The sequence below is a fragment of the uncultured Psychroserpens sp. genome, from assembly GCF_947501425.1.
GTDB lineage: Bacteria > Bacteroidota > Bacteroidia > Flavobacteriales > Flavobacteriaceae > Psychroserpens.
The window spans coordinates 115,344-173,014 of sequence record NZ_CANMVN010000001.1; the positions used below are offsets into that span (position 1 = coordinate 115,344).

Genomic DNA, 57,671 nt, shown 5'->3' on the forward strand with positions numbered 1-57,671 from the left:
TGACCCTATTTGTGTCCAAGCTCCTCCTTGATTTTCATAAATACGTACATGTCCTGAATTATTACCGTTTCCATCATTTCCTGTTGCTCCCACTGCAATTATACTGCCATCTGAATTTAATGCCACTGAATTAATTCCATCTCCTGAAGATTCTCCATTAATGTCACTTCCTATTTGAGTCCATGAGCCTCCCTGATTTTCAAAAATTCGCACATGTCCAGAATCTAATCCATTCCCGTCATTTCCAAATCCACAGATAGCAACAATATCACCATTATCATTTAATGCTATAGAGCTACCTGATACGTCATCAAAAGCTTCTCCGTCTATATCTTGACCTATTTGAATCTGGCTCAATCCAAAAAAAGGAAGTATTAAAAAAAGTAGTGTAATGTGTTTCATAGCATGAATATTTAATTTTTTATTAATTGTTTCGTTGATTTCCCTTGATTTGTTGTCACTTCAACCACATAAGAGCCGCTTGATAATTTAGAAGTATCTACTGTATATGCTTTAGAAGTCAATACTTCTTGTCCTAAGCTATTATAAATAGAAATTTTATCTAATTGTACTGAAGGATCTAACTGAATGGTGAACTGAGTTTTAGCTGGATTTGGGTAGAGTTTGAAATTAAATAAGCTATTTTCTTCTAATCCTAATGAAGCATTCACTAAATCTATAATAAACTGAATCTCTAAAGCTGTAGGACTATTTTCATCTGCATAAGTCCCGTTGTCTAAAGCTGTGGTATAGTTGACGCCATCTATTGCTCCAGAAACACCACTAATACTATTTAACTGAGACGCTGTGATGCTGATGTTGTTTATATTTCCAGCAATATCTTCTATAACTTCTTCAAAAGCAGGTATTGAAAGCAATAAATCATCAATATTAAAAACTCTAGCACGACCATTTGGTATATTAGAATTTCCTCCACTAGCAGGTGAACCAATAGCTAGAATTGACATATTCTCTGATATATCTATACTATTTCCACTGAGTTCAAAGGTATAATCTCCTAAAATACTTCCTAGTTCTACCCAACTATCATTAATATTTTTATAAACATATGTTTTACCAATTGAACTGTTAAAACCTGGAGCACTAGCAATAAGAATTGAGCCATCTAGTGATAAACTTAAACTTTTTCCGAATTTATTAAAATTATCTTCTCCTGCTAATGTTTGTCCTACTTGTACCCAAGTATTACCTGTGTATTGATAAACTTTTACATATCCTAATGAAAATGTAGTTTCTGTATTACCTGTTGAAGCAGCAGCAAAAAATGTATTGCTAGCAGATAAAGCAACTCTTCCTCCAAAACGATAAAAATCACCATCTCCATCAATATCTTGTCCTTTTTGAGTCCAAACTCCTGAAATATTCTCATAAACTCTTACATGTCCTGCATCATCTCCATTTCCATTATTAGTTTCAGAACCTATGATAATTGTTGATCCGTCAGGTGATAAACTTATAGATCCACCATCAAAACTAGATCCAGAATTATCGCCAATTCCTTCTCCTATAATAGAACTGCCTATCTGAGACCATGTACCATTAATGTTTTCATAAATATTAACATATCCCTTACTTCCATTAATAATAGCTCCACCTCCTACAGCTAAAATAGAACCATCTGAAGATATGTCAATACTTCTACCAAACATATCATTTGAACCTACACCATCAATATCTTGTCCTATTTGTGTCCAAACTCCTGAAATATTTTCATAAACTCTTACATGTCCTGAATTGAAACCATTTCCGTCATTTTCTGATGCTCCAATAGCAATAATGTTACCGTCAGCAGATAAACTAAGGTTTTCTCCAGACCTATCTACAGCTGCTTCCCCATTAATATCCTGACCTATTTGGGTCCAAACTCCAGATATATTTTCAAATACGCGTACTTGTCCAGCTAAATTTCCACCAATATTATCACCTAAACTTCCTGGGGAACCTACAGCAATAATTGAACCGTCTAAAGATATGCTTATTGCTCTACCGGCTAAATCTGAATAATCTTGACCATCAATATCTTGTCCAATCTGAACCTGACCTAATCCAAAAAAAGGAAGTATTAGAAAAAGTAAAGTAATTTTTTTCATAAGAGTCTAAATTTTCCTACAATATATAAATAGTAACTTATTTAAACTTTATTTTTTTACTTATTAACACATATAACTATATTATCTTTTTTCTTTTAAAATTTAAAAAATAAAATGATGGTTATTATAGTCTGTTAATAGTGGAGATAACTTTTTTAAACTTTGTTTTGATATGTAACTTATATATTTCAGTTAATACGTAGTTAACATTAAATTTACATTCAACTTACTCATTTTAAAAGGAAATCAGTATTCTATTAACAGCTGTTCATAACTACTGTTGACAACTAAAATTTAATAAGTATTTAAAAAATTACTGTTGGTATCTCAAGATATCATTGCTGATAACTCGACTAAAAAAAACAACTAACTTTTTTGGTCATCACAATTCAGTTTTGGTTTGAAAAAATTATCAGATAATCCTAATAAAAGTTATAACTACTTAAGAGAAGATATCAACAAGTAATGCATACAAATTACTGTAGAAGTTAACAGCTCTTATTTCTGAATACAAATAACACATCATCAAACTTAATTAGTATGAATAACTAAGTGATATATCCTTGGTATTATTTATAAGCAATTGTTAACTTTAAGGTTTTAAACAACACCCTAAAAACATGACCATTTCAATAGGTAACGATCACGCAGGAACAGAGTATAAACAAGCTATTGTAGCACATTTAGAAGCTAAAGGTTATACGGTTAATAACTACGGAACAAATTCAAACGACAGCGTAGATTATCCAGATTTCGTACACCCTGTAGCTAATGATGTTGCAGATAAAAAAGTGGATTTTGGAATTTTAATTTGTGGTAGTGCCAATGGTGTGGCTATGACAGCTAATAAACATCAAAAAGTACGTGCTGGAATTTGCTGGACCAAAGAGATCACTGAATTAACTAGACAGCATAATAATGCGAATATTTGCTGCATTCCTGCTCGTTTTACTGCGTTGCAGCAAGCTGTTCAAATTGTAGATACTTTTTTAACCACTGACTTTGAAGGCGGACGACACCAAAACCGCGTGGATAAAATTCCTATTCAATGTTAATATATGGGGCATTCGCACTCACATACGCACTCCAAAGTAAAAGATAGAAATTTATTCATTTCTATTCTTTTAAATATTTTAATTACTGCTGCGCAAATCATAGGAGGTGTTGTTTCGGGTAGTTTAGCTCTATTAAGTGACGCACTTCATAATTTTAGCGATGTTATTTCTCTTGTTGTTAGTTATATAGCTTCAAAATTATCCAGACAGAAAGCATCTATCCATCGAACATTTGGTTATAAACGTGCCGAAATTTTAGCAGCATTTATAAATGCATCTACACTAGTTATTGTTGCTGTTTTATTAATTATTGAAGCCATTAAACGTTTTAAAAATCCTGAGGAAATTGAATCTAATTTAGTAATATGGTTGTCTTTAATAGCAATCATAGCCAATGGATTAAGCGTACTTTTATTAAAAAAGGATGCAGATTCTAATCTTAATATGCGGTCAGCATATTTACATTTATTAACCGATATGATGGCGAGCATAGCTGTTTTAATTGGTGGTTTATTAATGAAATATTATCAACTATTCTGGGTAGATAGTGTACTAACTTTTTTAATTGCTCTGTATTTAATTTGGGTTGGTTATGATCTTCTTAAAAAGTCTACTAAAATTCTTATGCTTTTTACACCAGATCAAATCAATATTAAGGAAGTTGTGAGAGTTGTTAATAAATTACCAAAAGTTAATAAATTACATCATGTTCACGTATGGTGTCTTAACGATGATGAATTGCACTTAGAGGCACATTTAGACTTAAAAGAAAATATTACAATACATGAATTTAATAGTGTGCTTCGAGACATAGAAATACTATTACACGATAAATTCGAAATCAACCATATCAATATCCAGCCAGAATTCAATAAATCTGATTCTAAAGATGTTATTGTTCAGGATTAGAATAACAAACCAATGCTAGAGATAAAAGTTAAAACCTTTCAAGAGCTAACTACACAAGAGTTATATGATTTGCTTCAGTTAAGAAGTGAAGTCTTTGTAGTAGAGCAAGACTGTGTCTATCAGGATATAGATGGAAAAGATCAAAAGGCGCTTCATGTAATAGGTTTTAAAAATCAAAAAGTAATAGCTTATACCAGAATTTTTAAACCAGGAGATTATTTTACACATGCGAGTATTGGTAGAGTAGTGGTTGCCGAAAATGAACGAGAACATAAATATGGTTATGATATTATGAATGCTTCTATTGATGCTGTCAAATCTCATTACAACGAAACCACCATAAAAATTTCTGCACAAACATACTTAAAGCATTTTTACAATAACCTGAATTTTTTTGAAGTAGGAGAGGAGTACCTTGAAGATGGTATTCCACATATAGGAATGCTTAGATCTTAATTGTTTCTATTTCGGGTTTCACCAACATATGTGATTAAGATTTCTACGCGTCTGTCTAATTTTGGATCACCACCAAGTGGAAATTTTCTACGCATTCCAACGTACTTCATACGTCTGGTGCTTACTCCTTTTTTTGCTAGATAATCATAGATGTACTTTGCTCTGGCAACAGAAAGATTACGTTTTTTTGTCTTGCGATCAATTGCATCTCTACTGTTTTTTGTACAACACACATGACCTTGAATAGTAAAGTAAATATCTTTTCGTTCTACAAGTATATCGGCAATTTCTTTGAGCGTTTCCTTTGATTCAGGTAATAATTTACTGTAGCCAGTTTTAAACAGAATATTATTGAGTTTAAATTTGTCACCAGCTTTTAATTCTCCTTGTAAGATTTCTTTTGCTTCACGTTTTTTTGCATCTACAACCTCAGGAGTTTCTTTTGGTTTTGGAGGAAATACAGAAGATACTATAATCTCAACCTTACGATTAAGACCTCTAATTTTACTAATATCATCCTCTTTAACTAACCTAAGTAATATTTCACCTTTACCATCTACATTTGTAATTACAGATTCATCAAACTCATTATTTGAAAAAATAGTTTTTATAGAATTCGCCCTGTCTTGAGATAACTTAAGATTATATGTATCACTTCCTCTATCGTCTGTAAACCCATAGATAGATATTTTAGCAATATCCATACCTTCTATTTCAGATAAGAACATCAACAATCTATTGTGTTCTGTTGGAGGAACTTCAAACTTATCGGTTTCAAAATATACCTCATGTTTCATCTCCTTTTGAGCCAACAAAAGTTGTGAAATTAATAGTAATATGAGTGTTATATTTTTCATTTATGATGTTTGAAGCAAGAATTAAATATATATTATTTTAATGTTTTCATCAAATTTTGTCGATATCAATCCAGATAACTCAGGTAATTTGAAGGGTTTTTTAAGATTTCAACACCTTTCTGGATTTCAAAATTATTAGCCACATAATACTCGTAAAGACCTTCACGATAGAAATAGCGCTTTACTATTTCGTCAGATAACAAAGACAATAACTGTGCTTTATTTTCATCTATCGCTTTATTTTTATAATTATTAAGAGATGAAATCAAATTGGAGTAATCGGTATTAATTTCGTTGTTTAATTGTTCTTCTTTAGCAACTGCAAGCGCACTGGCAAAAGCCTTTTCGGTTTGTGTTTCAAAGCTGAAATTATTTCGAGATAAGAAATTTTTAAAATCATTAAAATCAGAATCACTCAACGTAAAATTTTTAAAATCTGTAAGGTCATTTTTATAATAGTATTCTGTTCCGTATTTAAAGATCAGATTTTCATTGATGATCGCTTTTGTGATGGAGCTTAATTTTGTTTCGTCTAATTCAAGGTCAGGTTGTACGCCACCACCATCATAAACGGTTCTCCCTTTTTTGGTTTTAAAAGCGTTATAATTTTCCTGTTTTACACGTGTAGCTTTACCATTTTCATCGCGATTCCAATAATCTAAAGCCTGAATACAACGACCTGAAGGTGTGTAATATCTTGAAATGGTGATTTTCATTTGAGTCCCATAGGTTAATTTTTTAGGACGCTGTACTAATCCTTTACCAAAACTTCGCGCTCCTATAACAACAGCACGATCCAGATCTTGTAAAGCTCCAGAGACAATTTCACTTGCTGAAGCACTGCTTCCATCAATTAAAACAACTACTGGGATTTCAGTATCTATAGGCTCTTTAGACGTATAGTAGGTTTTATTATATTTCTTAACCTTTGATTTTGTGGTCACTACTAGTTGATTTTTTGGCACAAAAATATTAGTCACATTTACAGCCTCTCTAAGTAGTCCTCCAGGATTTCCGCGAAGGTCCAAAATCAGTTTTTCAGCACCTTGATTTTTTAAGGCGCGAATTGCGCTAATCGTTTCCGAAGATGCTTTCTCGTTAAATTTCCGAAGCACTACATATCCAATATTATCATTTACCATAGAGTAATGAGGGACAGCGTGAATATCAACCGCTTCTCTTTGGATGGTCGCCGTTTTTGTTTGTCCTTGCCTGATGTATGTAACCTCAACCGAAGTACCAGCAGCACCTTGCAACAAATTACCTGCGTCATCTTTGAAATCGGAAACCACTACATTATCAACTTTAATGATTTCATCACCTGCTTTAAGGCCTGCTTTATCAGCTGCATAATCTTTATAAGGCTCAACAATAACCAATTTGTCTTTTAGTGTTAACACATTAGCACCAATACCAGTATAGTCGCCTGCATTATTAATTCTGGACGCTTCAACATCTTGTTCGTTATAGTAATTAGTGTAAGGATCTAAATCTTCAAGCATACTTTTTATAGCAGTATCCATAAGATCACCAGGATTGGTTTCATCTACGTAATTCATGTTGAGCTCTTTAAAAAGCGTTGTGAAGATTTCTATTTGTTTAGCAATTTCAAAAAAATCACTTTTAAAGGCTGTTCCGCTAAAGAAAATGGTTAAAGCAAAAAGCGGAATTAAAATGCGTTTTTGTAGTAGTTTTCGCATGGTATTAGTTGTTTATAGTGACGATACTTTTTTTGAAAAAGCACCTAAAAGATCTTTCATTTTTTTATCTACAGAATCAAAATCTGTTCCATCTTTACCAATGTACAAAATCATTAACGCATAAGATGACAAAATGTTGTTAAAATACTCTGATTTGTTGAGGCGATAAGCTTCGCGAAGTAAGCGTTTGATATGATTTCTATCTACAGCATTTTTAAAATTTCGCTTACTTACAGACACACCTGTTTTGAATCTTATGTTGTCATCTTCAAAATTTGTTTGCAAATACACCATACGTAAAGGATATGCAGAGATTGATTTTCCTTCGGAAAATAGCTGCTCAATAAGTTTTTGGCTTTTTAGTTTTTCTGTTTTAGGATAAGTAAACGACATCTAATTTTGAGATTTCTGAGAGACTAATTGTTGGAGGTCTACAATTTTACTCTCAAGTTCATGTAGTCGATCATATACATCTACAGGTTCTGGCATTTGCTTTGAAGCAAACATGGTGACATACCAAACCTCCATAATATCTTCTGCGTTTATGGTGTAGGTTGGGTAGTTACCATCTTTGTTATCACTTTTAAGAATTAATTTACCGCGTTCTTCTATACGATTAATCACACGCTTTAAAACCACACCATCATTTTTACTAATGATCACGTAAACTCTACCGTCTTTGATATCGCTAAAATCTTCAACATAACGACCAAATACCATATCGCCATCAAAAAAGGTGCGCACCATAGAGTTGCCTTGAACCTCAAAACATCTAAAGGTGCCATTATTTAATTGAGGCATATGAAATGCAGGTAAAGTCTCAATGTATTCGGCATCGCCATAACCGTCTAAGTAACCAGCTCTGGCTTTTGCAGGAACGTAGACGACGTTTTCTTCGCCTTCAGGTGTAGTTGAAATGACCTGTGGCATTCCAGAATATGTTGGAGTATTAGAGACTTCAGATTTTAACATCACAGGACTTTTTCCGAAGAGGTAATCTGGATTGATATCAAACTCATCGATAATGGCCGACAATACATCATAACCAGGTTTTGTTTTTTTTCGAGAACCGTCAGATTGAGGCCTTCCATTGACGATACTATCTATAGTGGTTCCGGTAACACCAATACGTTTTGAAAAGGCGTAATTATTGAGATTAAAGTGGTTGATGATAGCGGTAATTTTTTCGTCTATGTGTTCCATGGTCTTTAATACTAAGAGGTCTCACTTTTTACAAAATTATTTTGCAATTTGTTTGTATTAGTTTGTAAAATGTGTTATATTTGTACTCTATTTAAATGCTAAGATACGAAATTTACTTAAAAATCAAACATTTGTTAAATTTTATTAGCATTTTCTTCAGATTTTAAAATTAAAGACGTCTTATTAAAATCTACGATGGTTACGTATTCAACAACATGTTGGAATACGATGAAAGTTTATGCCTTAAGTATTAAGGTTTCAAAGCGAGGTAAACTGTTAGAAAAGCGAAATGATAACAGTTCATATACCTGTTCTGTGTTGAAACCACTGTTAAAATCAAATGATATTTTTTTCTCTTTATACAAAGTAGAAAAATTGAGCATAGCCTAAGCTACGGTCTCTTTTTTTACTGAAGTAAAAAGGTGAAAAATGCGTTTTATTAAAGTTGTTTTGACTTAGAAAAGGTATGCGTTGAACTTAATAAAACAAGTATAAACTTTAAACATTTTACAATGAGTACAGAAAACAATAACAAACAAACTTTATTTAGGTTTGTTAGTTTTAGAAACCCAAATTTAGCTGAGACAAAGACAACTAATTTGGCGTTTATTCAAAGACCAGACAAAATAAATGGGGTTTTTGATCAAGTCTCAGCATCTGAGACACAAACAAAATTACGAGCCATGTTAATAGAGGCTTCCGTTTTTGAGACTTCTGCTATTAAAACAGTAGAAGAATTAGAACAAGGAGAGCTAAAAGAATTAGTAAGAATTGGAAAGTCTCTTAGCGCTAATAATGAGCTTTCACCTGCTGATAAAGATTTATGTAAAGAACAGTATGGGAATTTGATAGATTCAGAAACCATTATAATGATTTGGGATAACCTTATCTATCAATACTTAACACAAACAGATTTTTATATAAAAGAAGCTTTGACCTATATCCTAAAGGCATTGCATATAGGCTATGTTCAAACACTAACTCCTAACGAAGAGCTTAAAAAAATAAATGGAGCTGACCTTATTCAAGCTGCATTAAATGCAACCATAATTATACCGTCTTCTGTTTTAGGAAAAGTAAAACCTTCATCAGCGAAACGATTATCTGCTAAAGAATTATCTAGCAAAGAGGAAAGCTTATTGACTTTAGGATTAGAGGGTTTTGAAAAAGAACAAGATGCTTTAATAGAAAGAGACAGTCTTAAGCAATTAAAATCTGAAGTTGAAAGTATAAAAAATAAATATTGGTCTAATTATGAAAACGCTTTAAAAGCTGCTAGGGAAGCATATAAAAAAGACTATGGCGAAATCATTCAAGCTTATGAAGAACAAGAAGATTTTATTGATGACCTAGAAGAGGCTAAAGCGCCTGAGGAAGATATTATAAAAGCCTATGAGGTTTTAGATGGCTATAGTTATCCTGAATTTGATTTTTCTTATAAAGACGAATTAGATTGGAACGATATTCAAAGTCAATTAAGTGAAGAGTCGTTAGCCTATTTCTTAGAGAATTTTGCAAATGCTGAGCAAAGCATTGATAAAGAAGTTGATTTAGAAAAGGCTGTAATAGTAACAGACAAGGGTTCTGAAATAACAGTAGACACAAACACCTTTTCATTTAGACATAATGGTTTTGATGAAATCATTTCAGATATTGATAATCAAGTAGATACATACGATACTATTTCATTAAACGAAGCTAATCTTCCCCAAGATGAATATGTAAATGTTGGTGGAGCGGTTGTTCCTGTGTCTACGTCTACTACTACGCAAACTCCAAATCTATCTTATGTATTAAGAGCTAGAAAACAAGGTTTTTTCGGATTAAATAGAGGATATGCTACATTTCAAATACATGTAGAAAATTCTTCATGGGCCCTTAGCAATGCTGTTATTTCTGCAACAACTAGTTCAGGAGCTTATACTAAAAACATAAGTGCAGTGTCTGTTGTTAATAACAAGATTAATTTCCCTCGTTTTTTAAGAAACAACATAAGAAGCATCAGTAATTTGAGTGTTCAAGTGTTCTTCGCTAATGGTAGAGAAGCTAAACTAGATTTGAGTACAGTGGTTGTTGATAGACCTTATACAGGAGTACTTACTTTAAAACCAGTTATAACCGATAATCCAGATAACACCAACCCAAGTGAACCTACTCCTACAAGAGGCGAACATTTTGGATTAAAACGATTAGGTGTTGCTGAATATATGAAAGTTACTCAAAGTGTTCATGCTTATGTGCCTGGAGAAGTATCGAATATAGAAAATGTAATGGCTAGCGAGTTACGGCATAAGTCTATAAATGAGCTAACACGAACTGAAGATACTATTACAACAAGTACATCTCAAGAGATTGAAGAAGTATCAGATACAACTAAAGTTAATCGAGCAGAAATGCAAACCGAAGTTGCAAAAGAACTTAGCAAACAACGAAGTTTCCAATCGCACGCTAACTTTTCTTATGATACTGATGTTTACAAGTTTGATACTGGGGTTGGCTTTGCTAGTACAAATGCGCAACATGTCAGCAATGTTCAGGCGGTAGCTAAATCACAGGAAGTAACCGAAAGAGCTATGGAGCGTGTGCAATCTAAGATTTCAGAAGAAAGAATTAGTAAAATCATTCAGGAAGTCTCTTTAACTAATGTACATGAATATGATAATAGAGGCGGACTAGGAGAAAACGCCGAGCGTCCTAAACATATTACTGGAGTTTACAGATGGGTCGATAAGAAAATGAAAAATCAGATCTACAACTATGGGAAACGTACCATGTTTGAATTTATGATCCCAGAACCTGCTAAGTTACACCGTTTAGCTATCGCTACTACAGGTCACACTTTAACAGCGCCTGTAGACCCAAGAAAAGCACCTGCACCACATAAAATGAGCAATGCAACTACAGCAAGTAAAAGCTTGTTATTATACTGGGCAGATGTATATGGTGTAGAGTTAACCGCAGAACCTCAAAACAAACAGCAACTTATTAAGGTTAATGGAAGTCCAAGAGCTAAACACAACTGGAACTTTAGTAGTGAGCCGCTTCAAATAGATGAAGGTTATGTTGCTAAATCTGGAGTTATACGATGGATGTTTAGTAAAGAGGAACACCGAAGAGGAAGAAACGGAAGAAGACGTCCGTTTTCTATTCAAATTTCAAATTTAAAAGGAAGCACTTTAAATTTCAGTGCTCATAGAAGCTCACGTTCTAAAAGCGGTAATAATACGGTAAGTGGTTTGAACGTGTCAGATAATTTCACGTATACAGCTAGCGGACGTAACGTTAAGTCTTTTGAAGTTAATTTAGAGCTTAACTGCGAGCCATCTCTAGCGTTAATTAACGCTTGGAAACTAGAAAACTTTAACGCGATTATTGAAGCTTATCAAACAGCTTTAGACGCTCATAAAGAAGAAGTTGCAGCAATTGAAGCAGAACAAGCAGCAAAAGCAGCGGAGCAAAAAGATACTATGGGTAATTTTTACCGTATTATCGAAAGCGATGTTCTTAAACACAATTGTATTGCTTACTTATTACAAAATTATCTAAGCGATTTAGGGCAAGATTTCACTGATGGTGATGAGATGCAAAACTTTAAGGTTAACCTCAGCGATGATTTAGATAAGTATACTGCAAAGGCAAAATTCTTAGAGCAAGCGTTTGAGTGGAGTATTAAAGATTACACATTCTACCCTTATTTCTGGGCAGACCGTAAAGAGTGGCAAGAGATGTATTTATCTGAAAATACAGATACACTATTTAGAAGTTTTTTACAAGCTGGTCTAGCAAGAGTTATCGTAACTGTAAAACCTGGTTTTGAAGAAGCTGTACAGTATTTCTTGGAAACAGGAGATGTATGGATGGGCGGAGAAACACCAATTATTGGCGATCCGCTTTACATGAGTATTACTCAAGAAATGCAAGAACCTACTGGAGTACCACAAGGCAACTACTGGATTACCCGAATTCCGACGACGCTTACCATTTTACAAGCGAAGTCTGCCGGATTAGAAGTAGAACAAGCATTACCGATATTCCCAGAGGATGAACCAGAAAATTGTGAAAACCCAGAGCAGTTAGAAACAGTGACATCATTCACATTAGATGATGTGCAATTAACCTCACCAAGCGTGAGTGAAACCACATTGTATTCTAACTAATTTATTAACGAAAAAGGTGGTGGATTCCACCACCTTTTTTAAACTTATTAAACTATGTCAAACACAACATTTTATAAAGCAAAAAGCTTAGGGTTGGTAAAAAGTAAATCATCGGCTACCACCAAAGCCTCTAGACAAGGAATAGAGAACACACTAAATAAAACAAATAGCTTAAATAGAGAAGAACTGGAAACTTTTTTGATAGAAAATAATATTGAGAGTTTTCTCTACAAAAACAGTTGCGAAAGTGGAGATGTTATTATCATTTTTGGACGTATATCTAGTAAAAGCCTAGCTTTAAAATATATTGATATTACAATAGCAAATAGTATTGCTAAATTAAAATTAGATGATCTAAAAAGCACTTTCTTATTTAAAAAAGAAAACAGATGGAATAAGAGTGAGTTAACAATACCAATTAAATATATGAACGGTATCTGCCCAGATACATCAAGCTCTATTACTGATAAAGAAATTAACCACATTACAGAAATCGTTAAGGACCATATTCAATTTACAACGCTTAAAGGCCCAGAAAAGCAGTTTGAATCACTTAGCAAGGAAATAAAAAAACAACTTAACAACCCATTTTACGATGATGTTAACCTTTGTGTAAGGTTAACAGTAGCTAATACAGCAAAACGAAGAACGAGAAATAAAAGTATAATTGCCAAGCCTTTAGATGGAAACTCTAATCAAACAATTGGTATACCATACACAGAGGTTTCAGGCAATTCAAAAGCATTAGCAACTACATTCAAAAAAAATGATAAACCTTGTGAAATAGGCTTAGACATTAAAGTTGATGAAAATGGAAAACTCTCTATAAATCATTTTGTAAACCCAGATTATCTTAAGGAGTTTGAAGAAAAGTGGGAAAAAGAAATTAGAAGACGAGGTCTTCAAGATGAGATTGATATTAAAGAACTGCGTGAACAAGTGCTCAAAGATTTTGAAAGCGCAGAAACAGAGCATAATTTTTTAGAACGCTTTGTTCAAGACACCAAAGCCTTTTTTAGTAGTGAGGTTGGTGGATACATAGAAGCCATACAGGCAACCCAAAAAGTGGCTAAGCATGTATGGAAAGAAGGTACCATAAGTCGCGGTGTGTGGCATTCAACTGGCGATGATGCAAAAGAGCATCAAAACTTCCCCGACTATATGCATGTCAATGGTTATGTTGGAGGCGCTATAGACGGAGTCGTTGACGAAATTGCCGGTATTCCAATGGCTATTAAAGGGGTGTACGATATTGTTACTGATGAAAAACAAAGAGACGCTTTAGCTAAAGTGTTTACAAAAGAAGGGTTTGGGCAACTTGTAGAAGGATTGTCTTCTCAGGCACAAAAAATTCAAGGAGACCCTGAAAGACTTCAACATTTCTCTGGTCAAACAACAGTATCTGTTGTATCTATGGCCGTTCCAGGTGTTGCTTTTACAAAAATTGGAAAATTAGAAGAGGTAATAGATAAAACTTCAGATGTATTAAAAGAGTTAACAAACCCTAAGGTACTTGAAGTGCTTGAAAAATTAAAAAAAAGCAAAGAAGGAACAAAGAATATAAGACACACGGCTTTATATAAAAAGATAGAAGCATTCTTAAAAACAATTGATGTAAAAACATTAGACAAGTTAGCAGATGCTCCTGGGTTTGGAACTGTTATTAAAGATATGGGAAAACATTGGAAATCTTTTTGGGGAGGCAAATTTGTACTGGAGTATGCAAGCATACAAGTAAGAAATGGAAAAGTACTAAAATTTGAAGTAAATGATTTATCAAATGACTTAAGAAGAATCTATGATGTGGTAATAGATGAAGGAAATGATATTATTAAAAAGCTAGAACTAAAAAGCTGGAAGGGCTTTTATCCTGAGAGTATTAAAAAGCAATTCACTAAAGATTTAGCAAAGATGTCTAAATTGGAAGACGGTTTTAATATACAATGGGTATTTAATAAAAAAGGAGTCACACAATCGCTTTCTGAACTTAAAGAGAATGTGTTGAAGGCATTAAGAAAAGCAGATGGCACACCTATTGATGAGTTGAGTGTAGTTAGCATAGATCAAGTGAAAAAAATATTTCCTGAACCAGAAGACATATCTGCATTAGAGAGTTTCTTAGACTTTGGCGGGACGCACCAACAATTTTTACTTGATAAGTTAAATGAAGATGCTATTTTTGATAGTATATTTGAAATAGTAGAAATAGTAGATTAGTTATGTATAAGTTAGAAACAGTATTGAAGGATATTGGTAGCCAAAGAGGTTTTATAGAAAATTTTTTAGTTATGGATGTTCCTAATGAAAAAAGACTTAAAGTCTTTGATTTGGAGTTGTTTGATGAAAAGTGGGAGTTAGTGCACGATAGCCATTCTTACAATATATATAAGGATAACATTATTGCAGGAAATCTTAGTTTTTATAACACCAATAAAGAGCTTTTATATTCAAATCCATTTGATTACAAACTAAATATATCTAGCCATAATGAAGAAGGTGCTTCTGTTTTAAGGCAAGTACTTAAATGGGAAAAAATAGGAACAAAGTTTAATTTTACTTTTCAACACCACATTTTTAACTTAAACACCAAGGAATTTATTAAACAAAATATTTTAAACCTGCCCGGAGGAGTAGTTTTTATAAAAAGCAGTTTGTTAGTATTAAGGGCTAAAGAGGGTAGGTTAATCATCTATGATTATGAGTTGGATAAAATAGTCTGGGAACGAGATTTTTCCGAAGAATGTGCCTATATAGATCCTATACGTGTAAAAGAAACATGGCGAAAAGGAGAGATTGGTCAAATCTATCAATATGCTGATGACAAACTCATCATTACAGCGGGAAAGTACCATACATTTTGCTTAGATCTCAAAACCGGGGAGCAACTATGGACGTTAGGTTTTACTGCCACATTTATTTTAACAGGTGATGAAGCCTTTGCATATACTAATGGTGGATCTATAGCGAAGATAGACTTAAAGACAGGTGAAATATTAAATAGTAATGGTAAATTTCATAAACTACCAGACTTACCTCAGGTAAGTCATGAGAGATTGGGAGATATCCACATTAGCGCTCATGGTTCAGAAATGATTTATCATGATAATTCACTATGGTATTTAGTACACTCAAATGGCTATTCTTTTGTAGTGAAGATAAATCCAGACACATTTGCTTATGAGTGGATTCATCAGGTAGATACTGTTGAAGAAATCAGAGACATCAAGTTTTACAAGGATAGAATGTATCTTTATGACTTAGGCTATCAATTACATGTTTACACAAAACAGTAATTTTCAACTAATGAGTTTGTTGTGATTAATGACAATCACAACACTCTAAATGTATCCGCGAAGAAAGCACCCAGATGAAGAAAGGTATAGCCATGATTAAAAAAGCACACATTAAAATATGTGTGCTTTTCTTTCTAATAGCTTGTCGTAAATTTTCAATATTTAAAAACTAATTAAAAATTATGTTAACAGAACAAGAAATGCTAGAAATTGCAGAACATTATATGTCATTTAGAAGTCATGATGATATTGAACTAGTACTTTACCCGATAGCGCGGATTTGCAATCCGCGCCTATATTAACTAATGATAAAAGCACACATTTTTATAGATGTGTGCTTTTTTAGGCAGAAAACGCCGTAAATTTTCTATATTTAAAACCGTGTCTTCTTTGGTTTAGAATGTGTTTTAGTTTGTGCACGGATTACAAATCCGCGCGATCTGGTTTTACGAGAAAGTGCTAAGAGAGCTCTTAAAAAAGAAAAAGAACTTGTTAGTGCGTTAGACGATGTGGTAATTGAAGATGGTGGTAAAAGTCGTAAATTAACTGAGACAGAAAAAGGTAAGGTAGTAGATGAAATGTATGAAGCATCAGGAATAGACAAAGAGGTATTAGAAAAAAATATAGAATATAAAAAATATTTGGATTATCTAAAAAGTGGCGAGATAAAGCGAGTATTCTCTAATGTTCTTTCAATAGAAGAAGAAGCTATATTAAAATTTTACACAACAAATCCTGGATATAAAAACTTTAATAAAGCACTACGTGGTGAAATCCCTATAACTGACTTTTTTAGGGCTCAAGAAAACCTTATGAATCAGGCTTTAGATAAATTGCCAAACTATAAGACAAACGATTTGCTTTTTAGAATTGAAAATTTGACCGAGTCCCAAATAAATACTATCTATAAAAAAAATGAGGTTATAACAAACAAACATTTTACTTCTTCAAGCTACGACATAGATGCTATAGCAGAAGCAATGAGAGAAAGACCTTATACGATTATGGTTCTTATAAAGGATTCAAAAACAGGTAAAAAAATAGAAGCATTATCGACATTAAAGAAAGAAAAAGAAATTATATTTAAATCAAATACAGAATTTATTGTGGAAAGAGTTTCTATTGGGACTAACCCTGATACTTTAGAGCCAATAAAGACAGTAATATTAAAGGAAAAATAGACAAATGGAAAATAAAGAAAGATTAAAGGAGTTAAAAGAAAAAAAAGAATCCTTAGTGTTTATTTTGGAAGCAAATTTTGAAACTATTGAAGAGTATAACGCTTTCAAAGAGGAGAACATTGATTCTTTTATCGAGTTAAAACAAGTTAATCAAGAAATTCGAAATTTAGAATGGCAACTCATGTCTCCTAAAGAGCAACAGGAACTTTTAGAATATTATAAAAAAATTAAAGAAAAATATTCTAATGAATAGGTGTTTTCAAATACAAAATGTTTGTGTCATACTTGGATAGCGCGGATTTGCAATCCGTGCCTATAATTAAACAATAATTAATACTAAAAGCACACATCTATAAAAATGTGTGCTTTTCTTTTAGAATAATTTATCGTAAATTTTCTATATTACAAATAAAAAATGTCTACAAAATATAAAGCAACAATGAGCGACACAGGTTATTTTATAACCATTACTATTGTTGGTTGGGTAGATGTTTTTGCACGTTTAAAACAACGTAATGTGATTATAAACGCTTTAAAATACTGCCAGAAGCATAAAGGGCTAGAGGTTTATGCCTTTTGTATTATGTCAAGTCACATACATTTGCTCTGTAAAGCCAAAGAAGGGTTTGTGTTATCAGATATTATGAGAGACTTCAAAAAACATACTTCAAAGCGAATCATTGAAACCATAATTAATCACCCAGAAAGCAGAAGAGAATGGTTATTAGGTTACTTTCAGAAGTCATGTGAACATTTAAAAAGAAATCAAAAATATAAAGTTTGGCAAGATGGATATCATGCAGAGGTTTGTAGAACAAATACATTTATACAACAAAAACTTAGGTATATTCACAACAATCCAGTAAAAGAAAGAATTGTGGAAAAACCTGAGGACTATTTATACAGCTCAGCAAGAAATTATGCAGGTTTAGATTCTGAATTAGATGTATTAGTTTTGAATGTATTTAAATAGTGCACGGATTTCAAATCCGCGCGATCAGGATGAACTTCTCCTTTTAAGAGGAAGAAAATTTATAGTTAAAAACGTAGAAGAAGTTGATGGTAAATATTTAATAACTTTAATAGAAAAATAATTATGACAGATAAAGATTTTTTAAAAAAAATAATAGATGATCAAAATAAGTTTTGGTTAGAAGAATACACGAAACTTAATAGACAAGAAAAGGTCAAATATTGGTTAGCAACTACCCATAAAGGGATGCGCACACAAGGTGAATCATTTGCTGATGAATATTCTGAATTTTCAAAAAAGTGGTATGACCATGCTAATGTTGTTGAGCCAGATTTTGACTCAATTTTTAAAGAAGCAATGAATGATATTGGTTTCGAATTTGATTGGGAAGAGTATAATAAACGAATTCAAGAGTAATGTTTTAATAAAAGTAAAGAAAGTTGTTTTGCTTTATATTTTGAAATTATGAAAACAATTGGATTTATAAAACCTCATGATAAACATAATGAAGCTAAATATTTGTCAGAATATTTAGAAGATGGTTATGAGAATAACGATAAAGAAGCAATATTAAACTATTTGAATAAAGGCGTTTTGTGCATAGACTGGATGGAATGGCTATTTGAAGACGAAAGTGACGATGCCGTTAGTATTGGCCCAAATACCTGTAATACGGATGGCATTTGGATTTGGCCAAATTATTTAGAGTATTATTTAAATAAGTACCCAAACTTTAAATTGGATCAAGAATTTATAGACTATGTCAATGAAAACCAAGATAAATCTGTAGATGTTTCAAATGAAGAAAATATTAAGATTCAGGAGGCATATCAACGTCTTACTAATTCCAAAACAGACAAGGGTACAAGCCTAATAGATGAAGATGAAAATTAATAGCTAAAAAATTTAGTGATGTTGAAATTAAAAGCCTGATAGCGCGGATTTATAATCCTTGTCTACATTAACTAATTAATGAGGAAAGCACACATTTTAATAGATGTGTGCTTTTTTTGATTGTAATTTATCGTAAATCTTCTATATTTAAAGCCTCGTCTTCTTTGGTTTTGAATACGTTTTTGGTATACGCTCGGATTGCAAATCCGTTCAACATGATGAAATCTATAGATGAAGATAGATTTTGCGATATTAGATATAATCATGGACTTACTATATTTACAAAAATTGAAAGACAATAAAAAGATTGGTTCACAAGCTATTGAAGGTGTGTCTGAGCAAAAGATTTTGGAAACCCAACAAAAACTAGGAATTATGTTTCCAACAGCTTATAAAGAGTATCTTTTCTTGGCAGGAAAAAATTCAGGTAATCTTCACATGCTAGAAACAGATGATTTAGAAACATTGGCTTCAGATTTTTACAAGGAGCTTTTAGATGAGGATTTGAAAGAAACTAAAACATCATTTGATAGACCGTTTTGGGCTTTTGCAAGTAGCATTGGTGATCAAGGGTTTTGGTTTTTCTATCTAGATGAAAATAGTGAAAACCCAGAAACGCACTATTATTCATATGAAGCAACAGAACCTTATGAATCTATTGTGGGTTCTCACGGACTCTCATTTAGTGAACTTGTTGATTCAAGAATAGATTTTGGACTTAAGGTTGAAAAGGATGGTATTTGGTAACAAATTATTTTTGATACGAATTTATTTAAGTCAAAAGTCACAGATGGTTTTCCTGTGACTTTTAATCCCTTTTGTTTCTTAAAAACGAACAGTATGATTGAATTTATAGAATGTTTTAAACCAAACCAAAATTTTTATAAGTTCTCTAAGGAGAATTATTATGAGTTTATTGAGGGTATTTTTCCTGGTTACTACTATAATTACCAATCGGTAGTGACATGGAAAAATGATAACAAGAAGCATTGTTTTAGTAACAAGCTGTTAAAACATATTCCGTTAAAAAACTGGGATGGTATAGCTTTCATTTTAGAGAATCAAAAGGAATTAGTTATTTGTAATTCAGATGGATCAATTAGACTTAAGGTGAATGTGCCTTCAGAACTAATTCAAATAGAAGATTTTCAAAGCGGATTTAATTTATCAGAATCAGAAACTCAAAATGTTTTTAATGACGATGAATTTATTATGAGCTACGATCGATTTGACGATTATTTTGAATTTGAAGGTAAAAGCTATATATCCGTTAAAGTTAAAAGGTATCATTCAAGTAATTCACAAGACGCCTTTCTTCAGATGCGTTATTTAGATTGTAAAACGGGTGAGTTTTTACCATTTACCAAAACAATTAGTAAGTATGTAGAAAATCAACACGGTTATAATGAAGCGTCTGTAAACATCTAAAAGATCTATGCTAATATCTTAAAAATCAAAAGCCACAATAATTATTGTGGCTTTTGTAATTTAGACCCAATGAAAAAAAGATTTATATACTCAGGATACATTAAAATAAGTTGCGACACGCTTTTATCTTTTATGGGAAAGGTGTTAGAACCATCTAAAATCAGAGATAGATATGCCGCAGACTTGCAACGAGAACTAAAATATGAGGACGATACAGTTGAGATCTATGCTTATGAAGATGGTCATGGCGGAATCTTATACCAGACGGAGCTAAAAGGCAGTCTTGAGGATGCGCAAAATTATATACATATGATTACTGAAAACCTTAGAAAGCTGGATTATATACATCAATTTGAATGGAGTGAGGTCGATAGTAATGACAAGCAAATAGGCAAAGAATACGAGATAAGCTTTCCAGAACAATAATTTAACCACTCAAAAGAAACTAGATGTATCTTGCCTTAGACGTTCACTATAAAACCAATTACGCTAAAAGTGTTGGGCTTACCTTTTTAACCAAAAAAGATGAGATACCTCAAGAGCGCTATGTGGCTATTATTAAAGATGTTGCACCATACCAACCAGGTGAGTTTTATAAACGTGAACTCCCATGTTTATTAGAAATCATTACTAAAATAGATCTCGATCAAATCGATGCCATTTTAGTGGATGGTCATGTGTATGTTGACAACGATGGTCATTATGGTTTGGGAGGCTATTTGTATGAGGCGCTTCAAAACAAAGTCCCAATTATTGGTGTGGCGAAACGTGGATTTTATGCCAATTCTAAAACGGTTAAAGAGGTGTTTAGAGGCCAAAGTAAGAATCCGCTTCACATTTCTGCAATTGGCATCGACTTAAAATCTGCCGCACAATTTATACACGATATGCATGGCAACCACAGGCACCCAACACTTCTCAAAGCCTTAGACACTATCACCAAATCAGAGTAAAACAAATTACAAAATTTAACACTATTTATTTGTAAAATGTTTGTATAAATCATGTAATATGTTTATATTTGTATTCGCTTTTCTAACAACGTTTATCGTTCGTTAATTACATTTCGTGTTAAGTGGAAACTCAAAAAACCCAGATTAAACCTAGACTGGTTAAGAATCAATACAAAACATGTAATCTTTGGTAATGAGTTTGGTCTACTTAAAATAAATTTAAACATATGTGTAAATATTTACATCGTGTTTCAAAAAATAAATACCACAGTATTTATTAAAATCAATAAAATTTTAAACTATGAACTTGATCACAAAAGCGCTATCTGAGTATGGCGTTAAGGAAACTGTTGGCTCCAAAGACAACCTTAGAATTTTAAAATACTTTGATGATATTGGTTTTGATGGCGCAAAGCTTAAAGACGAAACTGCCTGGTGTAGTGCCTACGCTAACTGGGTTGCTAAAACCGCTGGATATGAATATTCAGGAAAACTCACAGCCAGAAGCTGGCTTCGTGTTGGAACCTCAACCTCAACACCTAATATTGGTGATATTGTAGTGTTTTGGCGCCAATCACCAAACAGCTGGAAAGGCCACGTTGGATTTTTCATTAAAGCTACAAAAAACTATGTGTATGTCCTTGGTGGAAACCAACGAAACATGGTATGTATCAAAGCATATCCAAAATATAGGTTGCTGGATTACAGACAGCTGGCTCCTATTAATTAACCCAATCCTACTGGGATTTTAAAAACTTTTAGATATGGAAAAAGTAATCAAATTCGTGTTTTGGTTACTGGCACTCTTGTCTCCTGTTAATGCAGTTATGGTTACAATGGTCTTTTTGATCATTGTCGATTTTATTACAGGCTCTTACGCCTCTATTAAAAATCGAATTCCCATTCGTAGTTCTAGAATTGGTCATACCATTTCTAAGTTCTTTATCTATAATCTGGTCATTCTGGCAGCATTCTTCCTAGAAGAATATATTGTCAATGAAGTACCATTTTTAAAGATCATTGCTGGATTTATCGCTATTACAGAGATCAAATCCATTTTAGAGAACTACAACACGATCTATGGTGTAAACCCTTTTAAAGCCTTGGTTAATTTGATCAAATTAACACCGCTTAAGGACACTCTGGAGAGTCTTACAGAAGATGATGAATCGAAACAAAAACCCGATTCTGAGTAACGTAACAAAACATGTGAAGCTAATGATATTCCTGGTCTTGTTTCAGGAAGCGAAACAGATCAGGAATGGAGGCTTCTTAAACACAATTAAACACAATGAAACTATTTAATATTTCCGCAGAAAAAACACTGTTGTTGATCATCTTGGCCATTCTTATGTTCAATTTGCTGGCTAAACAATGTTCGCCAAACCATGTTGAAGATCAACAACCCAAAGTAACCATAGTTAGAGATACCATTTGGCAAACTAAAGTAGATACATTCAAAGTACAGACACTTAAATATCAAACCGTTTATGTTAATCGAGATGAGGTTTCTGAACGATATCAAACCCTTCCGAAGACCAAAGACTCAACAAACTACTTAAAGGCTAAAGTTTACAGAGACACCTTGCGTCATGACGATATGGATATTTTTAGTTATAATCTCGTTGAAGGCAATCTTCTGGAAAGTGAACTATCTTATAAACTTAAAGTGCCAAGAGAAATTACTGTGACTAAAACGATCGAATATCCTAAAACCTACAGAAGCGGACTCTTTCTCTTTTCTGAAATTGGAGGGAACCAGTCTAAGTTTGACAATATCAGTCTTGGCTTGCAATACCATCGAAAAGGTAAATGGTTTGTGAGTTATAGAGCAAACCTTAACCAATTGCAACAACCTACTCACAATATAGGTGTAGGTGTAAGGTTATTTAAGTAGCTATCCTTTGGTTAGACAAGTAAACCATGATTTAAATCATATTTTAACTCCAAAGTTTGAAGTAACTTGACTAACATTTAAAATCGTCAGGTCATGGGAAATTTAAACGTCACTAAATTATCTAAAAAGAAAGATAAGGCTAACTATATCCATCAGCTTACCAAGGATATAGAAGCTCTGGATTATATGATCAATAATGATATGATCGAAAAAGCACCAATTCGTATTGGTGCCGAACAAGAATTTTGCTTAGTCAATCATGAGTTTTTACCCAGTGGCAATGCACTTGATATTTTAAAGGATATTGATGATGACCATTTCACTACTGAAATTGGAAACTATAATCTCGAGATCAACCTAGACCCATTCGAACTTAAAGACGATTGTTTTTCAAAACTTCATAACCAACTCAAATCTTTATTAGATAAAGCCAAATTAGCTGCCAAAAAACACAACACTAAAATTGCGCTTACAGGCATTCTTCCTACACTATCATTAAGACATATCACAATTGATAATATGACGCCAATTCAGCGTTATTATGTGCTTAACGAAGCTATTAAAGAATCCAGAAAACAAGATTTTGATATCCATATCAAAGGTGTTGACGAATTAAATTTGTTACATGACACTGTGATGCTTGAAGGTTGTAACACGAGTTTTCAGGCACATTTACAAATCAATCCAGACGATTTTATTAAAAGCTATAATTGGGCTCAGGCTATTTCCGGACCTGTATTAAGCGCCTGTACAAATTCACCTTTTCTCTTCGGAAAAGAACTCTGGAGTGAAACCCGAATTGCCCTATTTACTCAAAGCGTTGATACCAGAGCAAATTCATTCATTTTAAACGAAAAGCAATCAAGAGTAAGTTTTGGTAACCAATGGGAAACAGGAGGCATTTCAGATATATTTAAAGATAATATTTCGAGATTTAGAAGTTTGGTCACTGCCGAATTTGGTAAAGACAGCCTGGAAATGCTTAAAGAAGGTGAGATTCCAAAGCTCAAAGCTTTATGCTTACATAATGGAACCGTGTATCGATGGAACCGCATTTGCTATGGTGTTGGAGATGGTAAACCTCATTTAAGAATTGAGAATAGGTATATTCCTTCTGGTCCAACGATGAAAGACGAAATTGCTAACATGATGTTTTGGGTAGGCTTGATGGTAGGTCGACCAAAATCTGAAGATAACATTCATGAAACCATGGATTTTAAAGATGCAAAATCCAACTTCTTCACAGCTGCCAGATACGGAATGGCTGCGCAATTCAATTGGAAAGGGAAAATCATGACCAGTAAAAGTCTAATTTTAGATGAACTACTACCAATGGCATACAGAGGGCTTTATAAAATGGGAATTGCACCCAGAGATGCTGAGAATTACTTAACGGTTATTGAAAACAGAGTCCAAAGTCATAACGGCTCGCAATGGCTGACAAAGAGTTATAGAAATTTATTAAAGTCGAAAAAGCGCAATGAAGCGCTTCAGGTATTAACAGCTAATATGTATTTAAAACAAGAACATGATTTCCCTGTATCAACATGGACTGTTTTAGATCAACATGCAAACACGACATTTGACATTGATAAAAAAGTGCTACATGTTATGAATACCGATTTGTTTTCTGTAGGCAAAAAAGACAGTTTAGAGCTTGTTATTAATATTATGAAATGGAAAAATATTCATCATATGCCAGTAATCAATGTAAAAAAAGACCTTATCGGCTTGTTGAGCTGGACAGATATTGAAAATCATATTAATGAAATTGAAGAAAGCACTAAAAGCGTTCAAAATTTTATGAAAGAAGACTTAATAACAATCACAAAAGATAAGTCTATAGCAGAGGCTAAAACAATAATGCAAAAAAATGAAATTAATTGCCTTCCTGTTGTAAAAGGCAACAAATTAGTAGGTATATTGACATCCAATGATCTTTAAAGTATATGACGGAAGTCTTTAGTAAAGCTATTAATAATACAATATCAGTGGATAGAATAATAGCCAATATAAAAGGAAAGAATAAAGGCGCAAGCATTGTGTTTTTTGCAGGTATTCATGGTAATGAAACGGCAGGTGTTTTTGCATTAGAACGTGTTTTAAAGACGATTGACCCAGAAACTATACACGGAAATATCTACGGAATCTCTGGTAATTTACAGGCTTTAAAATCCAATCAACGGTTTTTAGACAAAGATCTTAACAGGATTTGGACTAAAGAGCAATTAGAGGCGTTAAAGTCCAAAGATCAATTCAATATTGAAGAACTTGAACAACTAGAGATCTTTAAGCTCTTACAAGATATTATTACCACAGACTCAGGCCCTTTTTATTTTATCGACTTCCACACTACTTCAAGTAAAACCTTACCATTTATAACGATTAATGACGCGTTAATTAACAGAAAGTTTTCGAAACTATTTCCTGTACCTATCGTTTTAGGAATTGAAGAGTACCTAAACGGACCTTTATTAAGCTACATCAATGAATTGGGTTATGTGTCTTTAGGTTTTGAATCTGGACAGCACGAAGAAAAGGAAGCTATAGACAATAGTATCTCTTTTATTTATCAGGCTTTAGTTCACGCTAAAATCATGGACAAGGAGACTGTGCCTGATTTCAAAAAGTACCACGAGTTATTGAAATCTAATTCTGAAAACTTAACCGAAATTTTTGAAGTTGTGTATCTACATCGACTAAAAGAGGGTGACAATTTTAAAATGAAGGAAGGTTTTAAAAGTTTTCAACCTGTCAAAAAAGGAACTGTATTAGCAACGAGTAATGGAGAAGATCTGGAATGCTCTCGAAGCGCAAGACTGTTTATGCCATTGTATCAGAAAAAAGGTGCAGAAGGCTTTTTTATAATCAGACCAATCAAACCGTTCTTTTTAAAACTATCGGCTATACTTAGATATTTAAAATTTGATGGATTATTGGTTCTATTACCCGGAATATCCTGGGAAAATAACAGTAAAGCTGCACTAAAAGTGAACCTGAAAGTCACAAAGTTTTTTGCCAAGTCTATTTTTCATTTACTTGGCTATAGAAATAAGAGGGTAGATGCCACACATCTGTTGCTTTACAACAGAGAACGCGCCTCTAAAATTGAGTCTTATGAAAATGAAGGCTGGTATTAAAAAAGCCTCATCAATTAAGACAAGGCTTTTAATTTTTATCTGCTCAAAAATTACTCTACAGACAAGGTATTATTATCACGTTTGATATCTGCCATAAATCCGTTGGGATCGATTTCTACAGATTTTACTGGTTTTGAAGCGTCAAATGTGTATGTTGGATAGGCCCAAGCCCAATCGTCTTTTACTATGGCTGAGGATGGTTTTTCTCCGCGCATTTGACGCAACGGAATGTAAACATCTTCAGTAGAATCATCAGTATAAGTCACTTTTAGATCAATAGGCATTGGCATAATTCCAATACGCTCCAAGGTTATGCTCTTACCCTCAATACTTTTTACAGCATAGTCAATCGTATTTGTGGTTTGAGCAAAATCCATTAAATACCAATCCAATTCTAAACCTGAGACTTTTTCCGCAGTACGAATAACATCCATAGGTTTTGGGTGTTTAAAAGCAAAATCAGTGAAATACTTTTTGATGGTTTTTTCTAAGTTTTCTTCGCCAATAACATAGCCAAGTTGTGCTAAAAACACTTCACCTTTACTATATGCAGAAATAGAGTATGCTCTATTATAGGCATAGCGATCAGCATGTGTGGTCAAAGGTTGTTCAACTCCAGAATTTGCTAAATAAATATACCCTCTATATGCATTGGAAAACGGATTTACTTTATTAGATTTATTAATGTGGTTCATAGCTTTATCATCAATATAGCTAGTAAATCCTTCGTCCATCCATTCGTGTTTTGACTCGTTGCTGGCTAATAAGAACTGGAACCAACTGTGTGCCATTTCGTGCGCAGTAACACCTACCAGACCATTAAAACTTCCTTCACCTACAATAAGTGTACACATACCGTACTCCATTCCGCCATCACCTCCTTGTATCACAGAATATTGTTTGTAAGGGTATTTACCAACATGCTCACTGTAATACTGCATCAATTGAGCTGCAACAGGTTGAAGATTTTTCCAGTTCTCTAATTTATCCTCAGCCATGGTCTTTTTATAAAAGAAATGTAGCATTGGTCCGTCAGAAACCTGAAGTGTATCGTGAATGTAGTCTTTATCTGCTGCCCAAGTAAAATCATGTACATTAGGTGCAATAAAATGCCAAGTTAAGGTTTTGCCTTTTGGTTTTACATCATTGGTCGTGTAACCATGACCTATCTCATCCGGGTTTTGTAAATAACCTGTTCCACCAATAACATAATCTTTATCAATGGTGATCTTAACATCAAAATTTCCCCAAACGCCATGAAATTCTCTTGCAATATAAGCGTTAGCATGCCAACCTTCGTCGTCATATTCAGCTAACTTAGGATACCATTGCGCCATAGATAAAGCCACACCTTCTTTGTTATTACGGCCAGAACGACGAATTTGAACAGGAACCTGTCCGTCAAAAACCATATCAAAATTTACAGTTTCGCCAGGCTTAATAGGCGAATTAAGTGTCACTTCTAAAACAGTTCCCGAAAGTTCATAGTTGAGGTTTTTTCCGTTTTGCTTAAGAGATTTTACTTTGATATAACCAATTTCATCCTCCTTAAGTTTTGAAATTCTACTCTCATAAGCCGGTTTCTCTCGTGTTCCTTTATTTACGGCCATTCTACCATCTGGATCTTGAATGCTCTGTAATCTGGCATCCATTTCACTATTAGGCTGAAACGCATTAAAATATAAATGATAAAATACTTTATCTAAAACATCAGGAGAGTTGTTTGTGTATTTTATATTTTGGGTACCCTTAAATTGATAGGTGTTTACATCCATATCAATATCCATAGTATAATCGGCTTGCTGTTGCCAATACCCATCTGTTTTATAGATTATTGACTGATCTTGTGCATGTGTATACAAAGTAAGTATTGCCATGCATAAAGATAACAGTGTGCTAATTTTTCGTTTCATAGTTCTTTTTTTACCTTCAGATTTATTTAGAATTCGCCATTTGAGAAGCCATTATCAGTGCATTGTATGCATTTACAATTCTACCTGATTTAGAAATTTCAGAAAGCGATTTAACTTCACCATTTTCACCAACAGTAACTTTAGCTTTTACAGGAAGCCCAGAATCCATAAGGATTTTTTTAACCTGAGCAGCAGAAAGGCTTGGATATTGCGAGCGAATCAATGCTGCAACTCCAGCAACATTTGGCGCAGCCATAGATGTTCCACTGTTTAAAGCATATTCGTTTTCTGGCATTGTTGAATACACATCACTACCAGGAGCAAAAACATCAACGTTCACTAATCCGTAGTTAGAAAAACCAGAGACCATACCAGACCCATATTTTTCAGTTAGAGATCCTACTGTGATTACATTGTCTGAAACTTCTGGTCCAGTACCAACAGCATCATTAGGATAATTATTTGCCACATCAATATCATTACTATCGTTTCCTGCTGCATGAACAAAAAGAACATCTTTTTCAGCAGCATATTTTAAAGCATCTCTAACCCATTCGCTGTGAGGAGAGAACGATTTACCAAAACTAGCATTGATGATCTTAGCACCATTATCGGCAGCATAACGAATAGCTAAAGCAACGTCTTTATCGTATTCGTCTCCATTTGGAGTAGATCGAATCGCCATAATCTGAACGTTATTAGCTACACCATTCATTCCTTTTCCATTATTGCGCTCCGCTGCAATAATTCCGGCAACATGTGTACCATGACTTTCAGATTTTACTGAATGTCTTGGGTTATTGTTTCCATAACCAACCTTATCGTTAAGATCATTTGGATTATCACCAGTTTTGCGTCCACTGAAGTTAATATTGTAGTTATAATTCAAACGATCGTTAATGCTTACCAAACCATCTTCGAGTTCGGTTTTAGCTTCTGATAATGGCTCTAATCCATTACTGTACATATATTGAGCGATTCGTTTTGCCTGATTAAGACTCTCGTTATCTGTTTTGATAGCGGCAACGTCTTCTTTGGTATAATCTGATTTTCCAAAGTGCTTAGTTAATGTTTCGTCAGCAGATTTTACCTGTTGTAAGATTTGCTCATATTGTGTTTTGTATCCAGTATATTTTTGAACATCTTCATTGTATTGTGCTTCTGCCTCAGCATATCTAGGATTACTTTTATCTCCTGAAGCTAGTATTCGTACAAATTCAAGTTGCTCGTTGTAAGCATCTCCAAGAAAGTTCCATCCGTGAATATCATCAACATAACCGTTATTATCATCATCTTTACCATTATTTGGAATTTCATCTTTATTGGTCCAAATGACATCATCTAAATCTTCATGGTCAATGTCTATTCCACTGTCAAGAACTGCTACAATAACAGTTTTACCTTTTTTATTTTTAATGATGTCTGTGTAAGCTTTATTGACGCTCATTCCCGGAATAGTATCTTGCACTAGGTCCAAATGTGACCAAGAGTTTTTCTCAGCCTCACTAAGTGCAGATTCTTTTAAAGGAGAGGTGTCAATATTTTCTATAGGAGTAGATAAGACTCCAGATGTGCTACCGCATCCTAAAAGCATCGCAGATGCAAAAATTGAATATAAAAAAGGTTTAAATGTGTACTTCATAATAGTATTAATTAAAAATATCGTTAATGGTGTATGTGTTTTTTAGTCGCACACCTTTTTCGGTATGCTGAACAGTTATAATTTCATTGTGTGCATCATGCTCTAGATACAAGTAAAAGTTTTGGTCTGCAGCTAAATTCAGGAATCGCTCTTTTTCGTCTAATGTAAGCAAAGGGCGTGTGTCATAACCCATAACAAAAGGCAAAGGTAAATGACCAGCAGTAGGCAGTAGATCTGCCATAAAACAAATCGTTTTCCCTTTGTAATGTATCATTGGTATCATTTGTTTTTCAGTATGACCGTCAGCGAAAAAAATATCGAAACCTAATTCTGATGCTTTCAATATATCGCCTTCTGGAAGTGAGGTGAATTTTAAATGTCCACTCTCTTCCATTGGTAAAATATTCTCTTTTAAAAACGAGGCCTTTTCACGTCGATTAGGTTGAGTAGCCCATTGCCAATGGTTTTTATTAGTCCAAAAGTGGGCGTTTTTAAAAGCAGGTTCGTAACCTGTTTTATCTTTATTCCACTGTATACTTCCACCACAATGATCAAAATGTAGATGTGTTAAGAACACATCGGTAATATCATCACGATGAAAGCCATGAGCTTTTAGAGAGCCATCTAAAGTATCATCTCCCCATGGATAATAGTATCCAAAAAATTTATCACTTTGCTTGTTACCCATTCCTGTATCGATAAGAATTAACCGATTTCCATCTTCAATTAACAAACAACGTGCCGCAATATCTATCATATTGTTAGAATCTGCAGGATTAGTTCTTGTCCACAACGATTTAGGAACAACTCCAAACATAGCGCCTCCATCGAGCTTAAAATTTCCGGCATTTATAGGATATAAATTCATGGATGCAAAATAATAAATAGGATTGTTAACACGATAGGTTTTAGCAGATTATTATGAAATAACAGTCTTTAATCGTTTACCAAAGTCTAAAAGCGTTTTGATCTCTTTGGTACTAGCAAGTCTTTGTTTGCTGAAAATACGGACTTTATTAAGATTGTCAACTTATACACGTGGTTAGGAATGGTTTTTTAATTTTGTGTTTCATTTCTATATCTCTAATCCATTGTATCTATGATTGCGGCTAATTCTTTACCATAATCTATAAATGCAATGGTTTCATCTGTCCTCGCCAATTTGATTTTATCAAAAATAACTAGTGTCTCACCATTACTTTCTATATGATAAATCTGATGACTTTCGAAAAAGCGAATGATTTCATCTGTAAAAAATGACCTAATCTCAGATTCATTATTCCCCATAAGTAAGAATTTTTTAGAAAAATCAGGATACATCTCAAAATCAATGTCCTTGTAGCCCGTAAATGCCATCACCCTGTCAAATATTTTTTCTAATACAGCTTCTTTTTCCATGGTAAAAACGGGAATTTTTTTATTCAATTTCAAGACCATTAAAGTCGTATTAAACGTCTCAGCTGTAAAAGCTTGGCCTTCATTGAATGTTACATCTGAAATTTCCCAAGACACATCCAAATCTTTAAATGTTCCTTTGAGACAATTGTATTTGCGTTCAATAGGTCTAATTTCAAAAAAGTGGAACTTCTTTAAATAATCAGTATTCCAATCAACTTGACTTGCGTATTGATAATTTTTCTCAGTTGCTAAATTTCGTAATCGTTTTTGCCTTTGCGATAGTTTAGCACCAGAGCCAATGATATTAATTTTTAAAGCCCTGTTATAGGTAGTGGATGAAACATGAGAATCCAATCCTGATATAAAGACCTTACCGCCTGTAGCCCTTTGGGTGTTTAGGTATTCCACTAGGTAGTCCATATAGGTAATGCCTACCAATCTTGTTTCTGATAAATCAATATTGACATCTGCTCCAGAAGGAATTTGAGCCACTAGTTTATCGACTTTTATAATGCCTAAAAAATTCGCAATACCTCTAATCTTTAAATCGAAACTACCATCTGATCGTTCCATCAACTTTGTACGCGACTTATAAATCATTTTAAAAAATCGAGAGATGGATACTCTTGCCAATAACATGTGAATGACCAGTGCCAATAATAACCCACCGAGTAAACCAATTAATAAATTAGTGTAAAGTGTTAAAACCATGGTGGCTACAAAAAATACTAATTGCTCAATTCCTTGATTGTAAATTTGTTTAAAGACTGCAGGTGAAGCTAATTTAAAACCAGTATATACTAACAAAATTGCAAAAGCACAAAGAGGCACTTGTCGCATTATTGGACTCAAAACTACAATGAAAATTAACAATAATAGTCCTTGATACATATTGGACCACTTTGTCTTTGCACCATTATGAATATTGACAGTACTTCGGATAATTACTGCAATAATAGGTAAACCTCCAATCATACCAGCTACCATCGTACTTAACCCAATGCCTGTTAAGTCTTTATTCAAATCTGTCTTTCGTTTATAAGGATCAATTTTGTCAACAGCTTTCGCGATGGCTAATGATTCAATACTTGTAATGATTAAAATGGATATGACGGTTGTCCAGAATTCAATGGTATTAATCTTACCAAAATTTGGATGCATTATTGAATCCATAATATTATCTGGAATATTCAATAGAAGATGAGGTCCTACCTCGTATGCCTTTCCAAAGAATGAAAGCATATGTTGGTCAAAGAAATTGAATGCATAAACAAATGGAATAGAAAGCGCAATAACCCACATTGGTGTAGGTAAAATATGGAAAAACCGGTTACTAATTTTAGAATGAAACAATAGTAAAAGTAGACCTACTAATGCAATAATTACCACAAATGGGTTGGCTTCAGGTAAATGTAATATAGCATCAATAAGGTTTTGTATAATATTTGGACTATCAGAATGCGTACCTAAGGCGACATGGATTTGTTTTGCAAAGATGATAATCCCTATGGCTGCCAAAATACCATGAATCACAGAGGAATGGAATATATCCGCTAATCGACCCAATTTCAATAATCCCAATAACACTTGAATTGCACCAGAAACAACCACTGCTGCCAATACATAGTTAAATGCTTGTCCTGAACCATCATCCATCAGTGCAATACCTAAAAGTATAACCGCAATAACTCCTTTGGCAGGTCCGTTGACTGATATGTGACCCCCTCGATAAAGAGTTGTTACAACACCACCAACAATTGCTGAAAGAATACCCGACATAGCTGGTGCACCAGCTGCCAAAGCAATTCCTAATGAAAGAGGTAAAGCAATAAGTGAAACACTCACCGCAGCAATTAAATCACTTTGCCAATTTTCAATTAAACCCTTAAAACCTTTTTTTGGTGTAATTTCCATTTATTTAACTATATGTGTTTAGATTTGAACAACAACGCCAACCTCGAAGCTTCGTAAATATTTGCTTTTAGGTTTGGAGAAAATAGAACTCCAATACCTATAGTATGAAAATTAGTTTTTGTCAAGTGCTATTAAAAATCAATTTCGAGGGTAAGGTAGTATTTTTTTTTATCCTTACTAAAACATAAGCCTAATCTGTAGGTTTTTAATTGATTTTAAGCGGAGTTAAAATACTTTCTTTTTATATTTAGCGTTCAAAAAAAATAGATACATGTTAGAATTAGCAGGAATTATCATCTTAGGAATACTGGCGCAATGGTTTGCTTGGAAATTTAAAATCCCTGCAATTCTTCCATTGATTTTAATAGGGCTTTTAGTTGGTCCAATTGCCGCTGAATATTTATCAGAGGATCGTACAAAATGGATAGAACCTATTTGGAATGGGGAAAAGGGGTTATTCCCAGGAGAGGGCTTGTATTATTTTGTCTCGTTAGCCATTAGTATTATTTTATTTGAAGGTGGACTTACACTCAAACGTTCTGAAATAAAAAATGTTGGCCCTGTAATTACCAAACTTATTACCTTAGGCTCCGCAGTCACTTTTTTTGGTGCAGGTTTTGTTGCTCATTTTATTTTTAATTTGAGCTGGGAATTGTCTTTTTTATTCTCTGGATTAATCATTGTTACTGGTCCAACAGTAATAACACCTATACTGAGAAACATTCCACTAAAAAAAGATTTATCGGCTGTTCTTAAATGGGAAGGCATTTTAATCGATCCAATTGGAGCCCTTGTAGCAGTATTGGTTTTTGAATTTATAAGCGTTGAAGGCGATAGTGGTTTTACTAAAACAGCGTTTATTGAGTTTGGTAAAATTATTCTTTTTGGAACCACCTTTGGTTTCACATTTGCTCACGCATTAGCGTTTGCTATCAATAAAAAGTTTATTCCTCATTATTTGTTGAATGTTGTGTCTTTGTCTACTGTATTGCTTGTTTTTGTAGAATCTGAAATTTTTGCGCACGAATCTGGATTATTAGCAGTAGTTGTCATGGGAATGGTATTAGGAAACGGGAAGCTTCAAAATATAAAAGAACTGTTATACTTTAAAGAATCATTGAGTGTGCTCTTAATATCCATACTCTTTATTCTATTAGCGGCAAATATCAATATCGAAGACCTAGAGTTATTATACACCTGGAAAACAGCTGCCTTATTCGCTATAGTAGTATTTGTGATTAGACCACTAGCCGTCTTTCTAAGTACGGGAGGCTCAAAACTTAGTTTAAATGAGAAACTGTTTGTAAGTTGGGTTGGACCTCGCGGTATTGTAGCTGCTGGTATTGCCTCTCTTTTTGGTAGTAAACTTATAAAACAAGGTGTTGAAGGTGCCGAATACATTACACCTTTGGTTTTTATGATCGTTCTGGGAACTGTTTTATTGAACGCTACTACAGCACGTTTATTTGCTAAATTGGTAGGTGTATTCTTAACAAAATCTAACGGAATCCTTATTGTGGGCGCTTCAAAAGTGTCTAGATTATTAGGGCACTATCTGGAATCTAATGGTAGACATGTGGTTCTTATTGATAGTAATCAATCTAATATTGATAAGGCAAAAGAGTTAGGTTTAGAAGCTATAAATACCAATATCTATTCAGAAACACTATCAGATAATATTGAGCTGAATGACGTAGGTTACCTTATGGCAATGACAGGAAATAGTGATATTAATAAATATGCTATTAACAAATTTGCTAAGCAGTTTGGCGAAAACGGATCATTTAGGTTGGTGAGTTCTATAGAAATGAATAACCCAGAGAACAACCCTAAAGAAGGCCTGTTCTCTCATACTGATGACTACAATAGGCTAACCGAAGTTACACGCAATTATCCTTCGATACAGGAAATAGATCTTGATGACAAAGCGCACTACGATAGCTTAATTGAGATTACTAATAACGATAAGGATATTATTCCGTTATTCATAAAAGATAGTGAAGGCGAATTACACATCATCTCATCGTATAATACTGACATTGATGAGGTTGGTGAAAGCTTCAAATTAGTTTATCTCGGAAAACCATTTGATGTCGAGGAAGTAGCCGCAGAGGATTAAAAAGAAGAGGCTTTAATTAATTTAAAACCTCTTCAAATCAAGACCAATTCAAATTATCAATTTTATAAACTTCGTCTGATTACTATTTTCAGCGGATTATCCTTATTTATAAATAGGGATGTGGCATCGGTTTTAAATTCACCGCCACTTTCAGGTTTAAATGTTAGATTTTCAAATATTAAAATAGGAAACTGTAAGCCAACAGACCAGTCTTCACTTATCCTGACATTGGCTCCACCATAGGCGCAAAATACAGTTCCGTTAAAATCATCTTTGAATCCATTAAAATCATTATTACCAAAAGCATAGTTAGCCATAAGACCTGCTACAAATTGAGTTTCGCCACTTGGTACTGCAGAAAAGTTATATTGAAATTTTCCACCAGCAACAGTTCTGCTAGAGCTAAAATCATTAAAACTTGTATTAGAATGCGTGACTTTGCCACCAACATACCAACCCTTATATTCATCAGTATTTATCTGATATAAATATTCGGCAGTAATACACCATGTGGTTTCATCAAAATCCTGACTAAAACCAACGCCAGCACCAAATCCTATAGTTTGGTTCTGCATAAGGTCTTGAATGCTTTCATCATCATTTAGAGCTGTTTTTGTCGGCTCCTCTTCTTTTTCTTCTTTTTCCTGGCAACATTGATACCTAAGCACTTTAAGCGTTGGGTTTTTTGCTTTACCGAATGTTTTATTTTTAGCTGTAAAAAAGCCGCTGACTTCTGCTGTGTATTCAAATTTCAAAAGATCCACATCGTATTTTCTGTCCGAGAAGGCACAGTTACAATCAATATCTATTGTAGTCTTTATTTCCCAGGTGACTTGACCTAGATTTTTCTTTTTAAGTTTTAATCGATACGCAGTATAATCACTGCATCCACCAATTTCCAAACGGTCGGCATCATGAAATGTTAACATACCTCCATCGTGAATCACTTTTAATAAGCCGTAAGTTAGCCTTAGGTTTTGGGCCTTATCCTTTGGCAGCTCTTTAACTGTAAGATTATTTGTGGTAATATCTTTTGTAAATTCCTCATAAGATTTTGAGCTGTCAAATGTTTCAAATAGTTTATCAAAAATAGTAGCATAGTTACCTTTATCGACAAGGGTTGTTAAGGTATTAACGTTGTCAATTGTTTCTTGAACATAATTAAACGTATAGCCGAAGGTATGTTTACCAAATACGAGCTGATAATCTTTTACAATTTGTTCAACATTGCATTTAAGGTTTTTAGTGTCAAATTTTGCAGTAGTGTGCATGGTATTGAAAGCTTCATAAAGTTCATCGGAAGCCTTAAATATATCAGCCCTTTCATTGTCTTGAGCTTGTAATTGCAATACACTTGTAGAAACAATAGCAAGAAAGAGTTGTAATAGTATTTTTGTTTTCATAATAGCTTGTTTTTGTGAGTTGAGATAGTATTGTTATCATTTTTTTGGAATAAACCCTTACTCTAACCAGTTAAAGTAAGGGCTCTCCACAAATTATGATTATCTATTAATTAACCATAAGACGTTATTTTCTTTTTGCTTCAGGCATTAATCCAGATTAATTCTTCCATATGCCATGACCAGATTGTCTTTATTGAGACCTACCCAAGTGCGATCTTGTTCAAATTCAAACCCGTTTGCCTCAAACTTTTGTTGTGCCCAAGAAAATACGGGTGCTGTGATACCTACAGCAAATCGATCAGTGACCTGATAATTAGCACCTATTTTGAATGAAGCCGCTAACTCAGTATAATCCTCATCGACATTAAAATTTTCGAACGTTCCAAACCCATAACTTACATCCAGACCATAGGTGAGATCAAGTTGGCCTAATTTGTCGATACGATCAAACAAGGTGTACCCAGCACCAACACGAGTAATACTAGATTCTATATTGTCAGAATTTCGCCAGTGTTGCGTTGCAAACCCTCTTAAGTAGCTTGCTCTATTGTAATTGTCTTCAGAAATTCTGTAATTATATCCAGCACCAATACAATAGGATGTTTCGTTGTCGTCTTCGGTAGAATCCAGTCCTAAGCCACCTGAGAATTCTAGGAAGTTTTGCGGATAAAAATTCTGATTGTTTTTTCTGAAATCTTCAAGTACCATATCTTCGATTTTCTCAAAATCTGGTGTTCCATCCTCTTTTACTGGTATGGGTTTTGATCCTAGTTCTGCATCAAAAAATGCAGCACATCCAAAGTTTGTAACCATTAGCATCAAAAATGCTACAGCACATAGTGTTTTTGATAATACTTTAATTGCTTTCATAATATGTGGTTTTAATAGTTATTGATTAACGTCTCGAATTGGGGAGCGTAAAGACCAGAGAAAGTAAAAGCAGGTTGTTTTTATTAATAAGCCCAAAGGTTTGATTGTCTTTAAATTCACTACCTCCAGATGTTGTAGTTTGCTCTTGATAAGTCAGTATATTCGTTTGAACCATCAACGACCACTGAGGAGACAATAGAATATGTAAACCAACTAAAACGCCTAATGATAATCTGGTGATATCGGTTTTAAAGCCATCTTCAAATTTGTTAGTCCCAAAGCCGTACTTTGCAAATATTCCATATTGAGCACGTACTTGTTGGTAGCGCTTTGATAGCACAGAGAACATCAAAGCCTTTAATGTAATGTCAAGTAAACCAACAGTTAGAAACTCTGCATTTGTATAGTTATAGCCTACACCCAATGATCCGTAAAGAGCAGAATTGTTAAGCATAGCGAGCCTTAGATAGTATGCAGCATGCAAACACCAAAGCGTTTCGGCATCGGTAAATCCAAAGCCAGCTCCAAAAGCAATCATATTCATTACATAAGCAACAGCTTCCTCTTGAGCTTCATACTCGGTAATACTTTTGGGCGAATTCGCAAAGTCATACAGGATCTCTTCATCAAGACTAATTTCGTAAGTTCTTATATCAATAAGTTCCGAAGGAATAGTAAATGAATTAAAATTAGCGGTATCATTCTCAAATAATTGCTGAGCGCTTACTGTTGTGTTGCCAATAAAAAGCAGTACCAGCACAATGGATAATAGATGTCTAGTTTTCATAATATGTGAATTTTGGTTGTTCAGTGATACTATGAAGCTAGTAATGAAATTGTTTGAAACGAGTTGAGTTTAGAATTTATATGCCTTTATTGAGAATTTAGCACATACAAATGAGTATTAGGTAATTTGACTTAAATAATGAATTAACGCCGAATATTTATTATTAGAAACAGGCAATTGCCGGCCATCAGTTAATTCTAAAACAGAGTCTTTTTTATGAAACGTTTTAGCAAAGTCTAGATTAACCAGATAGGATTGATGTGTTCTAAAAAACGAGTAAGAACGTAATTGTTCATCATAAAACTTTAGTGGTTTAGATATTACAATTTTTCGACCATCGTCAATATATAATTCTGAATAATTATTATCAGATTTGATGTAGATAATGGCATCTATTGATACAATATGAACCGCTTCGACATTTTTTAAAACCAGTTTTTTCTTATTCTGATTTGGGTTGAAATTATGAAAGAACGTTTGAATTTGAGTATTGTAAGCATCTTGATCAATGATAGACATTGCTGAGGTTACTGCTGAAATAAGCGCATCATCAGCAAAAGGTTTTTCTAAAAAATCAAGTGCACTAAACTTAAAAGCTTCTACAGCATATTTACTATAGGATGTGATAAAAATAATTTTAAAAGAGATGTTTTCAAACTGTTTGAATAAGCTGAAGGCAGTATCATTTTTAAGATTTATATCAGAAATAACAAGATCTGGTTGTTCCTTTTCAATTATTGATTTGGCATCTATGATATTATCAACAGGATCTAGTATGTGTAGGGTTTCAAAATGATTGGCAATAATATGCTTTACATCATTAGCTGTGTTGATGTCGTCTTCTATTATCAAGCAACGATGCGTTATCATATTACATATATTTAACAGGAAAACTTAGTACTACTTTTGTGCCATGTTCCATATTGTCGTGAGTATTAGAGACGATTTCTAATTCAATTGGATATCGCTCCATTTTTAAAAGGTTATCCATGCGCTGTTTTGTAATAGAAGTACCCATTGATTTATGCAGGCTATTGGCATTAGTTTTTACCTCAGATATACCCTTTCCATTATCAACAATCTCCACAACTATAGTTTGGCCCTCTAGTTTGTATTTAACTTCTATTAAACCCTCTTCTAAATTAGCTACACCATGAATTATAGCGTTCTCTACAAAAGGTTGAGTAAACATTGGCGGAACACACATATGCTCCATGTCTAAACTATCGTCCACATGAATAATATAATCAAATGAATTATTATTGACCAGTTGCTGTAGCTCTAGAAAATCTTTGATCGTATCATGGTCTTCCTGAATAGAAATAAATTTTTCTACGGAATTTTCTAAGATATTACGCATAAGACCACTAAAACTACTAATGTATTTGGTAGATTTTTTAACATCATTCTTTTTGATAAAATATTGAATTCCATTTAATGCGTTAAATAAGAAGTGTGGATTTAACTGCATTTGAAGTAGTTTTTGTGTCAGTTCTGAAAACTGTAAGTTTTGTTTCGTTTTATGATTTTTATAAGCAAAGAATAATGATAGCAACAATAAAACGAGACCTATGCCAGAGGCGATTAGTATATTTTTTTGATTACTAAGTTGCGCTTGTTTAAGCTCGTTATCTGCTTCTAATATTTCAATTTCTTGCGCTTGCTTATCGGTTTCAAATTGTGCCGTAATTTCAGCAATGCGCTCATTTTCCTGAAACACAGCAATTGAATCTTTAATACCATTGAGACGATCTGTGTAGTCTAAGGCTGATTTAAAATCTCCTTTGTTTTTGTGACCTAAGATCACCATTTCATACATGAGTTGTTTTAGAGATCGCTTTTCAGAAAGTGAAATGGCTGTCTCCAGATTTTTTATGCCCTCCTCATTTCGATTAAGTCGTACTTGTGATTTTCCTAAAATGAAATAGGAGAAATCTAAATTCTGAAGATATCCAATATTATTTTTAATCTTAATGGCCTTTTTGGCGCTTCTAATAGCATCTTCGTATTGTCTGTTTTCAATATAGTTTTTACTTAGATCATGATATATTACTGCAGCCAAGCGAGATTCTTCAGGGTTTTTGATTGATTTTAGTGCTTCTAAGCTAATACGTTGCTTCGTTTCAAAATCGGTTGGAGATTCTAACTCAATAGTTTCATGAAGATTATTCGCTACTTTATTTTTACTAAGTTTAGAATGATAAAGGGATTTATCATAAAAATAGTCGGCAAGCTCAAGCATGCCTTCATTCTCGTAAATCACACCTGCGTTAAGATAATTCCTAGCCAAAAAAGAATGATTGTTGGTTTCAGTAAATACGTCTATGGCGTTGAGGTAATTGACCAGTGCGAGATCGCGCTCTTCCCTTAATGCATAGAGTGCACCAAGGTTGTTGTAGGTTATACCTAAATCTTTTTTTGTTATAAGGTGTTTATGATTCAGATTGTACTGAAGTAAAACCAATGCCTCATCATATTTTTTTAAACTTAGCATATATGTGGTTTTATACGTAATGGCTTCGGCAATTTTTGAAGTATCTTTTAGAGAAATCGCCTTTATGTGTGCTATGTTCGAATAATAATAGGCACTATCTTGATTGGTTTTATAAAATGCTTGAGCTTTACTTAAGAGAGAATCAATACCAAGGTCACCAGAGACTTGTGAATAGCCTATAGTAAAGAAGAGTAGAAAAATAGAGCCCCAAATATTTTTCATACTTAAATGTACAAAAAAACCGAAGCATTACACTTCGGTTTAGACTTTAAAAACGACTTGTAAGATTAATCGTTCAGTTTTAAAACGGCCATAAATGCTTGTTGTGGAATTTCTACATTACCCACTTGTCGCATACGTTTTTTACCTTTTTTCTGCTTTTCCAGAAGTTTACGCTTACGCGAAATATCTCCACCATAACATTTAGCAGTAACATCTTTTCGTAAAGCTTTTATAGTTTCTCTGGCAATGATTTTGGCTCCAATAGCAGCCTGAACAGGAATATCAAACTGTTGTCTTGGGATAAGTTCTTTAAGTTTCTCTGTGATTTTCTTACCAATATTATAAGCATTGTCAGCATGGATCAATGCCGATAGCGCATCAACAGTTTGACCATTCAATAAGATGTCCACTCTAACAAGTTTTGAGGCTCTTAGTCCAATAGGAGAGTAATCGAAAGACGCATAGCCTTTTGATACTGTTTTTAACCTATCGTAGAAATCGAAGACGATTTCAGCAAGTGGCATATCAAAATTCAACTCAACACGCTCTGTTGTTAAATACGTTTGATTGGTTATAATCCCTCGTTTTTCAATACATAAGGACATCACATTACCTACAAAATCTGACTTGGTAATTATGGTTGCTTTTATAAAAGGTTCTTCAACCCGATTTAAAGTTGATGGTTCTGGTAAATCAGATGGGTTATTGACAATGATAATCTCATCAGGATTTTTATTGGTAAACGCATGATAGGATACGTTAGGAACTGTGGTGATAACTGTCATATCAAACTCACGTTCTAAGCGTTCCTGTATGATTTCCATGTGTAGCATTCCTAAGAATCCACAACGAAAACCAAATCCTAAAGCCGCTGAACTTTCTGGAGTAAACACTAAAGACGCATCATTAAGCTGAAGTTTCTCCATAGAGGCACGAAGCTCTTCATAGTCTTCGGTATCCACAGGATAAATTCCTGCAAATACCATGGGTTTTACATCTTCAAAACCTTCAATGGCATTGGTGGTTGGGTTTTTAGCATCGGTAATGGTATCACCTACTTTTACCTCTTTAGCTTCTTTAATTCCAGTGATCACATAACCTACATCGCCTGCTTTAATTTCTTGTCTTGGAAATTGCTTCAGTTTTAATGTGCCAACTTCATCAGCACCATAGGTTTTTCCTGTTGCAATAAACTTGATTTGCTGATTCTTTTTAATCGAGCCATTAATCACTCTAAAATACGTTTCAACACCTCTAAATGGGTTATATACCGAATCAAATATTAAGGCTTGAAGTGGTTCATCAACATTTCCGCTAGGTGCAGGAATACGTTTAATAATGGCTTCAAGAATGTTATCTACGCCATACCCAGTTTTTCCACTGGCATGAATGACCTCTTCAGGGTCGCAGCCTAAAAGGTCAACAATATCATCTGTCACTTCTTCCGGATTTGCACTAGGAAGATCTACTTTATTAAGTACAGGAATAATTTCCAGATCATTTTCTAAGGCAAGATATAGATTAGAAATCGTTTGTGCTTGTATACTTTGAGCCGCATCAACAATGAGTAGAGCGCCTTCACAAGCAGCAATAGAACGAGATACTTCATATGAAAAATCTACGTGACCAGGAGTGTCAATAAGATTAAGCACATATTCCTGACCTTCAAATGTGTATTCCATTTGAATGGCATGCGACTTAATCGTGATGCCACGTTCGCGCTCTAAATCCATACTGTCTAAAAGCTGGTCTTGCTTTTCACGAGCTGTCACAGCACCTGTGTAATCCAATAAACGATCAGCAAGCGTGCTTTTTCCGTGATCAATATGTGCAATTATGCAAAAATTTCTAATATGCTTCATAACATCCTAATTCATCTCAATAAAGATTTGCAAATATAATTCATTTATTATGCATAAAATGACATAATTGTTTACAAAAAGGGTAATAAGTGTGGAAAAACCGTAAATAGTATTTAAAAACAAATGCTATATTGCGTTACAAAACCCTAATTAATTTTGAAATCCCTACTCCATATTGGTCTTTTTCTGGCATGTTCTATTTTGAGCTATGGGCAAAACCTGTCGGTGTCTGGTACCATATTAGATGAAAATAATAACCCAATTGAGTTTGCTAATGTGGTGTTGTATAATGCAGATGAAAGCGACATTTTAAGGGGATCTTCAACAGATGATAAAGGCTATTTTAGTATCAGCAACCTCGAATCTCAAAGTTATATTTTAAAAGTAAGCTTTATAGGCTACAGTGAATACAAGCAAAAAATAGTACTAACAGGTCATTTAGACTTAAAAACAATTCAACTCAGTGAATCTATTGAAAGTCTGGATGAGGTGAATATCACGGCAAAAAAGCCAACATTAGAGCGACAAGCAGACCGATTAATTTTTAACGTAGAAAACACGGCTTTAGTTGAAGGCAATATGCTTCAGGTACTTAAAAGTACACCTGGCGTTTTAGTTATTGGTGACGCAATTACAGTTAAAAACGCTACACCTACAGTCTATATCAATAATAGAAAAGTTCACCTTTCATCAGAAGATCTAAACCAGTTACTTGAGGGTTCTTCAGCAAATGCTATAAAGTCGGTTGAGGTGATTACCAACCCATCTGCGAGATATGATGCCGAAAGCGGCGTAGTTTTAAATATTGTGATGAGTAAAAACCTTGTAACGGGTTATAGAGGCAGCGTTTCAACAAACTATACCCAAGCTGTGTTTCCTAGATATAATGCAGGTACTAGTCATTTTTTTAAGAATGAAGATATTAGCTTAAATGTAAATTATAGCTTTACAAAAGATAAGATTAATCGCGATGGTGATGATACCGTTAACTATTTGGATAATACTAATAATCTGGATGAAAGTTGGCGATCATTTACCAATAGGAATACCTGGTCGGAAACCCATAATCTAAATTTTAATTTTGATTATTTTATCAATGATAACAACACGTTAAGCGTATCTTCTAATACATTGTATTTACCATACTTCAAATACCGTATTTCGAATAATACGATAATTAGTGATACTAATGCAGCATTTTTATCTCGATTTACGGCTGATAATTTGTCAAGAGATAATAAATACAATTTAGGATTTGATCTTGATTTTAACCATAGCTTCGAAACAGGTCAATTGACGTTCAATACGCATTATACTACCTACAATTACGAAAGAAATCAAGATGTTTTCAGCAACTTCTTCGACTCAAATAATAATTTCCAAAACAGTTCAGCATTTAACACAAATGCCAATCAGGATACACAAATTTTATCAGCCAGAATTGATTATAGTTTACCGTTAAATGAAAATTCAAATTTTGAAACAGGAATAAAAGTGTCAAACATTAAAACGGAAAGCGATATCACACAGTTTGATGTTGATGTCAATACAGGCACAGAAACAATTGATATGCAAAACTCTGATGCTTTTGATTATGATGAACGTATCTATGCTGGATATGTAAATTATGATCTAACTCATGAGAAGTATAATCTTAATTTAGGATTACGGGTAGAGCAAACAAATCTTGAAGGGCAGTCACCTTTAAGCGATATTACCAATTCTCAAGACTACTTAGAATTATTTCCAAACCTTAGTTTTCAATATAACATCTCAGATCGTTATAATGTTTTTGCGAATTATAAACGTACTATAGCACGACCAGGTTATTCTGATTTAAATCCTTTTCGGTTTTTCTTGAATGAGAATTATGTGGTTACAGGTAACCCAAATTTGGTTCCTACCTTTGTTGATTATTATGATATTGGAACATCACTTTTTGAAGGTTTAATTACGCTAAGAGCTTACTATCAAAATTTTGATGGTGCTATTTCTGAAATTCCCAGACAAAATAATGACACCAACATTATTGAATATACGTCTGTGAATTTTGATAAAACCATTGAATATGGGTTCGACTTTGAATTAAGTTATGATTTGACCGATAAATGGAGCACATATTTTGTAACCTCTTTCTACAATAGAGAAGAGGAAACAGACCTAGGAAACGGATTTGTTAATCAAACACAATGGTCTAACTATTCCAATCTTACAAACTCAATTTCGTTTCTCGAAGACAATAGCTTAAGTGTCTATTTTGATCTTATTTGGTTAGGAAAAAACCTTCAGGCATTTCAAAATGTTGAGGACCGATTGTTCAGTCAATTAGCTATTTCCAAGAGTGTTTTTAATAATAAAGGAACCATCTCATTATCTGTTAGTGACTTATTTAATATGCATAATTTCGATGTTGTTACTCAGTACCAAAATCAATTTAACACGCAATTCATTGATGTAGATGATCGCTATGTGAGACTAGGATTCCGTTATAAGTTTGGAAATACAAGACTTGCAACTAATGAACGCACAAAAGACGTTAAAGAAAGAGATCGTTTAGAGAAAGACTGAAATTAGTCTTGCCATTCAGCAATAAATAGATTGGTGTCTCTTCCCCCTCCATTATTACGATTAGATGAAAACGCCAGATATTTTCCGTCGTTAGAAAACACAGGAAAAGCATCAAATGTCTCACCATGAGTTACACGCTCCAAATTTTTTCCATCGAGGTCTATTAGATATAAGTTGAATGGAAATCCGCGATCTGCTTCGAAATTGGAAGAGAATAAGATTTTCTCTCCTGAAGGATGAAAGAACGGACTCCAGTTAGCATTTCCTAAATCGGTTAATTGTCGTAAGTCGCTTCCATCAGCATTACAAATATAAAGCTCCATCTCTGTTGGTTCTACCAGACCTTCGGCTAATAAGTCTTTATACGCTTTGATCTCCTCCTCCGTTTTTGGACGAGATGATCTAAAGATCAATTTAGTGCCATCAGGCGAGAAGAAAGCACCTCCATCATAACCTAATTCATTAGTAATTTGTTTTACATCTGTACCATCGATATTCATGGTGTATAATTCCAAATCACCACTTCTTGTTGAGGTAAAGACTATTTTATCACCTTTAGGCGACACAGTTGGCTCAGCATCATAGCCTACTTCATTAGTTAATTGCTTTACAATGTTGCCTTCGAGATCAGCAACAAAAATATCATAGGTATCATAGATTGGCCAAATGTATTTTCCGTTTTTACGTAAAGGTGTATCAGGACACGCCTCACCTCCTAAATGTGTAGACGCGTAAATAATATGCTTGTTATCAGGTAGAAAGTAGGAGCATGTGGTGCGGCCTTTTCCAGTACTCACCATTGGAGGAGCAACACTATCCATGAATGTTTCATTGGCGTTCATCAAAAACATTTGATCACAGCTTACATTCCATGCTTTATTATTCGATTGAAACACCAATTGCTTGTCGTCAAAACTCCAATAAGCTTCAGCATTATCTCCTCCAAAGGTCACCTGACGTATAGATTTGAAATGTTTTTCTCCAGGGTAGATTAATGAATCTGAAACCGCTGTAATTGTTTCACTTTCTGAGTTTTCAGTGACTTCAGGTGTGTTGCTTTTATCGTTTTTACAACTTACAAAAAAGACGACTATTAGTATCGATACAATGTATTTCATGTGGTAATTATTAACTAAATTTGTGCAAAATTAAGATATAACACGATGAAATACACACTTATTGCCCTTTTTTTATTCGCTTTATTAGGATGTAAAACAGATTCCAAAGAAAAAGTAAAATCGGTTTCAATCAAAGATGATGTCACTTTTTTAGCAGATGATAAGTTAGAAGGTCGCCAAACAGGAAGTGATGGAGAAAAAGAAGCTGCAAAATATATCGCTCAACGATTTGAAAACTTAGGATTATCAGCTAAAGGAACCGATGGTTATTTTCAGACATTTTCGTTCAAACCGAAAACTGATCCACATCAGGAAGTAAATTACACAGTAAAAGATGGGGATAGTACAATTACCGGAACCAACGTTGTTGCATTTTTGGATAATAATGCAAGCAGTACGATTATTATAGGCGCACATTATGATCATTTAGGTTATGGTGCTGAAGGCTCTTTGTACAGAGGTGAAGCCAAAGAAATCCATAATGGAGCTGATGATAATGCAAGTGGTGTAGCTGTATTGCTTAATCTTGCCGAAAAACTAAAAACAGAAAATAAAGGAAACAATTACCTCTTTATGGCGTTTTCTGGTGAAGAAATGGGTCTTTTAGGCTCTAATTACTGGACAAAAAATGCTACGATAGATATTTCTAAAGCTAACTATATGCTTAATATGGATATGGTTGGCCGTTTAAAACAGGATAGTACATTGGCTGTCTATGGGGTTGGAACATCGCCAATTTTAAAACAAGTGGTTAAGGCTAATAACTCTAAATTCAAGATTATTGAAAACGAATCTGGTGTTGGACCAAGTGACCACACATCTTTTTACAACAGTGAGATTCCTGTATTACACTTTTTTACTGGTCAGCACGAAGATTATCACAAACCTGGTGATGACCCAGAGAAACTTAACTATGAAGGAATGGAAGCCATTTCAGAATATATTTTTGATATTATTTCTGATCTGGATGATAATGGAAAATTACCGTTTAGAGCTACAAAAAATGAGAGTGAGGAGACCCCAAGATTTAAGGTTGGTTTAGGTGTTATTCCAGACTATCTGTACGATGGAAAAGGTATGCGAATTGATGGTGTGAGTGAAGACAAACCAGCAAAAAAAGCAGGATTACTCAAAGGTGATATCGTTGTAAAGCTTGGTGATAGCCTGGTTACTGATATGATGAGCTACATGAGAGCATTGTCTACATTCGATACTGGAGATAAAACGAAAGTGGTTGTTAAACGAGGAGAACAGGAAATTGAAGCCGAATTAGAATTTTAAATTTTTAAGATATACGTGCTAAAAACCAGGAGCGACTTTATTAACAAAGTACATTTGATCATTTCGGTGATTATTGTTGTTCCTGTTGCTTTTTTGTATGCGTTTTTTCCCGATGCTCAGTTTGAGCTATTTCCTAAAACTATAGATGAACATAATTTTTACAAGGCTGTCATGGGATTGTATTTAGGTTTCTCTGTTTTATGGATTCTCGGAATTTTCAAACCTAATTACCTTAAAACAGCCATCATCACCAACATAATTTTTATGTTAGGATTAGGACTTGGGCGAGTATTAAGTGTTTTTATTGATGGAATTCCTGGTTTTGGATATCTATTTGGAACCGTTGCAGAATTGTTTTTAGGAGTTTACGGACTTTGGGTGTTGAATAGGTTTAATAACCAGCCATCAATGCACCGCAAATCCCCAAACTAACAATAAGATAAAGAGCAGCTAAAATAAAAAGTACTTTAGCGGCTTTTTTATATTTTTTTAAAACACCAAATCCAACCAATGCCAATACAATAGCAGGGCCAAACATCACTAAAACAATCAGGATGACTAATCCGTCTAAATTCCCAGGTTCTAAAAGTAAATCCATATCTAAAATATTGCGGTACAATAACCTAAAGTTAATAAAAACATAGACTAGTGTATTGATTATGTTAATTCATTTCTTAACGTATTTAGGTGCTCTTTTTTATCATCGCGATAAAATAGATTCATAGTTTCAAAAGGAATGATCTTATTGTCCTTATCTACAATATGAACGCATGACTTTTTAATGGCACGAACATCAAAATTATAAGCATCTATAAACTGCATAATAATTATCCGAAACAGGTTGTCATAACCCAAATCTGGAGCATCAATATTAGGCAAACAACACATAATAGATTTTAAATGTTCTTCAGCTTTTTCTACCGAATTTCCAGTACTGAAGAGTTCTATCATTTTTCCATGTAATTGTTCGTCTTGCTCGTAAATGATAGTGTTCTTACTATTATCCAAAAGATCGTTAGGATTGATATAGCGTGTTAACGGAAAAACTTCTCCGTCCAGTTTCAACGCATAACCCATTACCAGTGCATCAGGATTACATGGTACAGGTAGCAAATCGTCAGTATTAAAAATATCAGTTTGCTCCATAATCTTTCGTCGCACCTCGGTTAAGGTCATACGATCGGTTTCAGGATTAAAATTATCTAAGCGACCAGCAATTTGTGTTGGCTGAAATGTGACACCTCTCACACATTTCTGTTGTAAGGCATACTCTATGATTTTTCCTATTTCACCATCGTTTAAACCTTTCTGAAGGGTCACAACTAAAGTCGTTGACAGATTTAGCCGATTTAAATGATCTAAGGCTTGTTTTCTGATATCATTGAGATCTGCCCCTCGTAATTCCTGAAGAACTGTATTCTCAAATGAATCAAACTGAAGGTAGATCTCAAAATCTGGCGCATAGCTTTTTAGTCGCTCAGCGAAAGCAAAATCTTTAGCGATTTTAATACCATTGGTGTTCAACATTAAATGTCTAATAGGAAGTGATTTGGCATAATCCATAATGTCCCAAAACTGTGGATGTATGGTCGGCTCACCTCCTGAGAGTTGTACCACATCAGGTTCCTTTTCATTTTTGACAATGGCATTCAGCATGGTTTTTACTTCTTCAAGCGTACGATGTCTTCCGTACGTTGGAGAAGAACCAGCATAACAGGTCGGGCAGGTTAAATTGCAACGATCGGTCACTTCAACAACTGTAAGACAGGAGTGCTGCTCGTGATCTGGACACAACCCACAATCATACGGACAACCATAATGCGTTTTTGTATTAAAGGTATATGGTGTTTCACTTGGCTTGTTGTAGTTTCTAATATTTTTGTAATATTCAATATCATCTGCTATAAGTACTTTACTATTGCCGTGTTCATTACATCGTTTAAGCATGTATACATTACCGTTTTCAAAAACAATTTTAGCATCCACGCGACGTAAACATTCTGGACATAAACTTAAAGTGAAATCATAATACGTGTATTTTCTAACTGGCATATTTTAGTTTTTGATAGATGAACGGACTGTAGTACAACCAACAAATTACACATAATAGTTGAATAGTACTCAAGCCTGCAATGTAAAACACATTCGGTTTGATGAATTCGATAATAAATCGAAATCCGAAATATAATAACATGAATATCTTGAAGAGCTCTCCATTTTTTAAATGGGCTTTTTTCCGTAGCTGTTGCAATACGATAAACAACAGCATCAGAAAAATCAATTCATATAACGATGTTGGATGTCGCAGTAAACCATCACCTAAATCCATTCCAAATGGTGAACTTGTTGCATTTCCGTAAGTAAACTCATTAATACCAGATAAAAAACAACCAACACGACCAATAAAAATGCCCAGAATAATAGGGAGCACAAACAAGTCTCCTGATGAGGATTCTTCGCCAATTATTTTTTTAGCGAGCTCTACACCAAGCAATCCACCAAATAAACCACCCATAATGGTTTTGGTATTGAGAAGCTGGATGAGGTTTGCTTCGGAAAAATCAACCAAAGGATTTTCTAGAAGTCCGATTAAACGCGAGCCGATCAAAGCGCCCAGAGCGGCACCAAGAATGATAGATAAACGATTATTAGAGGAGATAGGATCATCACTTTTCCGACGTAAAATGACATAATATCTAAAGGCGATAAAAAAGGCCAGGTACTCTAATATCAAATGAATGTTAATAGTAACACCAAAGAGTTCGGGCTGGAATGGTATGGACAATGAGTGACAATAATTAGTTAAACTATGTTGAAGATACACAATTACCTAAAAAACTGTAATTTTGCGCAAAATAAATTGAGTTTGGTAAAAATAGGCGACATAGAACTTTCTGAATTTCCATTGCTTTTAGCGCCAATGGAAGACGTAAGTGACCCACCATTTCGTGCGTTGTGCAAAGAACAAGGTGCAGATGTGGTATATACAGAATTTGTCTCTAGTGAGGGACTTATTCGTAATGCTGCTAAAAGTGTTATGAAGCTTGATATTTATGAAAAAGAACGTCCAGTTGGGATTCAGATCTTTGGAGCTAATATGGACAGCATGCTACAAACCATCGATATTGTTGAAAAGTCTAATCCGGATATTATTGACATTAATTTTGGATGCCCAGTTAAAAAAGTAGTGAGTAAAGGTGCAGGTGCAGGGATTTTAAAAGATATCTGCCTGATGGAAAGTCTCACTGCTGAAATGGTTAAAAGAACTAATTTACCTGTGACGGTAAAAACACGTTTAGGCTGGGATCATGATTCTATAAGAATTGTTGAGGTTGCCGAACGTCTCCAGGATGTTGGATGTAAAGCCATTTCAATTCATGGAAGAACGCGTGCACAAATGTATAAAGGAAGTGCAGATTGGAAACCAATTGCCGAAGTAAAGAACAATCCGCGAATGCATATTCCTGTATTTGGAAATGGTGATGTGGATTCTCCTGAAAAGGCAGCTTTAATGCGTGATAGTTATGGTTTGGATGGTGCTATGATTGGTCGTGCTACCATTGGGAACCCTTGGTTTTTTAAGCAGGTCAAACACTTCTTTGAAACAGGCAAACACCTACCACCAATATCCATGGCAGAACGTGTGGATGCCGCCAGACGTCATCTTCAAATGTCTATAGACTGGAAAGGTGAAAAACTTGGTGTTTTTGAAACCAGACGCCATTATACAAATTACTTTAAAGGCATTCCAAATTTCAAAGAATATCGAATGAAAATGGTCACTAGTGACGACTCAAAAGACGTATTTGCAGCCTTTGATGAGGTTTTAGATAAGTTTGGAGACCATCAGTTTGTTTAATAAACTAACTTTTCACAAGCGATTTTGAAATTCGTTGCGACGCTAATTTAGAGGCCAAAATTCCTAGAACAATTATAGTCAAAAGCACAATTAAGAAGTTAATAGCTTTCAATTCTACAGGATATGGTAATGAAGGTGTGAGCATCACTAATGCAAATTGCTTTTGAAGAAATACAATAATAAGTCCTAAAACAGCACCTATTGTTCCTGCGAGAATTGTCATTAATGTACCTTGCAAAAAGAAAATACGTCGGATATCTTTCGTTGTAGTTCCCAAATTGAATAAGGTGTTTAAGGATTCTTTCTTATCTAAAATCATCATGATCAAAGCACCAATCACATTAAACAGAGCAATAATAATGACCAAAGTGAAAATAAGGTAAACCGCTACATTTTCAGTATTAAGCATTTTGTAAAGTGCATCATTGAGTTGTGCCCTGTCTTTTATGGTAATCTTATCTCCAAATACGCTTTGTATATCTGCTGTAACTTGAGTTTGGTCTGCATCAGGATCTAATTTGAATTCTATAGAGGAGATCTGATCTTCGCTATAATTCAGCAGGTATCTTGCGGTTTCTATATTGGCAAAGATGTATTCGTTGTTGATGTCTTCGTTAATATCCAGCAGACCAATATTATACGCTTTGATAGAGTTAAAAGCCCCTTTTACTGAAGTAATTTGTCCTTTTCCGGGTTTGGGCACATAGATCTTTTGATGCTTGGTCAGATCTAAAACACCATAAGAAAGTTTGTTGGAAACGCCACCACCAGATACAATTTGATCAGTGCCAGGTTCGAGCCAAATTCCAAAGTAGATCATAGAATCAATAGACGTAACCTTCGTGAAATTCTCGTCAACACCTTTCATGGTAACAATTTGACGTTTATTTTCAAATTCCAGAATTACACGCTCTTCAATGGTTTTAGAATATTCTATGATACCTGTAATGGATGAAATAGCAGTAGCATCTTCATTAGATAGCGTGAATGATTTTCCTTCCGAAGGAAACACTTTCAAATCTGGATCAACAAATGAAGAAAATTCCAGACTAAAATTTTTAAGTCCTGCAAAACCAGATAACACAATAAATAAAGCAGCAGCAGCAATGACCGTTCCTGAAGCCGCGATAATGGTCATGATGTTTATGGAGTTGTTACTGCTTTTAGAAAACAGATATCGTTTCGCTATGTAAAGAGCGACATTCACCTATTTCTTTTTGCGTTTATCCAAAAGGTCCTTGTCTTTAATTGGATTGTCTTCACCTTTCAGTGAACGTTCGATACCTTCAATATATTCTAAAGAGTCATCAATAAAAAACTCTAAACTTGGCATACGACGTAATTGATTTCGGGTACGTTGTGCTAGTTCATGGCGAATAAGCGATGTGTTTGAACGAATACCTTTTATGAGTTCGTCAGCCTCTTTATTTGGAAATATACTGAGGTATACTTTGGCAATCGATAGATCGGTTGTGACACTCACTTTACTCACTGAAATAATAACGCCACGTAAACCACCATCTGTAGCTGCTTTTTGTAATACTTCGGCGAGGTCTTGTTGTAAAATACCTCCTATTTTTTTCTGTCTTTGTGTTTCTTCCATAGTCAAAATTTTAAGTCATCGTCATGCTATCTTTTCAATTCTAATATAATGACTTTGTAATAATTAAATAATATCATTTGCAAAAGTAGACTTATTCAACGAATATTTTATTTTTGATAACAAAATTCATACCTTATTATACGATTTCCGTTGTAACTTCGGAAACCAAAACACGAATACATGAAAAAAATTGAACATATAGGAATTGCCGTAAAAGATCTTGAAGCGTCTAATGCGTTATTTGCAGGATTATTTGGAAAGGAACATTATAAAATTGAAGCTGTAGAGAGTGAAGGCGTTATGACCTCTTTTTTCAAAGCTGGTCCTAACAAAATTGAGCTGCTACAAGCCATGAATGAAGATAGTCCTATTGCAAAATTCATTGAAAAGAAAGGCGAAGGTATTCACCATATTGCTTTTGCGGTGGATGATATTGAAAAAGAGATCGAGCGATTAAAAGGCGAAGGATTTAAAATGATACATGAAACACCAAAAAAAGGTGCTGATAACAAGCTAATAGCTTTTTTACATCCAAAAGCTACAAATGGCGTACTCATTGAGTTGTGTCAGGACATTGATGCGTAAATTGGTATAAAATCCTTGCAGCCTTTGAAAATATGTAGTAATATTGCAGCCTTATTGGTCCCATAGCTCAGTTGGTTAGAGCATCTGACTCATAATCAGAGGGTCCTTGGTTCGAGCCCAAGTGGGACCACATAGTGGAAAAGCCTTTGCGACAGCGAAGGCTTTTTTTGTGGAGCAAGGCGGAACAAATCTTGGACGAGAAGTTTATCCCGTACTTGATATGTGGAGCCTTATAACGTATCATAAAAGTTAAAACTCATACACATATGTTAGGCTTATTTTATTCCTAAAACCCAATCCTCAACGAATTCTAAACCATCCTTAACGAATTCTAGAAGCGTCCAAATTTCACTTTAGTGTCAATATATCTTTGAAGTATCAAACACCAATTATAGTTTGAATTTGTTGAAAAAGAAAATGAAGATTTTTTTCTTTATGTGAAAAATAAAATTAAAGCATAGCTTTTGTTACGGTTTTATTTTCTTTTGAAACAGAAAGGGCAAAAAGAACATTTTATTAAAATGAATTCAAGCTGTAAGTGGTGTAATTTATAAACCCATAAAACAGAATACTATGAAAACTTTAAAGAACACCAAAACAGAACACAAAACACAAACAAGAGCAGCTAAACTGTTTCAAGCCGTAATGATCTTAGCTATGCTATTTATCGCATCAGATATTTACGCACAATCCCATGAGGTAGAATTTGATATCTATACCACTTCGGCAACAAAAGCTACACAACACTTATTAGCCGATGATGTCGCACTTAGAGATTGTGCAGCTGTACAATGTGAAAAATTAACGACACTCAAGATAGGTACTCGTGTTAGATTACTGGCAAAAAGCGAAACACCAAACACTATTAATGGTATCACCAGCAGATGGTACAAAGTAAAAATGGGACCACAAGTAGGATGGATCTGGGGCGGACTCATCTCACAAAAAACAATGGTAAGCCAAATTGACCCTCAAATCAAATTTGTATTCGGTGAAGCTGGTATTGATTTTAAAGGTTATAAGCGTTTCCAGATCAGAGCTATTAAAAATGGTGTGGAGGTTGATAAGATCTATGTGAAATCTGAGACCTTAAGTCACAATTTGGTAAGCCTTATGGATAAAACAGACAATACTTACGGTACAGACGTAATCACATTATGTGGAGATGAAGGAGAAAGTTGCGAAACTAATGATAGTAAGTCGTATGTGGTTTTTAAAGACAACAAATTGATGCAAACTACAAGTTTAGCTGCCTTACAAAAAGTAAAAATGGATAAAGGCTATTATGCCTTCTCATGCGAATTAGATAATGAATAAAAGAATTTAGTTGATGTTGTGATTCATGTTTTTAGCGCTGTACGCATTTTTAAAGTACAGCGCTTTTTACCATTTGTAAAAATTCTGGATACTTCAACTAAAAAAACTGCGTTCAAAATTGTAAGTTGCAACAACATAAAAACCCACTATTGAAATTTAAAACGCTATATCACTTTTTCATCTGTTTCTTCGGAATATGGATCACTGCTCATGCACAAAATCGACAGCTAAGAGCGTTTACTCTTGAAGATGGTTTGCCACAGTCGCAAGTATATGCCATGACGCAAGATGATCATGGGTACTTATGGTTGGGAACCCAAGGTGGCGGACTGGCGCGTTTTGATGGGAATACTTTTAAAGTGTTTAACGAAATCAATGGATTAGGGTCTAATTACATTCATGCTTTAAGTGCTATTAATGGTACACTTTATATTGGGACAAAACGCGGACTCACAATTTTGGACAATAAAGCCTTTCAAAATTTAGAATTACCTCAGGTCAATAAAATCCTTGAAGTCAATAATCAGCTTGTCCTGCTCACCAGCAAAGGCGTGTATACATTAGATGATAATAGTTCCGAAGACAAAGTAAAACTACATTCTGAAATAGATACGGTATCAGTTAATGATCTGCTATTTTTCGATAACTATTTTTGGATTGCTACACAGGACGGACTTTGGAAATCAAGTGCACTAAACTCTAATTCGGAAACGCTGGAAAAGATAGAACGAGGTGAATTTAAATCGCTTGCTGGTTTCAATAATAAGGTCTATGCATCTACTTTTAACGATGGGACAATTGTCTTTAATAGTCAAAACTTTGATGATCAACTATTAATCAGAGAGCCTTTACGTATTAATAGTACTTCAATTCAAAATACAGACCAGCTTTGGATGGCAACCGATAATAACGGTGTTTCTGTAATTGATCTTCACACTAATGATGAATTATTCAGATTAACTGGAGCTAACGGATTGTCAGTGCCTAACGTAAGACAGGTAATTTCTGACAAAAAGGCGAATATATGGATAGCCACTTCAGGAGGAGGTTTATACAAATATTTTCAGAATAGTTTCAAACATTTCAACACGGAAACCGGACTCAATGGAAATCGGGTTTATGCTGTTCATCATAATGATAAAGGCATATGGATCTCCAATTCTGAAGCAGGACTCATGAGAATTGACAACTATGGTATTCATGATGTTGATATTCCTGAAGCGTTTTCCGAAGTAAAAATTAAAACCATAACGAGTGACCTTAAAGGAAATCTCTGGGCTGGATCTGAAGGTAGAGGATTATTGTTCCGAGGGAAAATAAATATTAGCCCTTTTGCTGAGGATACCTTGAAGCAAACAAAGAAAGCATTTCCCAGAACCATTGAAGTGTCTAAGGTTTTGAATACCGACAATGGGTTTCCACTGGATGATTGGATCAGAAAGATTCATATTGACAAAAAAGCCATTTATGCTGCAACCTATTCTAGCGGGATTGTGAAATTTAATTACGATCCTGTTGCAGACAGCTTGACTGTTCATAAGGTTTTTTCGACGCAAGAAGGCATTGAAGACCTGTTTATCAAAGACATGGTAAAAGATGATAATGGTAAACTTTGGTATGCTACAAGAAATGGTCATTTAGGATACTTGCAAAATAACACGATCACGCATTTAGGTCAAGTTTTGGACCTTCAAGTACCAATTAATACCATTTTATTTCATAAGAATAGCATGTTTTTAGGAACTGCTGGTCAGGGAGTTTGGTGGTCAAATGACGAAAACTTTAACACCTTTAAAAAACTAAATGGGATTAAAAAATTAGCTTCAGAAAATATATACCAACTTATTTTTGATGACCAAGGTTACTTTTGGGTTGGAACCGAACGTGGTGTAAATAAACTTGAGCTGGATAAAGACAATCAAATTAAGGACGCTTTTTTCTTCGGAAGAAATGATGGGTTTTTAGGAATTGAAACCTGTTTAAATGCCGTTGATAAAGATGCAAATGGACATTTATGGTTTGGTGCGTTATATGGCTTAACCGAATATCGTCCTACCGAGAACAATCAGGAGACTGAAAAACCGAATCTTTTTTTAGAAGATGTAAAGGTAGCTTATGAAAGTGTAGATTCTATTAATTTATCAAAATGGAGCAATTCTGATCATGTATTAAAACTGACACCAGAACAAAAGCAAGTTAGTTTTTCATTTAAAACTGTTGACATAGATCATCCTAATGGGATTGAATATCGTTACAAGCTAAATGAGAACGAATGGAGCCCTTGGTCAAGAAGTGAAACTCAGGATTTCTCAGAATTGAATTTTGGCGCTCACGATTTTTTAGTCCAATCTAGAAACCATCGCTGGAAAGAAAGTGAACCACTGCGATTTTCATTTTATATCGAGAGTCCGCTCTATAAAAAAGGATGGTTCCAATGGCTTATTGTTGGTCTTGTAGCTTTAATCTTGTCTGTGTTAATCTATCAATATATTAAACGTCTCAAGACAAA

50 protein-coding genes and 1 tRNA gene (2 of these 51 cut by a window edge) are annotated in these 57,671 nt (G+C 34.2%); 29 read left to right on the forward strand and 22 right to left on the reverse strand.

Translation table 11 applies throughout. The features are described 5' to 3' along the window. Together Q0951_RS00535 and Q0951_RS00540 are read right to left on the reverse strand one after the other, a co-directional pair. Positions 1-402, reverse strand: partial view of a T9SS type A sorting domain-containing protein gene (locus tag Q0951_RS00535; protein WP_299332856.1) — the 5' end (the start) only. Its footprint begins 1,074 nt before the window's first position; the window shows 402 of its 1,476 coding nt (coding positions 1-402); the start codon lies at positions 400-402; the stop codon falls past the left edge of the window. Positions 403-413: 11 nt separating this feature from the next. Next, the gene (locus Q0951_RS00540; RefSeq protein WP_299332858.1) at positions 414-2,111 is read right to left on the reverse strand and encodes a T9SS type A sorting domain-containing protein; all 1,698 of its coding nucleotides are present in this window, start codon (positions 2,109-2,111) and stop codon (positions 414-416) included. A gap of 620 nt (positions 2,112-2,731) precedes the next feature. On the opposite strand from Q0951_RS00540, the gene rpiB reads away from it, so the two are divergent. The 3 genes from rpiB to Q0951_RS00555 are packed head-to-tail and all read left to right on the forward strand — an operon-like array spanning position 2,732 to position 4,531. Beyond that, entirely contained in the window at positions 2,732-3,166 is a 435-nt protein-coding gene (rpiB, locus tag Q0951_RS00545) for a ribose 5-phosphate isomerase B (RefSeq protein WP_299332861.1), read from the forward strand. Positions 3,167-3,169: 3 nt separating this feature from the next. Next, a complete protein-coding gene (locus Q0951_RS00550; protein ID WP_299332864.1) occupies positions 3,170-4,075 on the forward strand; it encodes a cation diffusion facilitator family transporter in 906 nt (301 codons plus the stop codon). Positions 4,076-4,087: 12 nt separating this feature from the next. After that, positions 4,088-4,531, forward strand: a complete 444-nt coding sequence (locus Q0951_RS00555; protein ID WP_299332867.1) for a GNAT family N-acetyltransferase — start codon at positions 4,088-4,090, stop codon at positions 4,529-4,531. Here the strand turns inward: Q0951_RS00555 and Q0951_RS00560 are convergent. The 4 genes from Q0951_RS00560 to Q0951_RS00575 all read right to left on the reverse strand — a co-directional run bounded on the left by Q0951_RS00560 (position 4,528) and on the right by Q0951_RS00575 (position 8,291). Next, a complete protein-coding gene (locus Q0951_RS00560) occupies positions 4,528-5,388 on the reverse strand; it encodes an OmpA family protein (protein ID WP_299332870.1) in 861 nt (286 codons plus the stop codon). The two genes, Q0951_RS00555 and Q0951_RS00560, sit on opposite strands and share 4 nt — an antisense overlap. Before the next feature lie 65 nt (positions 5,389-5,453). Continuing rightward, entirely contained in the window at positions 5,454-7,088 is a 1,635-nt protein-coding gene (locus Q0951_RS00565) for a S41 family peptidase (RefSeq protein WP_299332873.1), read from the reverse strand. Positions 7,089-7,100: 12 nt separating this feature from the next. Beyond that, a complete protein-coding gene (gene rnpA / locus Q0951_RS00570) occupies positions 7,101-7,481 on the reverse strand; it encodes a ribonuclease P protein component (RefSeq protein WP_299332875.1) in 381 nt (126 codons plus the stop codon). Further along, complete coding sequence (locus Q0951_RS00575) at positions 7,482-8,291, reverse strand: LexA family transcriptional regulator (protein ID WP_299332878.1); 810 nt, start codon at positions 8,289-8,291, stop codon at positions 7,482-7,484. 512 nt (positions 8,292-8,803) lie between these two features. On the opposite strand from Q0951_RS00575, the gene Q0951_RS00580 reads away from it, so the two are divergent. The 17 genes from Q0951_RS00580 to Q0951_RS00660 all read left to right on the forward strand — a co-directional run bounded on the left by Q0951_RS00580 (position 8,804) and on the right by Q0951_RS00660 (position 26,207). After that, positions 8,804-12,448, forward strand: coding sequence for a hypothetical protein (locus Q0951_RS00580; protein ID WP_299332880.1), 3,645 nt, complete (start codon positions 8,804-8,806; stop codon positions 12,446-12,448). A gap of 54 nt (positions 12,449-12,502) precedes the next feature. Beyond that, positions 12,503-14,665 carry a hypothetical protein gene (locus tag Q0951_RS00585; RefSeq protein WP_299332882.1) on the forward strand — a complete coding sequence of 721 codons (2,163 nt, stop codon included), beginning with the start codon at positions 12,503-12,505 and terminating at the stop codon, positions 14,663-14,665. Positions 14,666-14,667: 2 nt separating this feature from the next. Next, positions 14,668-15,741: a PQQ-binding-like beta-propeller repeat protein gene (locus Q0951_RS00590; RefSeq protein ID WP_299332884.1), complete on the forward strand. Its 1,074-nt coding sequence runs from the start codon at positions 14,668-14,670 to the stop codon at positions 15,739-15,741. A 509-nt stretch (positions 15,742-16,250) separates the two neighbouring features. Further along, on the forward strand, positions 16,251-16,922 hold the full coding sequence (locus tag Q0951_RS00595) for an ADP-ribosyltransferase (protein ID WP_299332887.1): 672 nt from the start codon (positions 16,251-16,253) through the stop codon (positions 16,920-16,922). A gap of 4 nt (positions 16,923-16,926) precedes the next feature. Further along, entirely contained in the window at positions 16,927-17,175 is a 249-nt protein-coding gene (locus Q0951_RS00600) for a hypothetical protein (protein WP_299332890.1), read from the forward strand. A 162-nt stretch (positions 17,176-17,337) separates the two neighbouring features. Beyond that, positions 17,338-17,895 (forward strand): transposase, encoded by a 558-nt coding sequence (locus Q0951_RS00605; protein ID WP_299332892.1) that lies wholly within the window; start codon positions 17,338-17,340, stop codon positions 17,893-17,895. A 123-nt stretch (positions 17,896-18,018) separates the two neighbouring features. Beyond that, positions 18,019-18,312, forward strand: a complete 294-nt coding sequence (locus Q0951_RS00610) for a hypothetical protein (protein ID WP_299332895.1) — start codon at positions 18,019-18,021, stop codon at positions 18,310-18,312. A 48-nt stretch (positions 18,313-18,360) separates the two neighbouring features. After that, positions 18,361-18,789, forward strand: a complete 429-nt coding sequence (locus Q0951_RS00615) for a hypothetical protein (protein ID WP_299332898.1) — start codon at positions 18,361-18,363, stop codon at positions 18,787-18,789. A 231-nt stretch (positions 18,790-19,020) separates the two neighbouring features. After that, the gene (locus tag Q0951_RS00620; RefSeq protein WP_299332901.1) at positions 19,021-19,536 is read left to right on the forward strand and encodes an SMI1/KNR4 family protein; all 516 of its coding nucleotides are present in this window, start codon (positions 19,021-19,023) and stop codon (positions 19,534-19,536) included. Between the two features lie 93 nt (positions 19,537-19,629). Next, positions 19,630-20,217 (forward strand): hypothetical protein, encoded by a 588-nt coding sequence (locus Q0951_RS00625; RefSeq protein WP_299332904.1) that lies wholly within the window; start codon positions 19,630-19,632, stop codon positions 20,215-20,217. 69 nt (positions 20,218-20,286) lie between these two features. Beyond that, positions 20,287-20,643: a hypothetical protein gene (locus Q0951_RS00630; RefSeq protein WP_299332906.1), complete on the forward strand. Its 357-nt coding sequence runs from the start codon at positions 20,287-20,289 to the stop codon at positions 20,641-20,643. Between the two features lie 23 nt (positions 20,644-20,666). Next, positions 20,667-21,170 (forward strand): endonuclease V, encoded by a 504-nt coding sequence (locus Q0951_RS00635; RefSeq protein WP_299332908.1) that lies wholly within the window; start codon positions 20,667-20,669, stop codon positions 21,168-21,170. Between the two features lie 301 nt (positions 21,171-21,471). Then, positions 21,472-21,900 carry a TIGR02594 family protein gene (locus Q0951_RS00640; protein WP_299332911.1) on the forward strand — a complete coding sequence of 143 codons (429 nt, stop codon included), beginning with the start codon at positions 21,472-21,474 and terminating at the stop codon, positions 21,898-21,900. Between the two features lie 34 nt (positions 21,901-21,934). Then, positions 21,935-22,366: a phage holin family protein gene (locus Q0951_RS00645; protein WP_299332913.1), complete on the forward strand. Its 432-nt coding sequence runs from the start codon at positions 21,935-21,937 to the stop codon at positions 22,364-22,366. A gap of 95 nt (positions 22,367-22,461) precedes the next feature. Next, a complete protein-coding gene (locus tag Q0951_RS00650; protein WP_299332917.1) occupies positions 22,462-23,067 on the forward strand; it encodes a hypothetical protein in 606 nt (201 codons plus the stop codon). A gap of 93 nt (positions 23,068-23,160) precedes the next feature. Continuing rightward, positions 23,161-25,011, forward strand: a complete 1,851-nt coding sequence (locus tag Q0951_RS00655; RefSeq protein WP_299332920.1) for a CBS domain-containing protein — start codon at positions 23,161-23,163, stop codon at positions 25,009-25,011. A 47-nt stretch (positions 25,012-25,058) separates the two neighbouring features. Further along, positions 25,059-26,207, forward strand: a complete 1,149-nt coding sequence (locus tag Q0951_RS00660; protein WP_299332949.1) for a succinylglutamate desuccinylase/aspartoacylase family protein — start codon at positions 25,059-25,061, stop codon at positions 26,205-26,207. A 50-nt stretch (positions 26,208-26,257) separates the two neighbouring features. On the opposite strand, the gene Q0951_RS00665 is transcribed toward Q0951_RS00660, so the two are convergent. The 4 genes from Q0951_RS00665 to Q0951_RS00680 all read right to left on the reverse strand — a co-directional run bounded on the left by Q0951_RS00665 (position 26,258) and on the right by Q0951_RS00680 (position 33,074). Next, positions 26,258-28,120: a M1 family metallopeptidase gene (locus Q0951_RS00665; protein ID WP_299332951.1), complete on the reverse strand. Its 1,863-nt coding sequence runs from the start codon at positions 28,118-28,120 to the stop codon at positions 26,258-26,260. A 22-nt stretch (positions 28,121-28,142) separates the two neighbouring features. Next, on the reverse strand, positions 28,143-29,762 hold the full coding sequence (locus Q0951_RS00670) for a S8 family peptidase (RefSeq protein ID WP_299332953.1): 1,620 nt from the start codon (positions 29,760-29,762) through the stop codon (positions 28,143-28,145). 7 nt (positions 29,763-29,769) lie between these two features. Next, a complete protein-coding gene (locus Q0951_RS00675) occupies positions 29,770-30,630 on the reverse strand; it encodes an MBL fold metallo-hydrolase (protein ID WP_299332955.1) in 861 nt (286 codons plus the stop codon). A gap of 215 nt (positions 30,631-30,845) precedes the next feature. Then, a complete protein-coding gene (locus Q0951_RS00680) occupies positions 30,846-33,074 on the reverse strand; it encodes a SulP family inorganic anion transporter (RefSeq protein WP_299332957.1) in 2,229 nt (742 codons plus the stop codon). A gap of 271 nt (positions 33,075-33,345) precedes the next feature. Between Q0951_RS00680 and Q0951_RS00685 the strand changes: the two genes are divergently transcribed. Further along, positions 33,346-35,193, forward strand: a complete 1,848-nt coding sequence (locus tag Q0951_RS00685; RefSeq protein WP_299332960.1) for a sodium:proton antiporter — start codon at positions 33,346-33,348, stop codon at positions 35,191-35,193. A gap of 62 nt (positions 35,194-35,255) precedes the next feature. Here Q0951_RS00685 and Q0951_RS00690 read toward each other — a convergent pair whose 3' ends face one another. The 6 genes from Q0951_RS00690 to lepA form a co-directional block, all read right to left on the reverse strand. Continuing rightward, on the reverse strand, positions 35,256-36,596 hold the full coding sequence (locus Q0951_RS00690; protein WP_299332963.1) for a hypothetical protein: 1,341 nt from the start codon (positions 36,594-36,596) through the stop codon (positions 35,256-35,258). Between the two features lie 147 nt (positions 36,597-36,743). Next, positions 36,744-37,466, reverse strand: coding sequence for a hypothetical protein (locus Q0951_RS00695; protein WP_299332965.1), 723 nt, complete (start codon positions 37,464-37,466; stop codon positions 36,744-36,746). Positions 37,467-37,491: 25 nt separating this feature from the next. Next, positions 37,492-38,253, reverse strand: coding sequence for a hypothetical protein (locus tag Q0951_RS00700; RefSeq protein WP_299332967.1), 762 nt, complete (start codon positions 38,251-38,253; stop codon positions 37,492-37,494). Positions 38,254-38,370: 117 nt separating this feature from the next. Continuing rightward, positions 38,371-39,123, reverse strand: a complete 753-nt coding sequence (locus Q0951_RS00705) for a LytTR family DNA-binding domain-containing protein (protein ID WP_299332969.1) — start codon at positions 39,121-39,123, stop codon at positions 38,371-38,373. A 1-nt stretch (position 39,124) separates the two neighbouring features. Continuing rightward, positions 39,125-40,969, reverse strand: coding sequence for a histidine kinase (locus Q0951_RS00710; RefSeq protein ID WP_299332971.1), 1,845 nt, complete (start codon positions 40,967-40,969; stop codon positions 39,125-39,127). A gap of 65 nt (positions 40,970-41,034) precedes the next feature. Then, complete coding sequence (gene lepA, locus Q0951_RS00715; protein ID WP_299332973.1) at positions 41,035-42,831, reverse strand: translation elongation factor 4; 1,797 nt, start codon at positions 42,829-42,831, stop codon at positions 41,035-41,037. A gap of 156 nt (positions 42,832-42,987) precedes the next feature. Between lepA and Q0951_RS00720 the strand changes: the two genes are divergently transcribed. Beyond that, on the forward strand, positions 42,988-45,399 hold the full coding sequence (locus Q0951_RS00720; protein ID WP_299332976.1) for an outer membrane beta-barrel family protein: 2,412 nt from the start codon (positions 42,988-42,990) through the stop codon (positions 45,397-45,399). A 2-nt stretch (positions 45,400-45,401) separates the two neighbouring features. On the opposite strand, the gene Q0951_RS00725 is transcribed toward Q0951_RS00720, so the two are convergent. Then, a complete protein-coding gene (locus Q0951_RS00725) occupies positions 45,402-46,517 on the reverse strand; it encodes a hypothetical protein (RefSeq protein ID WP_299332979.1) in 1,116 nt (371 codons plus the stop codon). A 45-nt stretch (positions 46,518-46,562) separates the two neighbouring features. Here Q0951_RS00725 and Q0951_RS00730 point away from each other — a divergent pair, with 45 nt between their 5' ends. Together Q0951_RS00730 and Q0951_RS00735 are read left to right on the forward strand one after the other, a co-directional pair. Beyond that, on the forward strand, positions 46,563-47,798 hold the full coding sequence (locus tag Q0951_RS00730; RefSeq protein WP_299332981.1) for a M28 family peptidase: 1,236 nt from the start codon (positions 46,563-46,565) through the stop codon (positions 47,796-47,798). Positions 47,799-47,813: 15 nt separating this feature from the next. Then, complete coding sequence (locus tag Q0951_RS00735; protein ID WP_299332983.1) at positions 47,814-48,230, forward strand: DUF4345 domain-containing protein; 417 nt, start codon at positions 47,814-47,816, stop codon at positions 48,228-48,230. Here Q0951_RS00735 and Q0951_RS00740 read toward each other — a convergent pair. From Q0951_RS00740 to Q0951_RS00750, 3 genes are read right to left on the reverse strand one after another with little or no spacing between them, the layout of a single operon-like run. Further along, on the reverse strand, positions 48,190-48,396 hold the full coding sequence (locus tag Q0951_RS00740; protein ID WP_299332985.1) for a hypothetical protein: 207 nt from the start codon (positions 48,394-48,396) through the stop codon (positions 48,190-48,192). The two genes, Q0951_RS00735 and Q0951_RS00740, sit on opposite strands and share 41 nt — an antisense overlap. Positions 48,397-48,455: 59 nt before the next feature. Further along, complete coding sequence (locus Q0951_RS00745) at positions 48,456-49,850, reverse strand: radical SAM protein (RefSeq protein ID WP_299332988.1); 1,395 nt, start codon at positions 49,848-49,850, stop codon at positions 48,456-48,458. Further along, the gene (locus tag Q0951_RS00750; protein ID WP_299332991.1) at positions 49,840-50,583 is read right to left on the reverse strand and encodes a prolipoprotein diacylglyceryl transferase; all 744 of its coding nucleotides are present in this window, start codon (positions 50,581-50,583) and stop codon (positions 49,840-49,842) included. The genes Q0951_RS00745 and Q0951_RS00750 overlap by 11 nt, the downstream gene beginning before the upstream one ends. Positions 50,584-50,664: 81 nt before the next feature. On the opposite strand from Q0951_RS00750, the gene dusB reads away from it, so the two are divergent. Continuing rightward, a complete protein-coding gene (dusB, locus tag Q0951_RS00755) occupies positions 50,665-51,657 on the forward strand; it encodes a tRNA dihydrouridine synthase DusB (RefSeq protein ID WP_299333834.1) in 993 nt (330 codons plus the stop codon). Positions 51,658-51,661: 4 nt separating this feature from the next. Here the strand turns inward: dusB and Q0951_RS00760 are convergent, their stop codons facing one another. Next, positions 51,662-52,795: an ABC transporter permease gene (locus tag Q0951_RS00760; protein WP_367179729.1), complete on the reverse strand. Its 1,134-nt coding sequence runs from the start codon at positions 52,793-52,795 to the stop codon at positions 51,662-51,664. Between the two features lie 69 nt (positions 52,796-52,864). After that, positions 52,865-53,260, reverse strand: coding sequence for a 30S ribosome-binding factor RbfA (gene rbfA / locus Q0951_RS00765; protein WP_299332995.1), 396 nt, complete (start codon positions 53,258-53,260; stop codon positions 52,865-52,867). 180 nt (positions 53,261-53,440) lie between these two features. Between rbfA and mce the strand changes: the two genes are divergently transcribed. From mce to Q0951_RS00785, 4 genes are all read left to right on the forward strand, one after another. Beyond that, positions 53,441-53,845, forward strand: coding sequence for a methylmalonyl-CoA epimerase (gene mce / locus Q0951_RS00770; protein ID WP_299332998.1), 405 nt, complete (start codon positions 53,441-53,443; stop codon positions 53,843-53,845). A 56-nt stretch (positions 53,846-53,901) separates the two neighbouring features. Further along, positions 53,902-53,975: transfer RNA gene (locus Q0951_RS00775), tRNA-Ile, on the forward strand. A gap of 443 nt (positions 53,976-54,418) precedes the next feature. Beyond that, positions 54,419-55,162 (forward strand): SH3 domain-containing protein, encoded by a 744-nt coding sequence (locus tag Q0951_RS00780; protein ID WP_299333001.1) that lies wholly within the window; start codon positions 54,419-54,421, stop codon positions 55,160-55,162. A gap of 149 nt (positions 55,163-55,311) precedes the next feature. Further along, positions 55,312-57,671, forward strand: the 5' portion of a protein-coding gene (locus tag Q0951_RS00785) for a two-component regulator propeller domain-containing protein (RefSeq protein ID WP_299333004.1). 667 nt of this gene lie beyond the right edge of the window; only the first 2,360 of its 3,027 coding nucleotides appear in the window; its start codon is at positions 55,312-55,314; its stop codon lies beyond the right edge, outside the window.

Bases quoted from the DNA above. Each gene is read 5' to 3' on its own strand.
- Q0951_RS00685 (WP_299332960.1), top strand. From the start codon at position 33,346: ATGTTAGAATTAGCAGGAATTATCATCTTAGGAATACTGGCGCAATGG.
- Q0951_RS00690 (WP_299332963.1), bottom strand. From the start codon at position 36,596: ATGAAAACAAAAATACTATTACAACTCTTTCTTGCTATTGTTTCTACA.
- Q0951_RS00625 (WP_299332904.1), top strand. From the start codon at position 19,630: ATGATTGAATTTATAGAATGTTTTAAACCAAACCAAAATTTTTATAAG.
- Q0951_RS00650 (WP_299332917.1), top strand. From the start codon at position 22,462: ATGAAACTATTTAATATTTCCGCAGAAAAAACACTGTTGTTGATCATC.
- Q0951_RS00640 (WP_299332911.1), top strand. From the start codon at position 21,472: ATGAACTTGATCACAAAAGCGCTATCTGAGTATGGCGTTAAGGAAACT.
- Q0951_RS00585 (WP_299332882.1), top strand. From the start codon at position 12,503: ATGTCAAACACAACATTTTATAAAGCAAAAAGCTTAGGGTTGGTAAAA.
- Q0951_RS00760 (WP_367179729.1), bottom strand. From the start codon at position 52,795: ATGACCATTATCGCGGCTTCAGGAACGGTCATTGCTGCTGCTGCTTTA.
- Q0951_RS00675 (WP_299332955.1), bottom strand. From the start codon at position 30,630: ATGAATTTATATCCTATAAATGCCGGAAATTTTAAGCTCGATGGAGGC.
- Q0951_RS00745 (WP_299332988.1), bottom strand. From the start codon at position 49,850: ATGCCAGTTAGAAAATACACGTATTATGATTTCACTTTAAGTTTATGT.
- rnpA (WP_299332875.1), bottom strand. From the start codon at position 7,481: ATGTCGTTTACTTATCCTAAAACAGAAAAACTAAAAAGCCAAAAACTT.
- Q0951_RS00600 (WP_299332890.1), top strand. From the start codon at position 16,927: ATGGAAAATAAAGAAAGATTAAAGGAGTTAAAAGAAAAAAAAGAATCC.
- Q0951_RS00620 (WP_299332901.1), top strand. From the start codon at position 19,021: ATGAAGATAGATTTTGCGATATTAGATATAATCATGGACTTACTATAT.
- Q0951_RS00655 (WP_299332920.1), top strand. From the start codon at position 23,161: ATGGGAAATTTAAACGTCACTAAATTATCTAAAAAGAAAGATAAGGCT.
- Q0951_RS00605 (WP_299332892.1), top strand. From the start codon at position 17,338: ATGTCTACAAAATATAAAGCAACAATGAGCGACACAGGTTATTTTATA.
- Q0951_RS00580 (WP_299332880.1), top strand. From the start codon at position 8,804: ATGAGTACAGAAAACAATAACAAACAAACTTTATTTAGGTTTGTTAGT.
- Q0951_RS00550 (WP_299332864.1), top strand. From the start codon at position 3,170: ATGGGGCATTCGCACTCACATACGCACTCCAAAGTAAAAGATAGAAAT.
- Q0951_RS00555 (WP_299332867.1), top strand. From the start codon at position 4,088: ATGCTAGAGATAAAAGTTAAAACCTTTCAAGAGCTAACTACACAAGAG.
- Q0951_RS00730 (WP_299332981.1), top strand. From the start codon at position 46,563: ATGAAATACACACTTATTGCCCTTTTTTTATTCGCTTTATTAGGATGT.
- Q0951_RS00635 (WP_299332908.1), top strand. From the start codon at position 20,667: ATGTATCTTGCCTTAGACGTTCACTATAAAACCAATTACGCTAAAAGT.
- Q0951_RS00665 (WP_299332951.1), bottom strand. From the start codon at position 28,120: ATGAAACGAAAAATTAGCACACTGTTATCTTTATGCATGGCAATACTT.
- Q0951_RS00725 (WP_299332979.1), bottom strand. From the start codon at position 46,517: ATGAAATACATTGTATCGATACTAATAGTCGTCTTTTTTGTAAGTTGT.
- Q0951_RS00560 (WP_299332870.1), bottom strand. From the start codon at position 5,388: ATGAAAAATATAACACTCATATTACTATTAATTTCACAACTTTTGTTG.
- Q0951_RS00780 (WP_299333001.1), top strand. From the start codon at position 54,419: ATGAAAACTTTAAAGAACACCAAAACAGAACACAAAACACAAACAAGA.
- rpiB (WP_299332861.1), top strand. From the start codon at position 2,732: ATGACCATTTCAATAGGTAACGATCACGCAGGAACAGAGTATAAACAA.
- Q0951_RS00670 (WP_299332953.1), bottom strand. From the start codon at position 29,762: ATGAAGTACACATTTAAACCTTTTTTATATTCAATTTTTGCATCTGCG.
- Q0951_RS00740 (WP_299332985.1), bottom strand. From the start codon at position 48,396: ATGGATTTACTTTTAGAACCTGGGAATTTAGACGGATTAGTCATCCTG.
- Q0951_RS00710 (WP_299332971.1), bottom strand. From the start codon at position 40,969: ATGAAAAATATTTGGGGCTCTATTTTTCTACTCTTCTTTACTATAGGC.
- Q0951_RS00615 (WP_299332898.1), top strand. From the start codon at position 18,361: ATGAAAACAATTGGATTTATAAAACCTCATGATAAACATAATGAAGCT.
- mce (WP_299332998.1), top strand. From the start codon at position 53,441: ATGAAAAAAATTGAACATATAGGAATTGCCGTAAAAGATCTTGAAGCG.
- Q0951_RS00680 (WP_299332957.1), bottom strand. From the start codon at position 33,074: ATGGAAATTACACCAAAAAAAGGTTTTAAGGGTTTAATTGAAAATTGG.
- rbfA (WP_299332995.1), bottom strand. From the start codon at position 53,260: ATGGAAGAAACACAAAGACAGAAAAAAATAGGAGGTATTTTACAACAA.
- Q0951_RS00610 (WP_299332895.1), top strand. From the start codon at position 18,019: ATGACAGATAAAGATTTTTTAAAAAAAATAATAGATGATCAAAATAAG.
- lepA (WP_299332973.1), bottom strand. From the start codon at position 42,831: ATGAAGCATATTAGAAATTTTTGCATAATTGCACATATTGATCACGGA.
- Q0951_RS00645 (WP_299332913.1), top strand. From the start codon at position 21,935: ATGGAAAAAGTAATCAAATTCGTGTTTTGGTTACTGGCACTCTTGTCT.
- Q0951_RS00575 (WP_299332878.1), bottom strand. From the start codon at position 8,291: ATGGAACACATAGACGAAAAAATTACCGCTATCATCAACCACTTTAAT.
- Q0951_RS00590 (WP_299332884.1), top strand. From the start codon at position 14,668: ATGTATAAGTTAGAAACAGTATTGAAGGATATTGGTAGCCAAAGAGGT.
- Q0951_RS00630 (WP_299332906.1), top strand. From the start codon at position 20,287: ATGAAAAAAAGATTTATATACTCAGGATACATTAAAATAAGTTGCGAC.
- Q0951_RS00565 (WP_299332873.1), bottom strand. From the start codon at position 7,088: ATGCGAAAACTACTACAAAAACGCATTTTAATTCCGCTTTTTGCTTTA.
- Q0951_RS00695 (WP_299332965.1), bottom strand. From the start codon at position 37,466: ATGAAAGCAATTAAAGTATTATCAAAAACACTATGTGCTGTAGCATTT.
- Q0951_RS00540 (WP_299332858.1), bottom strand. From the start codon at position 2,111: ATGAAAAAAATTACTTTACTTTTTCTAATACTTCCTTTTTTTGGATTA.
- Q0951_RS00700 (WP_299332967.1), bottom strand. From the start codon at position 38,253: ATGAAAACTAGACATCTATTATCCATTGTGCTGGTACTGCTTTTTATT.
- Q0951_RS00705 (WP_299332969.1), bottom strand. From the start codon at position 39,123: ATGATAACGCATCGTTGCTTGATAATAGAAGACGACATCAACACAGCT.